Origin of the sequence: Streptomyces sp. NPDC002793, assembly GCF_040295485.1 — a bacterium.
Lineage (GTDB): Bacteria > Actinomycetota > Actinomycetes > Streptomycetales > Streptomycetaceae > Streptomyces.
This window is the reverse complement of record NZ_JBEOVL010000023.1, coordinates 57,672-115,342: the sequence shown is the minus strand read 5'-3', so window position 1 is coordinate 115,342 and position 57,671 is coordinate 57,672. Positions and strand designations below refer to the sequence as shown.

Annotated in this window: 48 protein-coding genes, 1 tRNA gene and 1 pseudogene (2 of these 50 cut by a window edge); 29 read left to right on the top strand and 21 right to left on the bottom strand. The window is 70.7% G+C overall.

Annotated features, from left to right (window positions below; translation table 11 throughout):
* Together ABT001_RS22700 and ABT001_RS22695 are read left to right on the top strand one after the other, a co-directional pair.
* Positions 1 to 575 carry the final stretch of a PucR family transcriptional regulator gene (locus tag ABT001_RS22700; protein WP_351280378.1) on the top strand. The gene continues 757 nt to the left of window position 1, outside the view, so only the last 575 of its 1,332 coding nucleotides appear in the window; its start codon lies off the left edge, out of view; it ends in the stop codon at positions 573 to 575.
* 184 nt (positions 576 to 759) lie between these two features.
* Entirely contained in the window at positions 760 to 2,352 is a 1,593-nt protein-coding gene (locus tag ABT001_RS22695) for a sodium/solute symporter (protein WP_351280376.1), read from the top strand.
* Positions 2,353 to 2,369: 17 nt separating this feature from the next.
* Here the strand turns inward: ABT001_RS22695 and ABT001_RS22690 are convergent, their stop codons facing one another.
* Positions 2,370 to 3,002 (bottom strand): TIGR03085 family metal-binding protein, encoded by a 633-nt coding sequence (locus tag ABT001_RS22690; RefSeq protein WP_351280373.1) that lies wholly within the window; start codon positions 3,000 to 3,002, stop codon positions 2,370 to 2,372.
* An 84-nt stretch (positions 3,003 to 3,086) separates the two neighbouring features.
* Here ABT001_RS22690 and hisI point away from each other — a divergent pair, with 84 nt between their 5' ends.
* The 11 genes and pseudogenes from hisI to lgt all read left to right on the top strand — a co-directional run bounded on the left by hisI (position 3,087) and on the right by lgt (position 11,877).
* Positions 3,087 to 3,467 carry a phosphoribosyl-AMP cyclohydrolase gene (hisI, locus tag ABT001_RS22685; RefSeq protein ID WP_351280371.1) on the top strand — a complete coding sequence of 127 codons (381 nt, stop codon included), beginning with the start codon at positions 3,087 to 3,089 and terminating at the stop codon, positions 3,465 to 3,467.
* A gap of 11 nt (positions 3,468 to 3,478) precedes the next feature.
* Positions 3,479 to 4,972 carry an anthranilate synthase component I gene (locus ABT001_RS22680; RefSeq protein WP_351280368.1) on the top strand — a complete coding sequence of 498 codons (1,494 nt, stop codon included), beginning with the start codon at positions 3,479 to 3,481 and terminating at the stop codon, positions 4,970 to 4,972.
* A 14-nt stretch (positions 4,973 to 4,986) separates the two neighbouring features.
* A complete protein-coding gene (locus ABT001_RS22675; RefSeq protein WP_351280365.1) occupies positions 4,987 to 5,640 on the top strand; it encodes a TIGR02234 family membrane protein in 654 nt (217 codons plus the stop codon).
* Between the two features lie 96 nt (positions 5,641 to 5,736).
* Positions 5,737 to 5,988 (top strand): HGxxPAAW family protein, encoded by a 252-nt coding sequence (locus tag ABT001_RS22670; RefSeq protein WP_351280362.1) that lies wholly within the window; start codon positions 5,737 to 5,739, stop codon positions 5,986 to 5,988.
* 92 nt (positions 5,989 to 6,080) lie between these two features.
* Positions 6,081 to 6,545: a DUF2752 domain-containing protein gene (locus tag ABT001_RS22665; protein WP_351280359.1), complete on the top strand. Its 465-nt coding sequence runs from the start codon at positions 6,081 to 6,083 to the stop codon at positions 6,543 to 6,545.
* Positions 6,546 to 6,658: 113 nt separating this feature from the next.
* Positions 6,659 to 7,468: an indole-3-glycerol phosphate synthase TrpC gene (gene trpC / locus ABT001_RS22660; RefSeq protein ID WP_145802232.1), complete on the top strand. Its 810-nt coding sequence runs from the start codon at positions 6,659 to 6,661 to the stop codon at positions 7,466 to 7,468.
* 10 nt (positions 7,469 to 7,478) lie between these two features.
* Positions 7,479 to 7,679 (top strand): annotated as a pseudogene (trpM, locus tag ABT001_RS22655) (tryptophan biosynthesis modulator TrpM); the annotation flags it as partial.
* Between the two features lie 125 nt (positions 7,680 to 7,804).
* Positions 7,805 to 9,085, top strand: coding sequence for a tryptophan synthase subunit beta (gene trpB / locus ABT001_RS22650; RefSeq protein WP_351280356.1), 1,281 nt, complete (start codon positions 7,805 to 7,807; stop codon positions 9,083 to 9,085).
* Positions 9,082 to 9,894, top strand: a complete 813-nt coding sequence (gene trpA, locus ABT001_RS22645; RefSeq protein ID WP_351280353.1) for a tryptophan synthase subunit alpha — start codon at positions 9,082 to 9,084, stop codon at positions 9,892 to 9,894. The genes trpB and trpA overlap by 4 nt, the downstream gene beginning before the upstream one ends.
* 76 nt (positions 9,895 to 9,970) lie before the next feature.
* Complete coding sequence (locus tag ABT001_RS22640) at positions 9,971 to 10,792, top strand: DsbA family protein (protein WP_351280351.1); 822 nt, start codon at positions 9,971 to 9,973, stop codon at positions 10,790 to 10,792.
* A gap of 116 nt (positions 10,793 to 10,908) precedes the next feature.
* Positions 10,909 to 11,877 (top strand): prolipoprotein diacylglyceryl transferase, encoded by a 969-nt coding sequence (gene lgt, locus ABT001_RS22635; RefSeq protein WP_351280348.1) that lies wholly within the window; start codon positions 10,909 to 10,911, stop codon positions 11,875 to 11,877.
* 75 nt (positions 11,878 to 11,952) lie between these two features.
* Here lgt and ABT001_RS22630 read toward each other — a convergent pair whose 3' ends face one another.
* From ABT001_RS22630 to ABT001_RS22600, 7 genes are read right to left on the bottom strand one after another with little or no spacing between them, the layout of a single operon-like run.
* Positions 11,953 to 12,771 (bottom strand): HpcH/HpaI aldolase/citrate lyase family protein, encoded by an 819-nt coding sequence (locus ABT001_RS22630; RefSeq protein ID WP_351280345.1) that lies wholly within the window; start codon positions 12,769 to 12,771, stop codon positions 11,953 to 11,955.
* Entirely contained in the window at positions 12,768 to 13,964 is a 1,197-nt protein-coding gene (locus ABT001_RS22625; RefSeq protein WP_351280342.1) for a CaiB/BaiF CoA transferase family protein, read from the bottom strand. The genes ABT001_RS22630 and ABT001_RS22625 overlap by 4 nt, the downstream gene beginning before the upstream one ends.
* Entirely contained in the window at positions 13,961 to 14,845 is an 885-nt protein-coding gene (locus tag ABT001_RS22620; RefSeq protein ID WP_351280340.1) for a PfkB family carbohydrate kinase, read from the bottom strand. The genes ABT001_RS22625 and ABT001_RS22620 overlap by 4 nt, the downstream gene beginning before the upstream one ends.
* Positions 14,842 to 16,209 carry an ADP-ribosylglycohydrolase family protein gene (locus ABT001_RS22615; RefSeq protein WP_351280337.1) on the bottom strand — a complete coding sequence of 456 codons (1,368 nt, stop codon included), beginning with the start codon at positions 16,207 to 16,209 and terminating at the stop codon, positions 14,842 to 14,844. Before ABT001_RS22615 ends, ABT001_RS22620 begins: the two co-directional genes overlap by 4 nt.
* Entirely contained in the window at positions 16,206 to 17,402 is a 1,197-nt protein-coding gene (locus ABT001_RS22610) for an ADP-ribosylglycohydrolase family protein (RefSeq protein ID WP_351280334.1), read from the bottom strand. The genes ABT001_RS22615 and ABT001_RS22610 overlap by 4 nt, the downstream gene beginning before the upstream one ends.
* Positions 17,338 to 18,660: an ADP-ribosylglycohydrolase family protein gene (locus tag ABT001_RS22605; RefSeq protein ID WP_502967504.1), complete on the bottom strand. Its 1,323-nt coding sequence runs from the start codon at positions 18,658 to 18,660 to the stop codon at positions 17,338 to 17,340. The genes ABT001_RS22610 and ABT001_RS22605 overlap by 65 nt, the downstream gene beginning before the upstream one ends.
* Entirely contained in the window at positions 18,657 to 19,766 is a 1,110-nt protein-coding gene (locus ABT001_RS22600; RefSeq protein WP_351280332.1) for an ADP-ribosylglycohydrolase family protein, read from the bottom strand. Before ABT001_RS22600 ends, ABT001_RS22605 begins: the two co-directional genes overlap by 4 nt.
* A gap of 224 nt (positions 19,767 to 19,990) precedes the next feature.
* Between ABT001_RS22600 and ABT001_RS22595 the strand changes: the two genes are divergently transcribed.
* Positions 19,991 to 20,722 carry a VIT1/CCC1 transporter family protein gene (locus ABT001_RS22595; RefSeq protein ID WP_351280329.1) on the top strand — a complete coding sequence of 244 codons (732 nt, stop codon included), beginning with the start codon at positions 19,991 to 19,993 and terminating at the stop codon, positions 20,720 to 20,722.
* Positions 20,723 to 20,816: 94 nt separating this feature from the next.
* Here the strand turns inward: ABT001_RS22595 and ABT001_RS22590 are convergent, their stop codons facing one another.
* Complete coding sequence (locus ABT001_RS22590; RefSeq protein ID WP_351280326.1) at positions 20,817 to 22,919, bottom strand: FG-GAP repeat domain-containing protein; 2,103 nt, start codon at positions 22,917 to 22,919, stop codon at positions 20,817 to 20,819.
* 521 nt (positions 22,920 to 23,440) lie between these two features.
* Here ABT001_RS22590 and gltB point away from each other — a divergent pair.
* Both gltB and ABT001_RS22580 read left to right on the top strand, forming a co-directional pair.
* The gene (gene gltB / locus ABT001_RS22585) at positions 23,441 to 28,024 is read left to right on the top strand and encodes a glutamate synthase large subunit (protein ID WP_351280324.1); all 4,584 of its coding nucleotides are present in this window, start codon (positions 23,441 to 23,443) and stop codon (positions 28,022 to 28,024) included.
* Entirely contained in the window at positions 28,017 to 29,477 is a 1,461-nt protein-coding gene (locus ABT001_RS22580; RefSeq protein ID WP_351280321.1) for a glutamate synthase subunit beta, read from the top strand. The genes gltB and ABT001_RS22580 overlap by 8 nt, the downstream gene beginning before the upstream one ends.
* 127 nt (positions 29,478 to 29,604) lie before the next feature.
* Here the strand turns inward: ABT001_RS22580 and ABT001_RS22575 are convergent, their stop codons facing one another.
* Positions 29,605 to 30,519: a rhomboid family intramembrane serine protease gene (locus ABT001_RS22575; RefSeq protein WP_351280395.1), complete on the bottom strand. Its 915-nt coding sequence runs from the start codon at positions 30,517 to 30,519 to the stop codon at positions 29,605 to 29,607.
* Positions 30,520 to 30,715: 196 nt separating this feature from the next.
* Between ABT001_RS22575 and ABT001_RS22570 the strand changes: the two genes are divergently transcribed.
* From ABT001_RS22570 to ABT001_RS22555, 4 genes are all read left to right on the top strand, one after another.
* Positions 30,716 to 31,468: a vWA domain-containing protein gene (locus tag ABT001_RS22570; RefSeq protein WP_351280319.1), complete on the top strand. Its 753-nt coding sequence runs from the start codon at positions 30,716 to 30,718 to the stop codon at positions 31,466 to 31,468.
* Positions 31,469 to 31,521: 53 nt separating this feature from the next.
* Positions 31,522 to 32,034: a pyridoxamine 5'-phosphate oxidase family protein gene (locus tag ABT001_RS22565; protein WP_502967503.1), complete on the top strand. Its 513-nt coding sequence runs from the start codon at positions 31,522 to 31,524 to the stop codon at positions 32,032 to 32,034.
* A gap of 464 nt (positions 32,035 to 32,498) precedes the next feature.
* Positions 32,499 to 32,702: a cold-shock protein gene (locus ABT001_RS22560; RefSeq protein ID WP_015607926.1), complete on the top strand. Its 204-nt coding sequence runs from the start codon at positions 32,499 to 32,501 to the stop codon at positions 32,700 to 32,702.
* Between the two features lie 197 nt (positions 32,703 to 32,899).
* Positions 32,900 to 34,546 (top strand): DEAD/DEAH box helicase, encoded by a 1,647-nt coding sequence (locus ABT001_RS22555; RefSeq protein WP_351280313.1) that lies wholly within the window; start codon positions 32,900 to 32,902, stop codon positions 34,544 to 34,546.
* A 45-nt stretch (positions 34,547 to 34,591) separates the two neighbouring features.
* Here ABT001_RS22555 and ABT001_RS22550 read toward each other — a convergent pair whose 3' ends face one another.
* Together ABT001_RS22550 and ABT001_RS22545 are read right to left on the bottom strand one after the other, a co-directional pair.
* Positions 34,592 to 35,662: an ankyrin repeat domain-containing protein gene (locus ABT001_RS22550; protein ID WP_351280312.1), complete on the bottom strand. Its 1,071-nt coding sequence runs from the start codon at positions 35,660 to 35,662 to the stop codon at positions 34,592 to 34,594.
* A 38-nt stretch (positions 35,663 to 35,700) separates the two neighbouring features.
* Positions 35,701 to 36,606 carry a hypothetical protein gene (locus ABT001_RS22545; RefSeq protein ID WP_351280310.1) on the bottom strand — a complete coding sequence of 302 codons (906 nt, stop codon included), beginning with the start codon at positions 36,604 to 36,606 and terminating at the stop codon, positions 35,701 to 35,703.
* A gap of 262 nt (positions 36,607 to 36,868) precedes the next feature.
* On the opposite strand from ABT001_RS22545, the gene ABT001_RS22540 reads away from it, so the two are divergent.
* Together ABT001_RS22540 and ABT001_RS22535 are read left to right on the top strand one after the other, a co-directional pair.
* On the top strand, positions 36,869 to 37,645 hold the full coding sequence (locus ABT001_RS22540) for a S1 family peptidase (protein ID WP_351280307.1): 777 nt from the start codon (positions 36,869 to 36,871) through the stop codon (positions 37,643 to 37,645).
* Positions 37,646 to 37,821: 176 nt separating this feature from the next.
* On the top strand, positions 37,822 to 38,157 hold the full coding sequence (locus tag ABT001_RS22535; RefSeq protein WP_351280305.1) for a chorismate mutase: 336 nt from the start codon (positions 37,822 to 37,824) through the stop codon (positions 38,155 to 38,157).
* 17 nt (positions 38,158 to 38,174) lie between these two features.
* Here ABT001_RS22535 and ABT001_RS22530 read toward each other — a convergent pair whose 3' ends face one another.
* Positions 38,175 to 39,062 (bottom strand): MHYT domain-containing protein, encoded by an 888-nt coding sequence (locus ABT001_RS22530; RefSeq protein ID WP_351280302.1) that lies wholly within the window; start codon positions 39,060 to 39,062, stop codon positions 38,175 to 38,177.
* 283 nt (positions 39,063 to 39,345) lie between these two features.
* Between ABT001_RS22530 and pepN the strand changes: the two genes are divergently transcribed.
* The 5 genes from pepN to ABT001_RS22505 all read left to right on the top strand — a co-directional run bounded on the left by pepN (position 39,346) and on the right by ABT001_RS22505 (position 47,556).
* Positions 39,346 to 41,898: an aminopeptidase N gene (pepN, locus tag ABT001_RS22525; RefSeq protein WP_351280300.1), complete on the top strand. Its 2,553-nt coding sequence runs from the start codon at positions 39,346 to 39,348 to the stop codon at positions 41,896 to 41,898.
* A gap of 237 nt (positions 41,899 to 42,135) precedes the next feature.
* A complete protein-coding gene (locus ABT001_RS22520) occupies positions 42,136 to 43,536 on the top strand; it encodes a pyridoxal phosphate-dependent decarboxylase family protein (protein WP_351280298.1) in 1,401 nt (466 codons plus the stop codon).
* Complete coding sequence (locus ABT001_RS22515; protein ID WP_351280295.1) at positions 43,533 to 44,987, top strand: lysine N(6)-hydroxylase/L-ornithine N(5)-oxygenase family protein; 1,455 nt, start codon at positions 43,533 to 43,535, stop codon at positions 44,985 to 44,987. The genes ABT001_RS22520 and ABT001_RS22515 overlap by 4 nt, the downstream gene beginning before the upstream one ends.
* Before the next feature lie 106 nt (positions 44,988 to 45,093).
* The gene (locus tag ABT001_RS22510) at positions 45,094 to 45,372 is read left to right on the top strand and encodes a hypothetical protein (protein ID WP_351280292.1); all 279 of its coding nucleotides are present in this window, start codon (positions 45,094 to 45,096) and stop codon (positions 45,370 to 45,372) included.
* A 33-nt stretch (positions 45,373 to 45,405) separates the two neighbouring features.
* Positions 45,406 to 47,556, top strand: a complete 2,151-nt coding sequence (locus ABT001_RS22505) for an eCIS core domain-containing protein (protein WP_351280290.1) — start codon at positions 45,406 to 45,408, stop codon at positions 47,554 to 47,556.
* A gap of 180 nt (positions 47,557 to 47,736) precedes the next feature.
* Here the strand turns inward: ABT001_RS22505 and ABT001_RS22500 are convergent, their stop codons facing one another.
* Positions 47,737 to 49,548 (bottom strand): bifunctional metallophosphatase/5'-nucleotidase, encoded by a 1,812-nt coding sequence (locus ABT001_RS22500; RefSeq protein WP_351280287.1) that lies wholly within the window; start codon positions 49,546 to 49,548, stop codon positions 47,737 to 47,739.
* A gap of 248 nt (positions 49,549 to 49,796) precedes the next feature.
* On the opposite strand from ABT001_RS22500, the gene pyk reads away from it, so the two are divergent.
* Positions 49,797 to 51,230 (top strand): pyruvate kinase, encoded by a 1,434-nt coding sequence (pyk, locus tag ABT001_RS22495; RefSeq protein ID WP_351280284.1) that lies wholly within the window; start codon positions 49,797 to 49,799, stop codon positions 51,228 to 51,230.
* Between the two features lie 10 nt (positions 51,231 to 51,240).
* Here the strand turns inward: pyk and ABT001_RS22490 are convergent, their stop codons facing one another.
* Together ABT001_RS22490 and ABT001_RS22485 are read right to left on the bottom strand one after the other, a co-directional pair.
* Complete coding sequence (locus ABT001_RS22490; RefSeq protein ID WP_351280281.1) at positions 51,241 to 52,017, bottom strand: helix-turn-helix domain-containing protein; 777 nt, start codon at positions 52,015 to 52,017, stop codon at positions 51,241 to 51,243.
* A 111-nt stretch (positions 52,018 to 52,128) separates the two neighbouring features.
* A tRNA-Leu gene (locus ABT001_RS22485) sits at positions 52,129 to 52,202 on the bottom strand.
* Positions 52,203 to 52,299: 97 nt separating this feature from the next.
* On the opposite strand from ABT001_RS22485, the gene ABT001_RS22480 reads away from it, so the two are divergent.
* The gene (locus ABT001_RS22480) at positions 52,300 to 52,956 is read left to right on the top strand and encodes an ANTAR domain-containing response regulator (protein ID WP_351280279.1); all 657 of its coding nucleotides are present in this window, start codon (positions 52,300 to 52,302) and stop codon (positions 52,954 to 52,956) included.
* A 79-nt stretch (positions 52,957 to 53,035) separates the two neighbouring features.
* Here the strand turns inward: ABT001_RS22480 and ABT001_RS22475 are convergent, their stop codons facing one another.
* The 5 genes from ABT001_RS22475 to ABT001_RS22455 all read right to left on the bottom strand — a co-directional run.
* Positions 53,036 to 53,752, bottom strand: coding sequence for an ABC transporter ATP-binding protein (locus ABT001_RS22475; RefSeq protein ID WP_351280277.1), 717 nt, complete (start codon positions 53,750 to 53,752; stop codon positions 53,036 to 53,038).
* Positions 53,749 to 54,597, bottom strand: a complete 849-nt coding sequence (locus tag ABT001_RS22470; RefSeq protein WP_351280392.1) for an ABC transporter ATP-binding protein — start codon at positions 54,595 to 54,597, stop codon at positions 53,749 to 53,751. The genes ABT001_RS22475 and ABT001_RS22470 overlap by 4 nt, the downstream gene beginning before the upstream one ends.
* Positions 54,598 to 54,602: 5 nt before the next feature.
* Positions 54,603 to 56,336, bottom strand: a complete 1,734-nt coding sequence (locus tag ABT001_RS22465) for a branched-chain amino acid ABC transporter permease (protein WP_351280389.1) — start codon at positions 56,334 to 56,336, stop codon at positions 54,603 to 54,605.
* 5 nt (positions 56,337 to 56,341) lie between these two features.
* Positions 56,342 to 57,274, bottom strand: coding sequence for a branched-chain amino acid ABC transporter permease (locus ABT001_RS22460; RefSeq protein WP_056783852.1), 933 nt, complete (start codon positions 57,272 to 57,274; stop codon positions 56,342 to 56,344).
* 99 nt (positions 57,275 to 57,373) lie between these two features.
* On the bottom strand, positions 57,374 to 57,671 hold the end of the coding sequence (locus ABT001_RS22455; protein WP_351280274.1) for a branched-chain amino acid ABC transporter substrate-binding protein. 941 nt of this gene lie beyond the right edge of the window; only the last 298 of its 1,239 coding nucleotides appear in the window; its start codon lies off the right edge, out of view; its stop codon occupies positions 57,374 to 57,376.

Here is a 57,671-nt window from a genome sequence, read left to right as displayed (position 1 = left end):
ACTCGGCGGGGGACCTGGAACTCGCGATCCTGCCGCTGGGGAGGCTCCCGGCGGCGGCCGAGCCCGAGCCGGGCGGTGACGCGGCCGGCCCCGCCGACGACGCCGAGCGGGAACTCGCCGCGCTCACCGCTGATCTGACCATGCCCCAGGGCACGCGCGTGGGCGTCAGCTCCGTGGTCGACGGGCTGGCCTCCGTCGGTGACGCACGACGCCTCGCCGAGACGGCGCTGCGCGCCTGCCCCGCCTCCGGGGGCACCGTCCTGCTCGACGAACACCTGCCCGCGGCCCTCGTCGTGTCCTCGCCCGGCCTCGGAACAGCCCTCGCCGACCGGGTCCTCGGCCCCCTGGACCGGCTCGACCCCGCGGACCGGGACGTGCTCATCGAGACGCTGACCGCCTGGCTCGACTCGGACGGCTCGGCACAGCGGGCGGGGGCCAAGCTCTACTGCCACCGCAACACCGTGCTGAACCGGCTGCGGCGCTTCGAACAGCTGACGGGGCGCTGCCTGACCAAGCCGTCGGACGCGGTCGAGGTGTCCCTGGCGCTGGCGGCACGGCGACTGCTGACGGGCTGAGCCACCACCACCGGCGGCCGGTCCGGCCCCGCACGCGCTGTGCGGGTGCACAGACCTGCTGCCGGTGGGCTGTACCGGCGCCGCACCCCGCTCCCGCCCTCTGTGCCACCCGCACCCGGGCTGGTGGCATGACCCGCATGTCTTCAGCTGCCCCTTGCGGAGCCGTCCCGGCGGAGCGAGTCCGGTGAACGGCGCGATCGACGCCCGGTCCCTGGCCGTGGTCATCTTCCTCGGCTTCGTCGCCGTGTCCCTGCTGCTGTGCGGACTGGCCGCCGCCGACCAGGACGACCCCGAGCACTTCTACGCGGGCGGCGCCACCCTCGGCCCCGTCGGAGCCGGACTGGCCATCGCCGGGGACTACGTCTCCGCCGCCACGCTGCTCTCCACCACCGGATCCGTCGCGCTCGCGGGCTTCGACGGACTGCTGTTCGCCCTCGCCACCGTCGCCTCACTCCTCCTGGTGATGCGGCTCTTCGCCGAACGCCTGCGCCGCAAGGGCGTGTTCACCATGGGCGACTTCCTCGCCGACCGGCTGGGCGACGGCTCCGTACGCCGGGCCCTCGGCGTGGCCACCCTCGTGGTGCTGGCCCCGCTGCTGCTCGTCCAGCTCACCACCGCGGGCCGCGTCATGACCTCCATGTTCGGGCTGCCCGACGGCGCCCTCACCGGCTGCACAGTCGCCAGCGGCGCGCTGATGGTCTGCTACTCGGCGTTCGGCGGCATGCGCGGCACCGGCTACATCCAGATCCTCAAGGTGGCCGTCGTCCTGGGTGCGGTCACCCTCCTCGCGGGACTCGTCCTCGCGCGCTTCGGCTGGTCCCCGTTCGCCCTCCTCGACGCAGCCCAGGAGGGCAGCGAGGCGGGCGCCGACTACGCGCGTCCCGGGCTGCAGTTCGGTCACGGCCTGGCGGGCGGCCTCGATCTGATCGGCTTCCAGCTCACCCTCGTACTCGGTGCCGCCTGCATGCCGCACATCATGATGCGGCTCCATCCGATCCGTGACGCCTGGACCGCGCGCCGGGCCGGCGTGTGGGCCGTGGGCCCCGTCGCCCTGCTGTGCGCCGGCATCGTCGTCGTCGGACTCGGCGCGTCCGCGCTGGTGGGCCGGGACCCGCTGCACGCCGCCGACCCCGCAGGCGGCACCGCCCTGCTGATGGTGACCAGCGCGCTGGACCCCGGCGCGGCCGGGCCACGGGACAGCCCGCTGTTCGCCCTCGTCGCCTGCGCCGCGTTCGCCACCACCCTCGCCGCGGTCGCCGGGATCACCCTGGCCGCGGCCTCGGCCCTGGCCCGCGACTTCAGGGTGAAGTCGGGCGCCCAGGGCGGGGGCAAGGCCTCGGCCAGGGAGATCCGGCGTGCCCGCCGGGCCGTCGTCGGGATCGGGGCGCTCGCCGTCCTCCTCTCGGCGTACACCCACGACCGCAACCCCCAGGTGCTGCTCTCCCTGTCGTTCGCGGCAGCGGCCTCGGTCCTGCCTCCCGTCCTGCTGTACGCGCTCTTCCGGCCGGGATTCAACGCCCGCGGGGTGAGGTGGACCGTCTACGGCACGATCCCGCTGATCGTCACCGTGATGGTCCTCTCACCGGCGTTCTCCGGCACACCCGTGGCGCTCTTCCCGGAGTGGGACTTCGCCGTCTTCCCGCTCCAGACCCCGGGCCTGGTCACGATCCCCGCGGGCTTCCTGCTGGGGCTCCTGGGGTCCCGGCGGGCCCCGGGCGCCCCACCGGGCGGGAGGTACCGCCACCGCGCCCGCGTACGCGCACGTCCCGGGGCCTGAACAGCCCCGGGAAGGCCCTACAGCCCGAGCTCGGCGGTGTGCAGCCGGGCCAGCGCGTCCTTCTCACCCTCCAGCTCCACCCGGGCCGCGTCCTGCCGCCCCGCCGCGAACAGCAGCAGCTCCCCGGGCTCCCCGGTGACCGTCACCACCGGGGTGCCCTTGTGGGCCACCGCGGTCTGGCCGTCCGGGCGCCGCAGCACCAGACCCACCGGGGCCCGGCGGCCCAGCATCCGGGCCGTCTTCTCGGTGCGCGACCACAGCACATCGGCGAAGACCGGGTCGAGGTCGCGCTGCGACCAGTCCGGCTGGGCCCGCCGCACGTCCTCCGCGTGGATGTAGAACTCGACGGTGTTGGCCGCCTCGTCCAGCTGCTTCAGACCGAAGGGCGAGAAGCGCGGCGGACCCGTACGGATGAGCTGGATCAACTCCTCGTACGGCTTGGCGGCGAATTCCGCCTGGACCCGTTCCAGCCGGTTCTTCAGCACCCCCACCATGATCCCGCCCGCCGCGTCGGCACGGCGCTCACGCACCACGACATGGGCCGCCAGATCACGGGTCTTCCAGCCGTTGCACAGGGTCTGGGCTTCGGGACCCGCCGCTTCCAACAGGTCGGCGAGCAGAAGACGTTCACGCTTCGCATGGGTCGACATGCCCGCCAGCGTACGGCCGCCGCCCTCGGTCCGCCCAGTGGACGCACGACCGGGAGGTCCCGCCCGGCGCGGCACAATGGGCGCATGACCAGCACGCCCGGCTCCACGCCCGCCAGCAACCTCGACCCCGATGTCGCCGCCCGCCTCAAGCGCGGCCCCGACGGACTGGTCCCGGCCATCGCCCAGCAGTACGACACCGGCGAGGTGCTCATGCTCGGCTGGATGGACGACGAGGCACTGCACCGCACCCTCACCACCGGCCGCTGCACCTACTGGTCGCGCAGCCGCCAGGAGTACTGGGTCAAGGGCGACACGTCCGGCCACACCCAGCGGGTCGTGTCCGTCGCCCTGGACTGCGACGCCGACACCGTCCTGGTGAAGGTCGACCAGACCGGTGCCGCCTGCCACACCGGCGACCGCACCTGCTTCGACAAGGACGTCCTCCCGTTCACCGCGCCCCGATAGGGTCAGCCGCCATGGATCTCGAGACCTTCCGCAAGCTCGCCGCCGACCGCCGTGTCATTCCCGTCAGCCGCAGGCTCCTCGCGGACGGTGACACCCCCGTGGGGCTCTACCGCAAACTCGCGGCCGAACGCACCGGCACCTTCCTCCTCGAATCCGCGGAGAACGGCCGTACCTGGTCCCGCTACTCCTTCATCGGGGTACGCAGCGCCGCCACCCTGACCTCCCACGACGGGCAGGCCCACTGGGTCGGCACCCCGCCCGTCGGCGTCCCCCGCGACGGCGACCCGCTGCAGGCCCTGCGGGCCACCGTCGACATACTGCACACCCCCCGCGACCTGGTCGGCGGCGAGGGCCTGCCGCCGTTCACCGGCGGCATGGTCGGCTACCTCGGCTACGATGTCGTACGCCGGCTGGAGCGGATCACCGAGCACGGCGGCGACGACCTGAAGCTCCCCGAGCTCACGATGCTGCTCACCTCGGACCTCGCCGTGCTCGACCACCAGGACGGCACCGTCCTCCTGATCGCCAACGCGATCAACCACAACGACCTGGACACCGGGGTCGACGAGGCGTACGAGGGCGCGGTCGCCCGGCTCGACGCCATGGAGCGGGACCTGTCCCGGCCCGTGGAGAACACCCCCGCCGCCCTGCCGCCCTCCGAACTCCCGCCCTACACCGCGCTGTGGGGCGGCCAGGCCTTCATGGACGCCGTCGAGGACGTCAAGGAACGCATCAGGGCGGGCGAGGCCTTCCAGGTCGTCCCCTCCCAGCGCTTCGAGACACCGTGCACGGCGAGCGCGCTGGACGTCTACCGGGTCCTGCGGGCCACCAACCCGTCGCCGTACATGTACCTCTTCCGCTTCGACGGCTTCGACGTCGTCGGCTCCAGCCCCGAGGCGCTCGTCAAGGTCGAGGACGGCCGGGCCATGGTCCACCCGATCGCCGGGACCAGGCACCGCGGCGCCACCCCGCAGGAGGACCAGGCGCTCGCCGACGAACTCCTCGCCGACCCGAAGGAACGTGCCGAGCACCTGATGCTCGTCGACCTCGGCCGCAACGACCTGGGACGCGTCTGCGAACCGGGCAGCGTCGAGGTCGTCGACTTCATGTCGGTCGAGCGGTACTCGCACGTGATGCACATCGTCTCCACCGTCACCGGCCGCGTCGCCGAGGGCCGCAGCGCCTTCGACGTCCTCACCGCGTGCTTCCCCGCCGGCACCCTCTCCGGCGCACCCAAGCCCCGGGCCCTGCAGATCATCGAGGAGCTCGAACCCAGCCGCCGCGGCCTGTACGGGGGCTGCGTCGGCTACCTCGACTTCGCGGGGGACTCCGACACCGCCATCGCCATCAGGACCGCCCTGCTCCGCGACGGCACCGCGTACGTCCAGGCGGGCGCCGGCGTCGTCGCGGACTCCGACCCCGCGGCCGAGGACAGGGAGTGCCGCAACAAGGCCGCCGCGGTCCTGCGGGCCGTGCATACGGCGAACCGCCTCGGGGGCCGCTGAGCCGGTAGGGGATAGTGGAGTACGTGAGTGCTGTCCCCGTACCCCAGCCCCGTGCCCGAGCCGCCTCCGCGCCCGACAGCGCGGGAAGCCGCCGGAGCCTGGCCGCCGGCCTGCTCCTCGGGGCGGCCGGCGCCACCGTCGTCCTCCTCGCCTCCGGGCAGACCTGGGCCGAGGGCGAGGCCGCCGTCGGCGGCGGCGCCGTGCCGCTCGGCGCCGACGGCCAGGACGTCACCGGGCTCCCGGCCGCCCTGGCGGTCGTCGGCCTGGCCGCCCTCGTCGCCGTCTTCGCCGTACGCGGCACCGGCCGGCTGCTCGTCGCCGGACTGCTGGCCCTCAGCGGCCTCGGCGCCGGACTGAGCGCCTACGCCGGTGCCTCGGACAGCGCTGCACTGGACGAGCGGGCCGCGCAGACCACGGGCAACACCTCGGCCACCGTCGAGGCCCTCAGCCACACCGCCTGGCCCTACGTCACCGCGGCCGGCGGCCTGCTGATCCTGCTCGCCGGACTGCTCGCGCTGCGCTACGGCAGCCGCTGGCCGGCCATGTCGGGACGGTACGAGCGCGACGGGACCCCCCGCCCCCGCAAGGCCGCCCGCACCGACCCCGACCGGCCCGAGGATCTGTGGAAGGCCCTGGACCGGGGCGAGGACCCGACGCGCGAGGCATGACCCCCAGCCTCATGTCCACCGGCGCGTACGGGACAATGGACAGCAAGCTTTCGTAAGCAGCGACACCCTCAGCGCAACACCAACAAGGAGCAACTCATGGCGGGCAGCAGCCACGGACACACCCCGGCCGCCTGGACCGGTGTCATCATCTCCTTCATCGGCTTCTGCATCGCGGGCCTCTTCATGGTCGCGGCGAACGTGCTCGGCTTCTGGGTCGGTATCGCCGTGACGCTCCTCGGCGGTGTCGTCGGTCTCGTCATGAAGATGGCCGGCCTCGGCATGCCGAAGGAGTCCGCCGAGATGGCGGCCGCCCGGGCCCGCGCCGCACAGGCCCAGATCACGGCCTGAGACGCGCCGGCAGGCGCCGGCCGAGGAGACACGACGCGAGGCGCGGCCCGGACCGGGCTGCGCCTCTCCGTGCGAGCGGGGACAATCGGCGCGTGGACGCCTCCCCCTCTCCCGCAGCCGCCGGCCCCGACCCGGCCCCCGTACCCGGCCCCGCCCCGGTCTCCCGGCTCCGGCGGCTCGCCGTGCCCGTCGGGGTCATGGCCGCCGTCGTCGGAGCCTTCGGCTACGTCGCCGCCGTCGACCCCAACGAGCCCGGCCACTACCCGGTCTGCCCCATGCTCCGGTTCACCGGACTGCTCTGCCCCGGATGCGGCGGGCTGCGCAGCGCCCACGCCTTCGCCCACGGAGACCTCGCCACGGCCCTCGGCTCCAACGCCCTCGCCGTCGTCGGCTTCGTCGTCCTCGCCGCCGTCTGGCTGCTGTGGACGGTCCGCGCGAGCCGGGGCAGGCCGCTGCAGATCGATGTCGCGCCTTTCTACTGGTGGGCCCTCGGGGCGGTGCTGCTGGTGTTCTCCGTGGTCAGGAACCTGCCGTTCGGCTCGGCGCTGGCGCCCTGAGTGACCAGGTACTGGGACGCGGGGACGCCGGATGCGAACCCTGAGCCCTCCTGCGGATATCATCGAGAAGGTTGATCCTGTACCTATCACCGCTCCGGAAGGGGGCCGCTCGCGTGAGTGTGCTCGACGAGATCATCGACGGCGTACGCGCCGACCTCGCGGAGCGGCAGGCGCGAGTCAGCCTCGACGAGCTCAAGGAACGCGCCGCGCGCGCTCCCCGGGCCAAGGACGGAGTCGCCGCACTGCGCGGCGAGGGCGTGACCGTCATCTGCGAGGTCAAGCGTTCCAGCCCCTCCAAGGGGGCCCTTGCCGCCATCGCCGACCCGGCCGCGCTCGCCGCGGACTACGAGGCCGGCGGGGCATCCGTCATCTCGGTCCTCACCGAGGAGCGCCGCTTCGGCGGCTCGCTCGCCGACCTGGAGGCGGTCCGCGCCAAGGTCGACATCCCGGTCCTGCGCAAGGACTTCATCGTCACCTCGTACCAGCTGTGGGAGGCCCGGGCCTACGGCGCCGACCTCGCGCTGCTGATCGTCGCCGCCCTCGACCAGGAGGCCCTGGTCTCGCTGATCGAGCGTGCCGAGTCGATCGGCCTGACGCCGCTCGTCGAGGCCCATGACGAGGAGGAGGCGGAGCGCGCCGTGGACGCCGGGGCGAAGATCATCGGTGTCAACGCGCGCAACCTCAAGGACCTCAAGGTCGACCGTTCCACGTTCGAACGCGTCGCCCCCGAGATCCCCGACCACATCGTGAAGGTCGCCGAGTCCGGCGTGCGGGGCCCGCACGACCTCATCGCCTACGCCAACGCCGGCGCGGACGCGGTGCTCGTCGGCGAGTCCCTGGTCACCGGGCGCGACCCCCGGGCCGCCGTCGCCGACCTGGTCGCCGCCGGCGCCCACCCCGCGCTCCGGCACGGGCGGGGCTGACACCCTCCCCATGACCGCCGACCGTCCCGCGTCCCGTATCCGGCCGGGCCTGTGCCCCGCCGGGGCCGGGGCCGCCCGGGACCCGCACGCGCCGCTGGCGCGCGGCTGCCGCCCCCGCGGCTGCCGCGCCCCCGCCCGGCGCGTGCACGGCCGGCGGGTGCGGTACGTGATCGGCGACGAGCCCGGACAGGTCAACGGCATGCGATGGCGCACGGGGTCCGCGCCCGAGCTGATCCCCGCACGCCGCACCGCACCGACCGTCCACCGGTCGGCGTGGCACTCAGTTCATGGCGCATACGGTGACATCACCCGTTTGCGATTCGAGGAGCACGTCGCATGTCGTCCGACTTCTTCATTCCGGACCCCGAAGGTCTGATCCCCAGCGCCGAAGGCTATTTCGGCGCGTTCGGTGGCGCGTTCATCCCGGAGGCGCTGGTCGCCGCCGTGGACGAGGTGGCCGTCGAATACGACAAGGCCAAGGCGGATCCGGCCTTCGCCGCCGAGCTCGATCAGCTCATGGCCGACTACACGGGCCGTCCCAGCGCGCTGACGGAGGTCCCGCGCTTCGCCGGGCACGCCGGAGGCGCCCGCGTCTTCCTCAAGCGCGAGGACCTCAACCACACGGGCTCGCACAAGATCAACAACGTGCTCGGCCAGGCCCTGCTCACCAAGCGCATGGGCAAGACCCGGGTCATCGCGGAGACCGGGGCCGGCCAGCACGGCGTCGCCACCGCGACCGCCTGCGCCCTCTTCGGGCTCGACTGCACCATCTACATGGGCGAGATCGACACCGAGCGGCAGGCGCTGAACGTGGCGCGGATGCGGATGCTCGGCGCCGAGGTCGTCGCTGTGAAGTCCGGCTCCAGGACCCTCAAGGACGCCATCAACGAGGCGTTCCGCGACTGGGTCGCCAACGTGGACCGCACCCACTACCTCTTCGGCACCGTCGCCGGACCGCACCCCTTCCCGGCGATGGTCCGCGACTTCCACCGCGTGATCGGCGTCGAGGCCCGCCGCCAGATCCTGGAGCGCACCGGCCGGCTGCCCGACGCCGCGATCGCCTGCGTCGGCGGCGGCTCCAACGCCATCGGCCTCTTCCACGCCTTCATCCCGGACGCGGACGTCCGGCTGATCGGCTGTGAACCCGCCGGGCACGGTGTGGAGACCGGCGAACACGCGGCGACACTGACCGCGGGCGAGCCCGGAATCCTGCACGGCTCCCGCAGCTACGTCCTCCAGGACGAGGAAGGCCAGATCACGGAGCCGTACTCGATCTCGGCCGGGCTCGACTACCCGGGCATCGGGCCGGAGCACGCCTACCTCAAGGACATCGGCCGCGGTGAGTACCGCGCGGTCACCGACGACGACGCCATGCAGGCGCTGCGCCTCCTGTCCCGCACCGAGGGGATCATCCCGGCCATCGAGAGCGCGCACGCGCTGGCCGGGGCCCTGGAGGTCGGCAAGGAGCTCGGCAAGGACGGCCTGATCCTGGTCAACCTGTCGGGCCGCGGCGACAAGGACATGGACACGGCAGCGCGGTACTTCGGGCTGTACGACGGTGCCGACGCGGTCGTCGAGGCCGATGTGGCCGACGGAGAGGAAGAGGTCACCAAGTGAGCGGCAACCGAGAACTCCTCGAATCGACGCTGGCCAGGGCCGCTTCCGAGGACCGGGCGGCGCTCATCGCCTACCTGCCCGGCGGCTTCCCGACCGTCGACGGCGGCATCGCGGCCGTCAAGGCGGCCGTCGCGGGCGGCGCCGACGTCATCGAGGTGGGCCTCCCGCACAGCGACCCGGTGCTCGACGGACCGGTCATCCAGACCGCCGACGACATCGCGCTGCGCGGCGGCCTCAAGATCGCCGACATCATGCGGACGGTCCGGGAGACCCACGAGGCGACGGGCGCTCCCATCCTCGTCATGACGTACTGGAACCCGGTCGACCGCTACGGCGTGGAGCGCTTCACCGCCGAGCTCGCCGAGGCGGGCGGCGCGGGGTGCATCCTGCCCGACCTGCCGGTCCAGGAGTCCGGCCTGTGGAGGGAGTACGCCGAGAAGCACGGTCTCGCCACCGTCTTCGTCGTAGCCCCGAGCAGCCGGGACGCGCGCCTCGCCACCATCACGGCGGCCGGCTCCGGCTTCGTGTACGCCTCCTCGCTGATGGGGGTCACCGGCACCCGCGAATCGGTCGGCGAGCAGGCCCAGGACCTGGTGCGGCGTACCCGCGCCACCACGGACCTGCCGGTCTGCGTCGGCATCGGCGTGTCGACCGCCGAGCACGCCCGGCAGGTCGCCGGCTTCGCCGACGGGGTGATCGTCGGTTCGGCCTTCGTCAAGCGGATGCTGGACGCCCCGGACGAGGCCGCGGGGCTCGCCGCCGTCCGTGCGCTGGCGGGCGAACTGGCCGAAGGCGTTCGAAAGCGCTGACCGCGCTCGTCATCCGTACGGGTGGACATGGGACCGGGGAGGCGCTCGCGCGCCTCCCCGGTTCGTTTGCACCGGTGTGAGCGAGAAGAACCAAGACCGAAGCAGAGCCGCGCGTGACCGGCTCGTCCAGCAGCGTGAGCAGGACCGGGCGCGCGAACGCCGGCGCCGCACGCTGATCGTCGCGACCGCCGTCGTGGGGGTGCTGGCACTGGCCGCCGTGATCGGTGTGATCGCCGCCAACGCCGGCAAGAACGACAAGGACAGTGAGGCCGGGCCCGCCGTCACCCCGTCCGGGGCGATGGGGGAGGACGGACTCGCCCTCCAGGTCGGAGCCGACGACGCGCCGTCCACCCTCACCATCTGGGAGGACTTCCGCTGCCCGGTCTGCGCCCAGTTCGAGAACGCCTTCCGCGACACGATCACGGAGCTGACGGACAGCGGGCAGCTCAAGGTGGAATACCACCTGGCCACGATCATCGACGGCAATCTGGGTGGCAGCGGATCGCTCCGCGCGGCCAACGCGGCCGCCTGCGCCCAGGACGTCGGCAAGTTCGCGCCGTACCACGACGTCCTCTTCCGCGATCAGCCCGCGGAGACCGACGACGCCTTCGCCGAGAACAGCAAGCTGATCGAGCTCGCCGGCAAGGTGGACGGCCTCGACACCCCCGCCTTCCGCTCCTGTGTGGAGGACGGAACCCACGACAGCTGGGTCGAGAAGTCCGACAAGGCCTTCGCCGAGGGCGGGTTCGAGGGCACACCGACCGCGCTGCTCAACGGCGAGTCGATCTTCCCGAAGAAGGGGAACGAGCAGATCTCCGTGGCCAACCTGAAGAAGTGGGTCGCGGCGGCCAACAAGGGCAAGAAACCGGGCACCGTCGGGGCGACGCCCTCGCCGTAGGCCCCCGAGGGCGAGGAGAACGTCCCAGCGGATCGCTCCTCCGGGGGACCCGTTACCCAGAAGTTGCCGGACGGCTTGCCGCACGGACCGTCCGGCAGGGTAGCGTCGACCCCGTCATGAACCTTGCCTTCATTCCCAGCCCGTCGACCGGCGTGATCGAGCTCGGCCCGATCCCGCTCCGCGGCTACGCGTTCTGCATCATCATCGGTGTCTTCGTCGCCGTCTGGCTCGGCAACAAGCGCTGGGTCGCCAGGGGCGGCAGAGCCGGCACCGTCGCCGACGTCGCCGTCTGGGCCGTGCCCTTCGGCCTCGTCGGCGGCAGGCTCTACCACGTGATCACCGACTACCAGCTGTACTTCAGCGACGGTGAGAACTGGGTGGACGCCTTCAAGATCTGGGAAGGCGGCCTCGGTATCTGGGGCGCGATCGCGCTCGGCGCGGTCGGCGCCTGGATCGCCTGCCGCCGCCGCGGGATCCCGCTCCCGGCCTGGGCGGACGCACTGGCCCCCGGCATCGCCATCGCCCAGGCGATCGGCCGCTGGGGCAACTGGTTCAACCAGGAGCTGTACGGCAAGCAGACGGACGTGCCCTGGGCACTGAAGATCAGCGAGGGCCCGAACAGGGTCGCCGGCACCTACCACCCGACGTTCCTGTACGAGTCCCTGTGGTGCGTCGGCGTCGCGCTCCTGGTCATCTGGGCGGACCGCCGCTTCAAGCTCGGACACGGCCGGGCCTTCGCCCTGTACGTCGCGGCGTACTGCGCGGGCCGCGGATGGATCGAGTACCTCCGGGTCGACGAGGCGCACCACGTGCTGGGCCTGCGGCTCAACGTGTGGACCGCGATCATCGTGTTCGTGCTCGCCGTCGCCTACATCGTGATCTCGGCGAAGAAGCGCCCCGGCCGTGAGGCGATCGTCGAGCCCGCCGCCGCGAGTCCGGCGGAGGACGACGGGAAGACCACCGACCCCTCCGAGAACCCCTCCGCCGAGGCCGACACCGAAGCCGGAGCCGACGCCACCGGGGACGCCCCCGACACGAAGGTGACCGAGGCCGACGGGAGCCCGCAGAAGGCCGACCGGAGCTGACCCTCCCACCACGCGTAAGCGAAGGGGCGCCGGACCACAGAGGTCCGGCGCCCCTTCCGTGCGCCTACGGGCTCCTCAGCGGCGCCGCGCCAGCGAGAGCGTACGTTCCGCGGTCGCCACCACCGCCGCGTCGACGAACCTCCCGTCCGGCAGGGCCTGCGCCCCGGCCACGGCCCGGGACGCCTCCACGATCTGCTCCGCCGCCTCGACCTCGCACGCAGTGGGTCGGAACGCCCGTTCGATGACGGGCAGTTGCCGGGGATGGATCGCCGCCCTGCCGAGCAGGCCGAGACCCCTCCCGTGGGCACAGGACGACCGAAGCCCGGACAGGTCCCGGACGTCCGGGTACACCGACATCGCGGGCGGTGCGAGCCCCGCCGCCCGGGCGGCGACCACCACACGGCTGCGCGGCCAGTCGAGACCTCCGTCGTCCCGCACCCCCAGATCCGCCCGGAGGTCCGCCTCGCCCAGCGCGACACCCCGTACGGCGTGGTGCGCCCCGGCGATCGAGTACGCGTGCTCGATCGCCAGCGCCGACTCCAGCAGCGGATACAGCGGCACCCCCGGCGCCAGGGCCGCGACGTGCTGCACGGACGCCGCGTGGGTGATCTTGGGAAGCCGCATCCCGGAGAGCCCCGGCAGCCCCGCCAGCGCCTTCACGTCGTCCTCCCCGTGGACCCGGACATGGACGGGCACCGCCATCGGGTCCGCCGTGACCGGATCCGCGAGGAGCTCCGCCGTCGCCGACCGCGCGTACTCCTTGCGGTCCGGGGCGACCGCGTCCTCCAGGTCGACGATCACCACGTCCGCGCCCGCGCCGAGCGCTTTGCGGATCACCTCGGGGCGGTCCCCGGGGACGTACAGCCAGGTCAGCGCCACCGCCGGGCCGCTCACAGCGCGCCTTCGCCGCGCAGCGCCTCGATCGTCGGTGCGGTGAGCCCGAGCTCCGCCAGGATCTCGTCCGTGTCCGCACCGTGCGGCCGGCCGGCCCAGCGGATCGCCCCCGGTGTCTCCGAGAGCCGGAACAGCACGTTCTGCATCCGCAGCGGCCCCAGCTCCGGATCGTCGACCTCGGCGATCGTGCCCAGCGCCCGGTACTGGGGGTCCTCCATCACGTCCCGTACGTCCTGGATCGGCGCGATCGCGGCCTCCGCCTTCTCGAATGCGTCCACCGCCTCCTCCCTGGTACGCCGGCCGATCCAGTGCCCCACCGCCTCGTCGAGTTCGTCGGCGTGCTCGGCGCGGGTGGTCCCGGCGGCGAACCACGGCTCCTCGATCAATTCCGGTCGTCCCACCAGACGCATCACCCGCTCCGCGACCGACTGGGCGGACGTCGAGACGGCCACCCAGTGGCCGTCGGAGGTGCGGTAGGTGTTGCGCGGGGCGTTGTTGCGGGAGCGGTTACCGGTGCGCGGCTGGACGTATCCGAGCTGGTCGTACCAGAGAGGCTGCGGTCCCAGCACGGTCAGGATCGGCTCGATGATCGCCATGTCCACCACCTGGCCGCGCCCGGTGCGGTCACGTCCGGCCAGTGCCGTCATCACCGCGTACGCCGTGGCGAGCGCCGCGATCGAGTCGGCGAGTCCGAACGGCGGCAGGGTCGGCGGCCCGTCCGGCTCCCCGGTGACGGCGGCGAACCCGCTCATCGCCTCGGCGAGCGTGCCGAAACCCGGCCGGTGCGCGTACGGGCCCGTCTGCCCGAAGCCCGTCACCCTGGTCAGCACCAGCCGGGGGTTGACGGCCGAGAGCTCCTCCCAGCCGAGCCCCCAGCGTTCCAGGGTGCCGGGCCGGAAGTTCTCGACGATCACATCGGTGCGGGCGGCCAGCCGCAGCAGCAGGTCCCGGCCGCCCGGGGCGGACAGGTCGAGGGTCAGTGTGCGCTTGTTGCGGCCGAGGAGCTTCCACCACAGGCCGACCCCGTCCTTCGCGGGGCCGTGGCCGCGCGAGGGGTCGGGCTTGCGGGGGTGTTCGACCTTGATGACCTCGGCCCCGAAGTCCCCGAGCATGGTGGCCGCGAGCGGCCCGGCGAAGAGGGTGGCGAGGTCCAGGACCCGCAGGCCGGCGAGGGGAGCGGTCGTCGTGTTCACGCGACCCCGATCCCGCTGCGGTACGGCGTGGACGTCGAGGCGCCGGTTCGCCGGTCGCGGAGCGCGGCCGCCGCCGAGGCCCAGGCCAGCGCCTCCGGTACGGCCCGGCCCTCGGCCAGTGCCACGGCGAGCGTGCCGACGAAGGTGTCCCCGGACCCTGCCGTGTCGGCGGCGGTGACCTCGGGGGCCGGGAAGGGGACGGGCTCGTCGCCCCGGGCCGCGTGGAGGCAGCCCTTCCGGCCGAGCGTGATCACGACTTCGGGGACCTGCCGGAGCAGGATCTGGGCCGCGGCGTGCGGATCCGCGTACCCGGTGAGCGCGGCGGCCTCGTGCTCGTCGGGGATCAGCAGGTCGACGGCGTCCAGCAGACCGGCGGGCAGGGGCTGTACGGGCGAGGGGGTGAGGATCGTCCGCACGCCGTGGGCCTTCGCCGTCCGCGCCGCCTCCGTCACGGCGGCCATCGGGAGCTCCAGTTGCAGGAGGAGCAGGCCGGACGCCGCGATGGCGGCCTCCTCGCCGGTTCCGAGCGCCGTCATGGTGCCGTTCGCACCGGGGACCACCACCGTGGAGCTCGCACCCTCGTCGTCGACGACGATGTGCGCGGTGCCGCTGGGCCCCGCGACGGTGTGCAGCAGCTCGGTGTCCACGCCCGCGTGTTCCAGATGCGTCCGGAGCAGTGAGCCGTACTCGTCGGTCCCGACCGCACCGATCATCACGACGTCGCCGCCCGCACGCGCCGCGGCGACGGCCTGTCCGGCCCCCTTCCCGCCGGGGACGGTCCGGAACTCCCTTCCGGTGACGGTCTCCCCGCGCCCGGGCGCCCGGGGGACGTGGGCGACCAGGTCCATGGTGGTGCTGCCGAGCACCGCGATCGCTCTCATGGGTGGCGTACCTCCTGATGGGTCAGTTCCGCGAGGGTGTCGAAGCCGATGCGGTCGAAGCCGGGCACGGACGTGGCGAGGCGGTTCTTCAGCGGGGCGGTCCAGTGGCCGGGCAGCGCGGCGGCCCGCCCGGCCAGCAGGCCCGCGAGCGAGCCGGCCGTCGCGCCGTTGGAGTCGGTGTCCCAGCCGCCGGAGACCGCGCAGCCGATGGAGTGTCCGAAGTCCCCGTCGGCGTGGGTGAGGGCGGCGGCCAGCAGTGCCGCGTTGGGCAGGACGTGCACCCAGTGGTGGGTGGCCCCGTAGACGGCGTGGAGACGGTCCACGACCGTGTCGAAGTCCGGCTCGTCGCGGGCCTCCTGGATTCCGAGGCGTACCGCGCGGGCGTACCGGGACCGGGGCGGCACCACGCGCAGTCCCGCCGCCAGGCAGCCGTGCACGTCCGTCTCGCCACCGGCGGCCTGGGCGAGCGCGGCGGCGGTGAACATCGCCCCGTAGACCCCGTTGGCCGTGTGGGTGAGCACCGCGTCCCGGTGCGCCTGTTCCGCGGCGGCACCCGGGTCGCCGGGATGCGTCCAGCCGTGGACGTCGGCCCGGATCTGGGCGCCGATCCACTCCCGGAACGGGTTGCGGTGGCGTGCCGTGTGCGGCGGCTCGATGCCGTCGAGCAGATTGCGGTACGCGATGCGCTCGGCGGTGAAGACACGGCCCGCCGGGAGCTCGTCGAGCCACAGCCGGGCGAGGTCGGACGTGGTGAAACGGTGGCCGTGCCGCTGGAGCAACAGCACGGTCAGGAGGGGGTGGTCGAGATCGTCGTCTTCCGGCATCCCGTCGATGTTCTCGGCGAGGGAGGTGGGCGCCGAGCGCCGGTTCCACGGGTAGCGGGCGGTCAGTTCGGCGGGCAGCCCCCGGGCGGTGAACCAGGTGGTGAGCGGCCAGTTGCCGGTGGCCCGGGCCAGCGCGCGGATCCCGGCCAGCGGCAGCTTCTCGACCGGCTTGCCCAGCAGACAGCCGGCGGCCCGGCCCAGCCAGGCCGCGTGCAGACGGTCGGACCCGGGGGACACCGGACGGGTGCCCGGGGCGGGCCAGCGCGGGCAGGCGGCCCGGATACGGTCCAGTCCGGTCGGCTCGTCGTCGGCCGACGGGCACTCCAGCAGGGCGAGTTCGTCCAGCAGCCGCTCGGCCAGCGCGCGCAGCCGGGGCGGGGCCGACCGCTCCGACGCCCCCGCGCGCACCGGGGCCGGGGTGCCGCCCGCCGCGTACCAGCGCCGCTCGATGTCCCCGGAGTCCCGGCCGTCCTGCGCGGCCTGGCGCAGCTCGTGGCCCACCAGGTCCTCCGGCTGGACCCATGTCAGGCGTACGGTCACCTGCCGTCGCCCGCCAGCACGGCGAACGCCGCCTCGTGCGCGCGCCGTCGGGCCGTGTCCCGTACGAAGATCTCCCGGGCGACCTCGGCCAGGGCGCGCGCCGGTGCGTGCAGATCGAGGCGGCTGGCCTCGCCGACCGTCTTCACCCAGGCCGGGGGGATCGCCTGCTCGCCGTGGAGCGCACCCGCGAGGGCGCCGCTCATCGTGGCGATCGAGTCGCAGTCACGGCCGTAGTTGACCGAGCCGAGCACGGTGTGCCGGTAGTCGCCGTCGCCGACGAGCAGCATGCCGAGGGCGACGGGCAGTTCCTCGATCGAGTGCAGCCGGGAGGGCCGCCGGGCGCCGAGGGAGGGATCGCGGTAGTGGGGCCCCACGGTGTCGAACGGGGCGACGGCGGCGCGCAGCGGCGCCAGCGCGGACTCGAAGTCCGTGTGGCGGGAGGCCACTTCACACACCGCCTCGATCGCCGACCGGGTGCCGTCCTTGGCCAGGGCCAGCGCCGTGCCGACGACGGAGGAGGGCGTCGCGTCCGGGGCGCACGCGGCGGCGACGGCGGCCGCCAGGACCCCGGCCGCCTCCCGGCCGTACGAGGACTGGTGGGCCCCCGCGACGTCCAGGGCCTCCGCGTACGCGGCCTCCGGGTGGGCCGCGTTCACCAGCCCGACCGGGGCCATGTACATCGCGGCCCCGCAGTTGACGACGTTTCCCGAGCCCGCCTCACGGGGGTCGGCGTGTCCGTAGTGCAGCCGAGTGACGATCCACTTCTCCGCGAGGAAGATCCGCTGCAGCGGGAGCGCCTCGGCCTCCAGCTCCGGGATCCAGCGGGGCCGTGACATCAGGTCGGGAACGAGGTGGTCGGCGACGGCGTAGGCGTCGAGGTGGCCGCGCACCGCCTCGTACACCCGGACCAGCGCATGGGTCATCAGGGTGTCGTCGGTGACGTGCCCGTCACCCTTGTGGTACGGGGCGATCGGGCGTGCGGTGCGCCAGTCGTCGCCGTACCAGGGCCCGACCACCCCGGTCACCCGGCCGCCGTGACGCTCGGTGATCTGCTCGGGCGTCCAGCCCTCGACGGGGCCGCCGAGGGCGTCCCCCACGGCCGCGCCGACGAGGGCTCCGGTGATGCGTTCATCCAGGGTGAGCGTCGTGGTGGTCGTGCCGACCACGAGCGGTACGGATGTTTTGTGTGCCATGCCGGAATTGTCCACCCGGGATGGCCGGTTCCGTGGCTGCGAGCAGCCCGGCGAGTTCCACGAGATCCGTGCCCGAGAGCCGGGGGAGCGCGCACCCGGCCAGCGTCCTGCACGCCTCGCGCCATCCCGCCGGCACGGTCGCCGTCCCGCCCAGTGCTCCGGTCAGAGCCCCGGCGAGCGCGGGCGCCGAGTCGGCGACCCGGGAGAGGCAGGCGGCGGCGGGAACGGCCTGGGTGAACACGCCCCGGGCCGCGGTCGTCAGGGCGAGGGCGACCGGCACGGTCTCGGCGGCCGCGATCCCGTAGCTGTAGACGTGGTCCACGATCTGATGCTCCAGCACGGGGACGAGCGCGAAGGCCCCCGCCTCCTCGTCGGCGAACTCCCGGGCGAGGCGCACGGCGTGGACGGCGTTGCGGGCGATCTCGGTGCCGTCGGGAAGCTGGTCGAGCGCGGCGTCCACCACCGAGTCGACGTCCGCGCCGGCCAGGGCCCGGGCGATCGCGGCGGCGATCGCGCGCGCGCCGTGCACCCCGTCACCGTCCTGGGTGTAGCGGGCGTCGAACTCGGCGAGCCCGGCCGCCGCCGCCGGGTCGCCGGGGTGCATCACCGCGAGCACGGCCGCCCGTACGCAGGCGGCGTCGTCGAAGTAGTGCGGATTGTCGTGGCCGGTGGCGGGCGGACGCAGTCCGGCGGCCAGATTGCCGAGTCCGGCCCGTACGGAGATCCGGGCGCGCAGCGGCAGGACCGCCGACTCGACCTCGGGCGCCCGGGCGCTCGCGGCGGCGACCTTCGCCGCCAGTGCGTTCCACGCCCGGTCGACCGCGTCCCGCACCCGGTGTCCGGGGGAGAGGCCCGGGGCGTGGTCGGCGGCGGCGGCCAGCACCGTCCGGGCGGCGAACGCGGCCCACTCGGCGTCGTCGGACGGGCCGAGCCGCAGGGGCTCCGGCGGCTGGTTGAGGGCGATGGGCACGGGCAGCGTCGTCGTCGCGTTCTGCTCCGCGAAGGTGTCCAGCTCCCGGGTGAGCCGCCGCGTCCACTCGGGCATCCGTGCCGCCCGGTGCCGCGCGGCCGGCCACCCGGCGGCGTCCCCGGAGGCCAGCCCGAGCAGCAGCCCCTCGATCCTGGCCCGCCTGCCAGGAGCGCCCCGGCCCCCGGCGCCGCCCGTGGCCGCCGGTTCGGTGGTGATCCGGATGGCCGTGGGCGGGACGGACTCCACCGGAGCGGCGGGCGCGCCCCGCGGGACGCGGCCGGCGGTCACCGGGCGTCCGCTCGGACGCCGGGGACGGACACGGGGGCCGGGGCGGCGGTGGACTCCCGTCCCTCCCGTCCCTCCCGTCCCGGGGTGGGAGGGACCGGCGGATCCTCCACGTCGTCGGGGGTCAGCAGCTCCGCGATGTCCAGGACGTGATAGCCCCGCATCGACGGCAGACAACTGCCCCGCACCGGGCCGATCGCCTCCGCCCAGTCCCGGGGGATCGCCGACGCCCCGTGCAGTGCACCGGCCAACGCGCCGGCCACGGCGGCCGTGGTGTCGGCGTCCCTGCCCATGTTCACGGCCGTGAGCACGGCCGCGCGGAAATCACCGCGTGCCGCCGTCAGGGCGCCGAAGGCCAGCCCCACCGCCTCCGGCGCCAGATCCGTCCAGGGGTATCCGCCGATCACCACCGCGGAGCGCACCGCGCGTTCCCCGGTCAGCCGGTCCGGGTACGAGCGCTGCGCGGCCGTGACCGCGCGGCGCAGCGAGCGGGCCGTCCAGGAGTCCATCGGTACGACGGAGAGCGCGGCGGCGATCACGGAGGCGAGCCCGGCCCCCACCATCGCGGCCGCCACCCCCGCCGCGACCGCCTGCCCGCCGTAGATGCCCTCCCCCTCATGGCTGACCCGGCCGTCCACCGCCACCAGGCGGGCGGCCTCGGCGGGCCGCCCCGCGGCGAACACCCCGAACGGCGCCGCCCGCATCGCGAGACCGTCGCTCCAGGCGTGCCGGTGCTGGGCCGAGATCGGGGCGGCGAGACCGCGCCGCAGATTCTCCAGCGTGCCGCGCTCGCTGAATCCGGCCCCCCGGAACGGACCCTCGTCCAGATCGGCGATCCAGTGGTGCCAGGCCCGTTCGACGTGCTGGACGGTGAGCGCCGAACCGTGCCGGGCCAGCAGCAGCCCGGAGAAGATCGCGTACTCGGTGTCATCGGTCCCGGCCGGATCGTCGCTGACGAAGCCCTCGATACGGCCCCAGCGGCGACGGATCTCGGACGGGCGCATGTTCTCCGCCGGGGCACCGAGCGCGTCCCCCACCGCGAGTCCCAGCAATGCCCCGCGGGCCCGGTCGCCCGTGCTCGCCGTCGCGCCGTCCGTCCTGAGCTCCATCGTGTCGACCCTTCGCTCGCCTCGGGAAAGACCGGATACGCGAGGTTTCCCCGATCGCACCGAAGAGAGGCGTGCGTTGCGCACAAATGGACCACCCGAGTGACGTCCCCGCAGTAGGTAAGTTCGGCCTTCCTTGCTGGCGGGAGGCCTTTTTCGTGCGTACTTTCGACTGCGTGGAGCGGGGCAGTCACCTATGAGGCCCGCTCCCGGACAAGGGGAGAGCTGTGTCCATCATCGAGACCGACGCCGTACTGCACGAGGCGCACCGGGACAACCACACCCACCGTGACGTCAACGGAGGCTGGCTGCGGCCCGCGGTGTTCGGCGCCATGGACGGCCTCGTCTCCAACCTCGCGCTGATGACGGGCGTCGCCGGAGGCGCGGTGTCCCAGCAGACCATCGTCATCACGGGCCTGGCCGGGCTCGCCGCCGGTGCGTTCTCGATGGCCGCGGGGGAGTACACCTCCGTCGCCTCGCAGCGCGAGCTCGTCGAGGCCGAGCTCGCCGTCGAACGCCGCGAGCTGCGCAAGCACCCCAAGGACGAGATGCGGGAACTCGCCGCCCTCTACGAGTCCCGAGGGGTCGAACCCGCGCTCGCCCGGGAGGTCGCGCGGCAGCTGTCCAGGGATCCGGAGCAGGCCCTCGAGATACACGCCCGTGAGGAACTGGGCATCGACCCGGGCGACCTGCCCTCGCCGCTCGTCGCCGCCGTGTCCTCCTTCGGCGCCTTCGCGCTGGGCGCCCTGCTGCCCGTACTGCCCTTCCTGCTCGGCGCCGCCTCCATGTGGCCCGCCGTGCTGCTCGCCCTGGCCGGCCTGTTCGGCTGCGGAGCGGTGGTGGCCAGGGTGACGGCACGCACCTGGTGGTTCAGCGGACTGCGCCAGCTCGCCCTCGGCGGGGCCGCCGCGGCGATCACGTACGGCCTGGGCGCGCTGTTCGACGTGGCGGTCGGCTGACGGGCTCATGGGCGGGCGCGACTGCGGGGGAGCGCGAGGCGGCACCGCAAGGGAGAAGGCAGGCCCCGTGCCGGGGCCTGCCTTCGTGCGGCCGCTACCGGATGCCGGCGAAGCTCTTCCAGCCGGTGCCGATCTTGACGCCTGAGCCGATGCCGCCGGTGCCGTTGCCCGCGTAGCGGTACAGGTCACCGGTGGTGGTGCGGCCGAGGATGTCGTCCTTGCCGTCGCCGGTGAGGTCACCGATGCCGACGAAGTCGGCCATGCCTCCCCACCCGGAACCGATCTTCGTGCCGGAGGAGATGGTGCTCCTGCCCGTGCCGTTGTAGCGGTACAGGTCGCCGTTGGCGGTGCGGGCGACGAGGTCCGCGTGCTTGTCGCCGTTGAGGTCGCCGGCGCCGACGATGGTCAGGCCGTTCCAGCTGGTACCGATCCGGCCGGCGGGGGCGAGGGTGCCTCCGCCGGTGCCCGCGAACAGGTGCAGGTCGCCGGTGGCGGAATCGCGGGCCACCAGGTCGGGCAGGCCGTCCGAGGTGAAGTCGCCGGAGTAGGTCAGACCGTCGAAGCCCGACCAGCTGCCGCTCATCCGCACCGACGGGGACCCCGGCGTGACGACGGTGCCCCGCGGCGGGGTGTACCGGTGGAGAGCGCCCGTACCTTCGGTGACCAGGGTGTCGTTCGCTCCGTCGCCGTTGAGGTCGCCGAAGGGGATGAGCGTGGACGTCGTGGGCCAGGTCCCGCCGTCGGCGGTCACCGACACCCTCCCGGCCGAGTTGCCCTGGTACACGAGCAGCGAGCCGTTCGTCCCGCGCGCGTACAGGTCCGGGAAGCCGTCGTCACCGACGTGGTCCCGGTGTGCGGGCGGGACGGCCGGCTTCGCGGCTCCCGTCGCCGTCGTCCAGACCTGCTCGATCGAGTGGTAGTCCTCCGTCAGTCCGAGCTGCTTGTTCCACACGGCCACGGCACGGCCGTCCTCTCCTGTGGCGACGGAGCCCTGCGCGTGGAGGTTGACCTGACCCACGTGCGTGGCCGGGCCCCAGACGCCGTCCGAGCGCATCACGGCCCACAGTTCGCCGTCGAGCGTCGTCCACATGGCGGTGAGTGAGCCGTCGATGCCCATGGCCGGACCCCAGAGCTTGAACACCTCCGCCCCGGTGACGGTGCGGGGCTGTGACCACGTGCCGTCCAGCGCGCGGGTGGCCGTCCGCAGCAGGGTGCTGTCAGCGGACCACAGCCCGGTCACCCGGCCGTCGGATTCGAGCTGCGGCGGTGAGGTGGTACCCCGGTGCGGGTCTGCGGGCAGGTCTTCCGTGCCACCCCACGTCGTGCTGCCGGCCGGGCGGTAGACGAGTGAGCGGTTGAGACCGGCCCCCCACCAGCTGACCAGGGACGCGCCGCCGTCGGCCGCCTGCACGTCCAGGTCGAGCAGTGAGTCACCGGTCTTCAGCGCCTCGGGGGTGCTCCAGTCGGCCGAGCCCGCCGCCCGGCTCGCCACCCGCAGCAGCTCCGACCCGTAGAGGTCTGCCTGCCAGGCGACGGTCACCGCACCGTCGGCCGTCGACGCCGCCTTCAGCTCGTAGGAGGTCCCGCTGCTGATCGGGACCGGCTCGGACCACGTGCCTCCGGGCGCGGCCAGGTCGGAGGAGTACAGGCCGTCCTCCTGCTGCTCCCCTCCCGGAGCCGGGTCACCGTTCCAGACGGCGGTGAGGCGGCCGCCGGGTCCGCTCACCAGTACGAGGTCGAACACGTAGTCGGCGGGTGTGAAGGGTGCGGGGGCCGTCCACGCCGCTGCTCCGGCCGCGAGCCTTGATGTGCTGTACGGGTTGGAGTCGTCCGTCCTGGAGTGCCCCCAGCCGGCGGTCACCGAGCCGTCCGCCCCGGTGACCAGGTGCACGTCGCGTACGAAGTGCTGGTCGGAAGCGATGCGGACCGGGGTGCCCCATGAGGTGGAGTCGGCCGATCGGGTCGCCCCCCAGAGTTCCTGCGGACCGTCCGCGGTGCCGCGCGTCCACACGGTCACGGCGGTGCCGTCCGGCGTGACCTCCACACCCGGGCTGGTGTTCGCGCTGTTCGTGCTGGTCAGAGCTTCGGGCGGCCCCCACGCCCGGTCGGAGGCCGAAGCCGCCGGAGCCGTCAGGACGAGCGCTGCCGTCACACTCGCGCCGATCGTTCCGCACATCAGCACAGGTATGAGCCCCATGCCGATGATCTTGTTTCTTCGCATCTGTATCCCCCCAGTGGTATGAACGAACGACCTTGAAGTTAGCAAGGGACACCCCGCCTCACCAGCGGTTTCAAGGTGCTTGCGCCCTGTGTGGACGCGGGGAGGCGGCCGTCTCGGCGCCGGGGGCCGGTCCGGTGTGACGTACGTCGTGGCACACGCCTATGGGCGGATGGGGTGACGCGGCCTTAAAATGAGACGGTATACAGCGCTACACATAAGTAGCCATTACTCGGCGGTTTCGATTACATGACCGCCGGGCAAGAGCCGTAGACACGCGTGGGCAACGATGCCTGCTCTCTGCGGTTCCCCCGGACGGAGATCCACACGGATCCCTCCGATCGTGATCCACCTCGCACCACGGCTCCGTGGTGTCCGCATGTTGGAACAGTCTTTCCGCTTCTTGAGAAGCGTTCCATCATGTAACCTGCACGAAATTTCGCAGAGGGCCAGAGTCGTCCCTCGGCACAGCACATGCCACGACGACGACGGGAGAGCCGATGCGTTCCGACGCCTGGTCGCCCATGGACGGTCGCCCTGTCCAGCAGGGGATGTACGACCCCCGTAACGAACACGACGCCTGTGGTGTCGGGTTCGTGGCCACTCTGACCGGTGTGGCCAGCCATGAGCTGGTCGAGCAGGCGCTGACCGTACTGCGCAACCTCGAACACCGCGGCGCCACAGGATCCGAGCCCGACTCGGGTGACGGCGCCGGCATTCTCCTCCAGGTCCCCGACGCCTTCCTCCGCGAGGAGGCCGCGTTCGAGCTCCCCGAGGCCGGTTCCTACGCCGTGGGCACCGCCTTCCTGCCCGCGGACGACGCAACCGACTCCGTCAAGCAGATCGAGAAGATCGCCGCCGAAGAGGGCCTCGACGTCCTCGGCTGGCGTCAGGTCCCGGTCACGCCGGACATCCTCGGCAAGGGCGCCCGCGCCACGATGCCCGAATTCCGCCAGCTGATCGTCGCCGACGGCGAGAGCACCGGCATCGTCCTGGACCGCAAGGCCTTCGTCCTGCGCAAGCGCGCCGAGCGTGAGGCCGGGGTGTACTTCCCCTCGCTCTCCGCACGCACGATCGTCTACAAGGGCATGCTGACCACCGGGCAGCTGGAGCCGTTCTTCCCGGACCTCTCCGACCGCCGCTTCGCCACCACGATCGCGCTGGTCCACTCCCGCTTTTCCACCAACACCTTCCCCAGCTGGCCGCTCGCCCACCCGTACCGCTTCGTCGCGCACAACGGCGAGATCAACACGGTCAAGGGCAACCGCAACTGGATGAAGGCCCGCGAGTCCCAGCTCGCCTCCAGCTTGTTCGGCTCCGCCGACCATGGGCGCAGCGGGGAGGCGCAGCTCGACCGGATCTTCCCCGTCTGCACCCCCGACGCCTCCGACTCGGCCTCCTTCGACGAGGTCCTGGAGCTGCTCCACCTCGGCGGCCGCTCGCTGCCGCACTCGGTGCTGATGATGGTCCCCGAGGCGTGGGAGAACCACGCGTCCATGGACCCGGCCCGTCGCGCCTTCTACCAGTACCACTCCACGATGATGGAGCCCTGGGACGGACCCGCCTGCGTCACCTTCACCGACGGCACCCAGGTCGGCGCGGTCCTCGACCGCAACGGCCTGCGCCCCGGCCGCTACTGGGTCACCGACGACGGCCTCGTCGTCCTCTCCTCCGAGGTCGGCGTCCTGGACATCGACCCCGCCAAGGTCGTCCGCAAGGGCCGCCTCCAGCCCGGCAAGATGTTCCTCGTCGACACCGCCGAGCACCGCATCGTCGAGGACGACGAGATCAAGGCGTCCCTGGCCGCCGAGAACCCGTACCAGGAGTGGCTGGAAACCGGCGAGATCGAGCTCGAGGACCTCCCCGAGCGCGAGCACATCGTCCACACCCACGCCTCGGTCACCCGCCGCCAGCAGACCTTCGGCTACACCGAGGAAGAGCTCCGCGTCCTCCTCGCCCCGATGGCCCGAACCGCCGGTGAACCCCTCGGCTCCATGGGCACCGACTCGCCGATCGCCGCGCTCTCCGAGCGCCCCCGGCTGCTCTTCGACTACTTCACCCAGCTCTTCGCCCAGGTCACCAACCCGCCGCTGGACGCCATCCGCGAGGAGCTCGTCACCTCGCTGCGCTCCACGCTCGGCCCCCAGGGCAACATCCTGGAACCGACCGCCGCCGCCTGCCGCGCGGTCACACTGCCCTTCCCGGTGATCGACAACGACGAGCTGGCCAAGCTCATACACATCAACGCCGACGGCGACATGCCGGGCATGAAGGCCGCGACCCTCTCCGGTCTCTACCGCGTCAGCGGCGGCGGCGAGGCCCTCGCCGCCCGGATCGAACAGATCACCACCGAGGTCGACACCGCCATAGAGGACGGCGCCCGCCTCATCGTCCTGTCCGACCGGCACTCCGACGCCGAGCACGCACCGATCCCCTCGCTGCTGCTCACCTCCGCCGTCCACCACCACCTCATCCGCACCAAGCAGCGCACCCAGGTGGGCCTGCTGGTCGAGGCCGGCGACGTACGCGAGGTCCACCACGTCGCGCTGCTCATCGGATACGGCGCCGCCGCCGTCAACCCGTACCTCGCGATGGAGTCCGTCGAGGACCTCGTCCGCGCCGGTACGTTCATCGAGGGCATCGAGCCCGAACTGGCCATCCGCAACCTGATCTACGCCCTCGGCAAGGGCGTCCTGAAGGTCATGTCCAAGATGGGCATCTCGACCGTCGCCTCATACCGCGGCGCCCAGGTCTTCGAGGCCGTCGGCCTCGACGACGCCTTCGTCGCCCGGTACTTCAACGGCACCGCCACCAAGATCGGCGGCGCCGGACTCGACGTCGTCGCCAAGGAGGTCGCCGCCCGGCACACCAAGGCGTACCCGGCCTCCGGCATCGCCGCGTCGCACCGTGCGCTGGAGATCGGCGGCGAGTACCAGTGGCGCCGTGAGGGCGAGCCGCACCTGTTCGACCCGGAGACAGTCTTCCGCCTCCAGCACGCCACCCGTAACCGCCGGTACGACATCTTCAAGCAGTACACCGGCCGGGTCAACGAGCAGTCCGAGCGGCTCATGACGCTCCGCGGGCTCTTCGGCTTCAGGAGCGGCCGTGAGCCGATCTCCATCGACGAGGTCGAGTCGGCGGCGGACATCGTCAAGCGCTTCTCCACCGGCGCCATGTCGTACGGCTCCATCTCCCAGGAGGCGCACGAGACGCTCGCCGTCGCCATGAACCAGCTGGGCGGCAAGTCCAACACCGGCGAGGGCGGCGAGGACTCCGAGCGCCTCTACGACCCGGCACGCCGCTCGTCCATCAAGCAGGTCGCCTCCGGCCGCTTCGGCGTCACCAGCGAGTACCTGGTCAACGCGGACGACATCCAGATCAAGATGGCGCAGGGCGCCAAGCCCGGCGAGGGCGGTCAGCTGCCCGGCCACAAGGTCTACCCGTGGGTCGCCAAGACCCGGCACTCCACCCCGGGCGTCGGCCTGATCTCGCCCCCGCCGCACCACGACATCTACTCCATCGAGGACCTGGCTCAGCTGATCCACGACCTCAAGAACGCCAACCCGGCGGCCCGCGTCCACGTGAAGCTGGTCTCCGAGGTCGGCGTCGGAACGGTCGCCGCGGGCGTCTCCAAGGCCCACGCGGACGTCGTCCTCATCTCCGGTCACGACGGCGGCACGGGCGCCTCGCCGCTCACCTCCCTCAAGCACGCGGGCGGCCCCTGGGAGCTCGGCCTCGCCGAGACCCAGCAGACCCTGCTGCTCAACGGCCTGCGCGACCGCATCGTCGTCCAGACCGACGGCCAGCTCAAGACCGGCCGTGACGTCGTCATCGCCGCACTGCTGGGTGCCGAGGAGTTCGGTTTCGCGACGGCGCCGCTCGTCGTCTCCGGCTGCGTCATGATGCGCGTCTGTCACCTCGACACCTGCCCGGTCGGCATCGCCACCCAGAACCCCGTCCTGCGCGACCGGTTCTCCGGCAAGGCCGAGTACATCGTCAACTTCTTCGAGTTCATCGCCGAAGAGGTCCGCGAGATCCTCGCCGAGCTCGGCTTCCGCACGATCGAGGAGGCCGTCGGCCACGCCGAACTCCTCGACACCGAGCGGGCCGTCACCCACTGGAAGGCCCAGGGCCTCGACCTCGAGCCCCTCTTCTACGTGCCCGAGCTCCCCGAGGGCGCCGTGCGCCACCAGATCGCCGAGCAGGACCACGGACTGGCCAAGGCCCTCGACAACGAGCTGATCAAGCTCGCCGCCGACGCCCTCGGCGCCGACAGCGCCGAGACCGCCCAGCCCGTCCGCGCGCAGATCGCGATCCGTAACATCAACCGCACGGTCGGCACCATGCTCGGCCACGAGGTGACCAAGAAGTTCGGCGGTGCGGGCCTGCCCGACGACACCATCGACATCACCTTCACCGGGTCCGCCGGCCAGTCCTTCGGCGCCTTCGTCCCGCGCGGTGTGACGCTGCGCCTGGAGGGCGACGCCAACGACTACGTCGGCAAGGGCCTCTCCGGTGGACGCGTCATCGTCCGCCCGGACCGTGGCGCCGACCACCTCGCCGAGTACTCCACCATCGCCGGCAACACCATCGGCTACGGCGCCACCGGCGGCGAACTGTTCCTCCGCGGCCGGACCGGCGAACGCTTCTGCGTCCGTAACTCAGGTGCCACGGTCGTCTCGGAAGGCGTGGGCGACCACGGCTGCGAGTACATGACCGGCGGCCACGCGGTCGTCCTCGGCGAGACCGGACGCAACTTCGCGGCGGGCATGTCCGGCGGCATCGCGTACGTCGTCGACCTGGACCTCGACAACGTCAACACCGGCAACGTCGGCGCCGTCGAGACCCTCGACGACACCGACAAGCAGTGGCTGCACGACGTCGTGCGCCGCCACCAGGAGGAGACCGGCTCCACGGTCGCCGAGAAGCTGCTGGCCGACTGGGACTCCGCGGTCGCCCGCTTCAGCAAGATCATCCCGTCCACCTACAAGGCAGTGCTCGCCGCCAAGGACGCCGCTGAGCTCGCCGGTCTCTCCGAGCAGGAGACCACCGAGAAGATGATGGAGGCGGCGACCAATGGCTGACCCCAAGGGCTTCCTGACCACCGGACGCGAGGTCGCCGAGACCCGCCCCGTCGGCGAGCGCGTCAAGGACTGGAACGAGGTCTACGTTCCGGGATCGCTGCTCCCGATCATCAGCAAGCAGGCCGGCCGCTGCATGGACTGCGGCATCCCGTTCTGCCACAACGGCTGTCCGCTCGGAAACCTCATCCCCGAGTGGAACGACTACGCCTACCGCGAGGACTGGTCGGCGGCGTCCGAGCGCCTGCACGCCACCAACAACTTCCCGGAGTTCACGGGCCGCCTGTGCCCCGCTCCGTGCGAGTCGGCGTGCGTCCTCGGCATCAACCAGCCCGCCGTCACCATCAAGAACGTCGAAGTCAGCATCATCGACAAGGCGTGGGACAGCGGCGACGTCACCCCGCAGCCGCCCGAGCGACTCTCCGGCAAGACCGTCGCCGTCATCGGCTCCGGTCCGGCGGGTCTCGCCGCCGCCCAGCAGCTCACCCGGGCCGGCCACACCGTCGCCGTCTTCGAGCGCGCGGACCGCATCGGGGGCCTCCTCCGCTACGGCATCCCCGAGTTCAAGATGGAGAAGTCGCACATCAACCGCCGCATCGAGCAGATGCGCGCGGAGGGCACCAAGTTCCGCACGGAGGTGGAGATCGGCAAGGACATCGACGCCGCGAAGCTCCGCCGCCGCTACGACGCGGTCGTCATCGCCGCCGGTGCCACCGTCTCCCGCGACCTGCCCGTACCGGGCCGTGAGCTGAACGGCGTGCACTTCGCGATGGAGTACCTCCCGCTCGCCAACAAGGTGCAGGAGGGCGACCTGACGGTCTCCCCGATCACCGCCGAGGGCAAGCACGTCGTCGTCATCGGCGGCGGCGACACCGGCGCCGACTGCGTCGGCACCGCCCACCGGCAGGGCGCGGCCTCCGTCACCCAGCTGGAGATCATGCCGCAGCCGGGCGAGGAGCGGAACGCCAACCAGCCCTGGCCGACCTTCCCGATGCTCTACAAGGTCACCTCCGCGCACGAGGAGGGCGGTGAGCGGATCTACTCCGTCTCCACCACCCACTTCGAGGGCGACGAGGACGGCAACGTCCAGTCCCTCCACCTCATCGAGGTGGAGTTCAAGGACGGCAAGCTGGAGCAGAAGGCCGGCACCGAGCGGGTCATCCCGGCCCAGCTCGTCACCCTGGCCATGGGCTTCACCGGCACCGACCAGGCCAACGGCCTCGTCCAGCAGTTCGGCCTGGAGCTCGACGCCCGCGGCAACATCGCACGCGACGAGGACTACGCGACCGACGTCGACGGCGTCTACGTGGCCGGCGACGCCGGCCGCGGCCAGTCCCTCATCGTCTGGGCCATCGCCGAGGGGCGCTCCGCCGCGCGCGGCGTGGACCGCTTCCTGACCGGGACCAGCGCCCTGCACGCCCCGATCCGCCCGACGGACCGTTCCCTGACGGTCTGATCGCGGCAACACAGACGTCCCGTACAACGGCGTACGGAACTGAACGCGGCGCCCGCCTCGTCCCCGACCGGACCAGGGCGGGTGCCGCGGTATGTCCGGGCGGGGCCCCGAGGCGCCGTACGCGCCCTCAGGACGCCCCGGTCAGTGAGGCCGTCCGCAGCACCACGACGACGGCCAGCAGCACCACCAGGACCCCGCCACCCGCCAGCTGCGTCGCGGACGTCCGCAGCTTCGCCGGCGCGTAGGCGAGCCCGTACGTCACCAGACCCCCCGTCAGCAGGCCGCCCAGGTGGCCCTCCCACGAGGTGAACGCGGCGGAGATCACCATCCAGAGCAGGAAGCCCGCCATGAACTGGTTGACCGCCCGCATGTCCCGGCCCAGCCGCCGGCTGATGACGTAGAAGGACGCCGCCAGTCCGAAGACCGCGCCCGAGGCGCCCACCGCGGTCGTCTCCGGCGACACCAGGTACACCAGCACCGAACCGCCCACCGCGGACAGCAGGTACAGCGCGAGATACCGCGCCCGGCCCAGCTGTCCCTCCACGACCCGGCCCAGATTCCACAGCGCGAGCATGTTGAAGACCAGGTGCATCACACCGAACGACGCGTCCGGCGGCAGATGCAGGAAGGCACCGGTCAGCAGCCGGTACCACTCGCCGTCGGCCACCCCCGTCAGCTCGAACCCGGGGAAGGTCTCCCCGTTGTAGAGGTACCGCCCGCCCGAGGGGTCGACCAGCACCGCTCCGAGCATCCCGAACCGGTCCACCGTTTCGGACCGGACCACCTCGACGACGTACGCGGCGATGTTCAGCACCATCAGCACGTACGTCACGACGGGCGTCGCGGCGCCCGTCACCGCGCCGCCGAACAGCGTCCGGGCCTGACGGACCGAGCGCTGCCCCTCCTTCACGCACTCCACGCAGTGGTGCCCGACCGACGCCTCACGCATGCAGTCGGGACAGATGTAGCGATCGCAACGCGTGCAGCGCACATACGTCTCGAACGAGGGGTGGCGGTAACACGTGGTGGCGGCGGCCTCCATGGCCGGCTCCTTCATTCGTGAACGGTGTTTCGTGGACGCGGTGCTTCGTGGACGTGAGGAGCGCCGCCGGGGCGGCGGCGCTCAAGATAGCGAACGCCGGTGAAGGGCGGCGCACCTGGGTGCGTACGGGTGCCATACGCTCGGTACCAGCCGTAGCCGCCAGGGCAGCAGCCCGTGCCCGATCGGAGAACCCCTCATGACAGGCTCGCCCGGCGCCGCGGGTCCGGCCATCAGCCTGCACAAGGTGCGGGAACAGGCACCGGCCCTCGCCGGCCACTACGAGAGCGCCCGCGTGTCCCTGGAGAAGAACGGGATGAGCGGCGTACGGGCCGCCGTCTACCTGGTGCTCGACTACTCCGGCTCGATGCGGGAGTACTACAAGGACGGCAGCGTCCAGGCCCTCGCCGACCAGGTGCTCGGGCTCTCGGCCCACCTGGACGACGACGGACGGGTACCCGTGGTCTTCTTCTCCACGGACGTCGACGCCGTCACCGACATATCCCTCGACAACCACCGAGGCCGCGTCGACACCATCGTCGCCGGCCTCGGACACATGGGGAAGACCAGCTACCACCTGGCCATGGACGCCGTCATCGACCACTACCTCGACAGCGGCTCGACCGCGCCCGCTCTCGTCGTCTTCCAGACCGACGGCGGCCCGATCAGCAGGCACGCGGCGGAGCGGTATCTCTGCAAGGCGGCGAAACTGCCGCTGTTCTGGCAGTTCATCGGCTTCGGCAACAAGCGGAGCTCGCAGTTCGACTTCCTTCGCAAGCTCGACGAACTCGCGGTCCCCGACCGGCGCCCCGTCGACAACGCGGGCTTCTTCCACGCCGGGCCCGACCCCCGCACCCTCCCGGACGCCGAACTGTACGACCGGCTCGTCGCCGAGTTCCCGCACTGGCTGGCGGCGGCCCGCGCCCAGGGGTTCGTGGGACCGAACCGGTGAAGTCCGAGGAAGTACGACAGAAGATGTCCTGATTTCCGGGTTCGATGGAACCCATGACACCGAACGTGACACCCAGCTCCTGGCAGGCCTTCCGCACGGCGGAGCCCGCCTTCGCCGTCACCGTGCAGAAGCGGTTCCAGCAGTACAGGCATCACGTCCTCGCGACCCTGCGCGTGGACGGCTCCCCCCGGGTCACCGGCCTGGAGGTGAACTTCCGGATGGACACGCTCTGGCTCGGGATGATGCCGAACTCGCGCAAGGCACTCGACCTGCGGCGCGACCCGCGCTTCGCACTCCAGGCCAACCCGGGGCCTGACGCGGAGATGGCCGACGGCGACGTCCGCGTCTCCGGGCGGGCGGTGGAGGTCACCGACGACGCCGTGCGGGCCCGCTTCGCCGAGGAGGTGACCCCGCCGGAGCCCTACCTCCTCTTCCGTGCGGACCCCACGGAGGTGGTCCGCACCGGGATCGACGGTGAGGACATCGTCCTCCAGCTCTGGCGCCCCGGACACCCGCTGCGGACGCTGCGCAGGAAGGGCGACGAAAGCCCGGTCCGCGAGTCGTGACGCCCGTTCGGCGTAACCCCGGCCGCGCGATCGGCCGCCCACACCGCGCGGCCCGTGGCGGCGCCGCTACGGCAATCAGGTGAACCGGCCGGTCGTGCGCGCTGTCCCCGGCCGGATGACGGAACGCCGTTCTCCGCGAGCCGACGAAGAGCCCTGAGCCCATGGGGGAACAGGGCGGGAAGCATCCCGGAACGAGGCCGGAACCCACCGTGAACGATCCCCGGCGGCGCGCTGGTCAGGGGATTTTCCGACGCGCCGGGGCCGACGGACCTGCCGCCCGCCGACAGAACGTGCTACGGTTGCCGAGTTGCAGTTTTGGTACCCATGAACATTATGTGCGCCTGACGGGAACCCTCCTCAGGCGCTTTATTGTTTTCCGGCTTTCTCCGGATGGGGCTCAATGCGGCGACTTGGAATTCGTAAAGTGCGGATTTCCGGCACTGCACCTCTTTTAGGAGAATGACATGGCTACTGGAACCGTGAAGTGGTTCAACTCGGAAAAGGGCTTCGGCTTCATCGAGCAGGACGGCGGCGGCGCCGACGTCTTCGCCCACTACTCGAACATCGCCACCCAGGGCTTCCGTGAGCTCCAGGAGGGCCAGAAGGTCTCCTTCGACGTCACGCAGGGCCAGAAGGGCCCGCAGGCGGAGAACATCGTCCCGGCCTAATTGCCGGACGCGTACCTCGCGACCGGGGCCCGCACCGTGAAGGTGCGGGCCCCGGTTTGTGCTGTTTCCGACTCCTCCTTTCCCGGTTCGGCCCACCGAACGGGACATCTGCAATGTGCTTGCATCCTGGGGCGCACATCACGCAGTCCACAGCAGTCGGCAGTAACCCCAGGAATCCCCCAGGAGGGCAATTCCGTATGACCCGCTCCGAACGCCAGGACCGACCGACCCGTAGCCGCCCGATAAAGGGGCGCGGTACGGACCGGGCACAGACGAACACTCGAGGATCCGGCAAGGCACCGGCCCGCCGCAGGTCCGCGCCCGCCCAGGGCGGCGAGTTCGCCCTGCCGGAGACCCTGACCCCCGCGCTGCCCGCCGTCGACGCGTTCGCCGACCTGGACATGCCCGCCGCGCTGCTGAAGACCCTCGCCGCACAGGGTGTGACCGACCCCTTCCCCATCCAGGGCGCCACCCTGCCGAACTCGCTGGCCGGCCGGGACATCCTCGGCCGTGGCCGCACCGGCTCCGGCAAGACCCTGGCCTTCGGCCTGGCCCTGCTCGCCCGCACCGCCGGACGCCGCTCCGAGCCGCACGCCCCGCTGGTCCTCGTCCTCGTCCCGACCCGCGAGCTCGCCCAGCAGGTCACCGACGCCCTGACCCCGTACGCCACCGCCGTGAACCTGCGCGTCGCCACCGTCGTCGGCGGCATGTCGATCAGCAGGCAGTCCGGAGCGCTGCGCCGAGGCGCCGAGGTGCTCGTCGCCACGCCGGGCCGGCTCAAGGACCTCATCGAGCGCGGTGACTGCCGACTCGACCAGGTGTCGATCACCGTCCTCGACGAAGCCGACCAGATGGCCGACATGGGCTTCATGCCGCAGGTCGTCGCCCTGCTCAAGCAGGTCGAACCCGACGGACAGCGGATGCTCTTCTCCGCGACCCTCGACAAGAACATCGACCGGCTGGTCAAGATGTTCCTCACCGACCCGGTCGTGCACTCGGTCGACCCGTCGGCCGGCGCCGTCACCACCATGGAGCACCACGTGCTGCACGTGGCGGACGAGACGGACAAGAAGGCCGTCGCCACCCGGATCGCCGCCCGCGAGGGCCGGGTGATCATGTTCGTGGACACCAAGCGTGCCGCGGACCGCTTCGCCAAGCGGCTCCTCGCCAGCGGGGTACGGGCCGCGGCCCTGCACGGCGGCCGGTCGCAGCCGCAGCGCAACCGGACGCTGGACCAGTTCAAGACCGGCGAGGTCACCGCGCTCGTGGCGACGAACGTCGCCGCCCGGGGCATTCACATCGACGACCTGGACCTGGTCGTGAACGTGGACCCGCCGACCGACCACAAGGACTACCTCCACCGTGGCGGGCGCACCGCGCGCGCCGGTGAGTCCGGCAGCGTCGTCACGCTCGTGCTGCCCGAGGAGAAGCGCGAGATGACCCGGCTGATGCAGGACGCGGGCATCGCGCCGCGCACCACCCGGATCAAGTCCAGTGACGAGGAGCTCAGCCGGATCACGGGGGCCCGTGAGCCGTCGGGCGTGGCGATCGTCATCGAGGTGCCGCAGCCGACGCAGCCCAAGCCGCGTACGCGCGGCGGAAGTCAGGGCTCCGGCCCGGCGGCCGGCGGATCCTTCCGCGCGGGCAGCCGGGGCCGCGGCCGACGCGGGGGAACAGGTGCGGGCACCGGCGCCGCGGCGGGCGGCGCGGCCCGCGGCGGAGCCGGCGGTGGTGCGGCCCGTGGTGCCGGCGGCGCGGGCGGATCCGCCCGTGGCGCCGGCGCCGGCCGGGCCGGCGGTACCGGGCGTGGCAGTGCCCCCGGCCGTGGCCGCCGGGCAGCGTAACCAGAAGGAGCGGTGACCGGCCCCTGCCGGTCACCGCTCCTCCCGTCACTCCCCGGGCACGCCCACGTAACGGTCGAGTGCCCGTGCCGCCGCCTCGGCCGTCGCCGGGTCCGAGGACCCGGCCGACTCCCGCAGCAGCGGAACCGCCCGGTCGGCGAACGGCCGGCCGCCGGTGCCGAACCCGAGCCGCGCCAGCACCTCCACACCGAACGCCCGCCGCAGCGGATCGGCGTCCGCCGTCCAGGCCGCAGCGGCCTGGAACGTCTCCTCGTCGCCACGCAGCCACAGCGTCCCGACCGCCACCAGCCAGTTGTCCAGCCCGGGGCCCCCGCCCCGCAGCGCCCGGACGGCCAGCTCCTCGAACGGGGCCCGCAGGCCCAGCTCGTTCTCCAGGAGCGTCGCGATCGCCCCGTGTCCCGTCTGCAGGTCCTGGGACGCGAACGGCTCCCCGTCCCGCAGCAGTTCGACCGTGACGGTCACCCCGCCGTCCACCGGTGTTCGGCGCACCGCACGCTCGTGGCCCTCGTCCCCGTACAGCCGCCGCAGTCCGTCCCGCAACTCCTGCTCCACGTCCACCGTGAGCATGCGCCTGGCCTCGTCCAGCGCGGGGGACAGGCCGCGGGCGCCGTGCCGGAGCAACGCCCGTACGGTGTGCACCGATCCCCGCCCGGCCGCGACCACCAGCGGGACCTCGCCCTGCGGGCCGGGCAGGCTCGGGTCCGCCCCGTGGGCGAGAAGGGCCTCCGCGACCCGTGCGTGTCCGAGCCCCGCCGCCCAGCGCAGCGCGGTGAAGCCGAACTCCTCGCTCAGGTCGGGTTCGGCCCCGGCGGACAGGAGCGCCCCCACGACCTCCGCATGGCCGCCGCACGCCGCCCCGCACAACGGCAGATCGCCGGCCTCCGGGCCGCTCGCCCGGTTCGGGTCCGCTCCGGCGGCCAGCAGTATCCGCACCGCGCCGGGCAGGTCCTGCACGGACGCCAGATACAGCGCGGTCGTCCCCTCCTCGTCGCGGGACTCGGCGGACGCGCCCGCCCGGAGCGCCCGCACGACGGCGTCATCGTCGTCGTACAGCGCCTCGAAGAGGCTGCTCGCGCCCCGAACCGGACCATTCGTCATACACCGACCCTACGACCTGCGGGGTACGGGCCGGTTCCTCAGGTGTCGCACTCCAGGACGGTGCGGCACAGCCCGCACCGCGCCCGTGTCCTTCCCCGGACCGGGACCCGTACGCGCTGGTGGCAGACGGGGCAGGCGAAGGAGACCCGGAGCCCGTCCGCGCCGGCCTCGAAGGCGTACGGCAGGGACGGATCGGGAGCGGCGCCCGGGTGGTCCCCGGCGTTCCGCCGGTCCGTGGCGTAACGGCGCCTGCCCGCCCACCCCGCGGCTGTCAGCGGTGGCCGCCGCAGGTCGCGCAGCGCCTCGGCCCGGCCCTTGGTGTACGCCGTGTACGCCTGGGGGCTGGTGAACCACACGGACGGGTCCTCGCCGAAGACCAGTGCGCGCTTGGCGAGTACGTACCCGAATTCCTCGGGCGTGAGATAGCCGAGCTTCTGACTGGAGACCGCGTCCTGACGGAACGCGTCCAACAGGAGCCAGCCCGTACCGAGATAGGCCGTCACGGTGTCCGTGAGGATCTCGTTGTCGCGGGTGCCGGGGAGTTCCAGTCCCAGCCGGTGCAGCAGGACATGGGTGATCTCGTGCGCCAGCGCGGCTCCGATGTCCCTGCGGTGTGTACGGAAACGGTCGTTGAGCTCGATGAAGTACTCGGGCCCGGCGGTGAGTTCGACGCTCGCGGCGTGTTCCATCCGCCGGAAGCCGACGACGATGCGGGCCTGCGGCAGCCTCAGGTGTTCCACCAGGGCCCCGGCCACCCGCTGCGCGCCGGGATGGAGGTCGTCCACGTCGGAGAAGGCGGCGTCGGCAGGGGCGAGGCTCGCGGCATAGGCGCGTACACCGTCGGGGGAGAGGCGCCGGTAGAGCGCGGTGATCGAGGACCGGACCGCGTCGAGGTGCGGGAACCCGTGGACGACCGGACCGCCGCCGTTGCTGCCGTCGCTCACGTCCGGACCCCCATGGCTGGCGTTTCAACGGAACCTTCACCTTACGACCTCGCCCACGACGGGCCCGCGGTCGGGCCGCCCGGTACATGATCTTGGCCGGAAACCCTGCCTTGTGGCAGCGGTGAACGCTTCCCGATAATCGGATCGCCCTTGTCGGGGACATGTCGAAAGCTGTCGGCCTGTGCCCCTGACCAGGACACGCACCCCCGCACGCCTGCGTCAGCACCCGTCCCGACCCCCCACCCGAAAGCAGGCACCGTCAGTGAAGCAGCTTCTGCGCACCCTCAAGAGATGTTCCGTCATAGCCGCGGTGGCCCTCGCCACCCTCAGCCTCCAGCCGTCGAGCGCCACCGCGGCCCCCGCGCCCGTCGTCGGCGGAACCCGCGCCGCCCAGGGGGAGTTCCCCTTCATGGTCCGGCTCTCCATGGGCTGCGGCGGCGCCCTCTACAGCCCCACCGTCGTGCTCACCGCCGCCCACTGCGTCAGCGGATCCGGCAACAACACCTCCATCACCGCCACCGCCGGAGTCGTCGACCTCCAGTCGTCCTCCGCCGTCAAGGTCCGCTCCACCAAGGTCCTCCAGGCACCCGGCTACAACGGGGTCGGCAAGGACTGGGCGCTGATCAAACTCGCCCAGCCCATCAACCAGCCCACCCTGAAGATCGCCACCACCACCGCCTACGACACCGGCACCTTCACCGTCGCCGGCTGGGGCGCCGCCACCGAAGGGGGCGGCCAGCAGCGCTACCTCCTCAAGGCCACCGTCCCGTTCGTCTCCGACGCCACCTGCCAGCAGGCCTACGGCAGCGACCTCGTGGCCGCCCAGGAGATCTGCGCCGGATACGTCAGCGCCGGCGGCGTGGACACCTGCCAGGGCGACTCCGGCGGGCCCATGTTCCGCAAGGACAACGCCGGAGCCTGGATCCAGGTCGGCATCGTCAGCTGGGGCGAAGGCTGCGCCCGACCCGGCTACCCCGGCGTCTACACCCAGGTGTCGACGTTCGCCTCCGCCATCGCGTCGGCGGCCGCGACCCTCTGACCGGGAGCACCCCAGCACCTCCCCGGGGGCACCCGTCCTGACGGGTGCCCCCGGGCCCGGTCCACCCTCGAACTCCCGACGCCCTCCGGCACCGGCCCGGACCTCGTCACCGTCCGCATGACCGGAGGCCCGCCGGTGAACCCGTCCCCCCGCGGCTCCCGCTAGGCTCGTCGACCATGACCACGAGCGACATCGACGAGTCCGTACGAGCGGAACTGAACCGGCTGCGCGAGAGCATCGACAACATCGACGCCGCAGTCGTCCACATGCTCGCCGAACGTTTCAAGGCGACCCAGCAGGTGGGCCATCTCAAGGCCGCACACCACCTGCCCCCGGCCGACCCCGCGCGCGAGTCCCGTCAGATCGCCCGCCTGCGGCAGCTCGCGGAGAGCGCCAGGCTGGATCCCGGGTTCGCGGAGAAACTGCTGAACTTCATCGTGGCCGAGGTCATCCGGCACCACGAGCGCATCGCGGAGGAGTCGGCAGGGGAGACCGGGGCTCCCAGGGCCTGACGAGGGGCCCCGGCGCGTCACCAGGGAGACGGGTCCCGGGACGACTGTGGAGGGTACGACGACCCGGAAGCGCCGGGCCCGCCGCGGCACGGATCCGCCGGGGTCTCCTGCCGTGCCGAGGGCCGGCCCGCCGGCCGCTGCCCTCCGGCGGCAGGCGTGGACCACTCACCCTCGCCCAGGACGAGGAGCGGGTCGAACATCACCACGACGGCGGCGAGCAGGAGGAACGTCATCGGCCCGATCAGCAGCGGCAGCATGATCGAGGTCGCGGCGTCACCCGCGATCGCCGTGGAGCTGTCGGCGTGCAGATGCACGGCGATGCCGCTCATGCCCGTGTAGTGCATGCCGGTGACCGCGACGCCCATGACCAGGCTGGCCCCGAGGCTCGCCAGGAAGCCATGGACCGACACGGCGGCCCAGAGCGCGGCCGTCGCGGCGACGACGGCGATCACGACGGAGAGGACGACGGCCACGGTGTCGTACTCGATCCGGCCGTTCAACCGCATCCCCGCCATGCCGATGTAGTGCATCGCCGCGACACCGAGTCCGGTGACCAGGCCCGCCGACACCAGCGTCAGTCGGGTCGCCCCCCGGTACCCCACGACGAAGACACCCACACCGACCACCACGACCGCCACCACGAGACTCAGGACCGTCTGCCGGAGGTCGTACGTGACCGGGGCCTCCGCCACGTCGAAGCCGATCATGGCGACGAAGTGCATCGTCCAGATGCCCGAGCCGATGGAAGCGGCGCCGAGCGCGAGCCAGCCGGGCTTCCAGGAACTGGAGGTGCGGAGAGTGCGGATGGTGCAGCGCAACCCCAGCGCACCGCCCAGACAGGCCATCAGGTACGCGACCACCGGGGTCACCGCACCGTAGCTGAAACCATCGATCGTGCCTTGCATGGGCAGGCAGCTCCCTGATGTGTGGATCGAGTGGAGGGGGGGTGTGAGATGTGACTTTAGGGTCGCTTTACTTCTTGGCCAAATTTCGCCCCTGAAAATTGCTGAAAAGTGTACAAAGGTGGCCATCGGAGGGGTTGTCGAGGGAAGATTCCACCCCGTGGCCTCCCCACCGAGACGAAGCGGACGAGGAGCAGCGGAACGGGACACCACACCCCCACCCCGGCCGTCAGCCCTGCGAGAACGTTCCTCCACAGTTCCGGACCCGTACGGCAGCATGGGCGCCATGTCCGTACTGACGCGCAACGAAGCGCAGACCCGCGCCCGACTCCTCGACGTACACCGGTACACGGTCGGCCTCGACCTCACCACGGGCGAGGACACCTTCGACTCCAGGACCGCCATCCGGTTCACCGCCCACACGGCCGGAGACACATTCGTCGAGATCAAGCCGGAAACCCTGCGCTCACTCCGCCTCGACGGACAACCACTGGACCCCGAACGCCTCGACGGCAACCGCTACCCGCTGGACCGCCTCACCGCCGGCCCCCACGAACTCACCGTCCACGCCACCATGCGCTACTCACGCACCGGCGAAGGCATGCACCGCTTCACCGACCCGGCCGACGGCGAAACCTACGTCTACACCCAGCTCTTCCTGGACGACGTCCAGCGCGTCTTCGCCGCCTTCGACCAACCCGACCTCAAATCGGTGTTCGACGTCACCGTCACCGCACCCGAAGGCTGGACCGTCCTCGGCAACGGCACCACCACCCGGGCCGACGACGGCCGATGGACCATCGCCCCCACCCCACCCATCTCCACCTACCTCGTCGCCGTCGCCGCAGGCCCCTGGCACTCGGTCACCACCCACCACGCCGGCCTCCCCTTCGGCATCCACTGCCGCCGCTCCCTCGCACCCCACCTCGACGCCGACGCCGACGAGATCCTCGGCATCACCCGCGCCTGCTACGACCGCTACCACGAGAAATTCGACGAGCCCTACCCCTTCGACTCCTACGACCAGGCATTCGTCCCCGAATTCAACGCCGGCGCCATGGAGAACCCCGGACTCGTCACCTTCCGCGACGAATACATCTACCGCTCCGCCGTCACCGACACCGAACGCCAGACCCGCGCCGTGGTCATCGCCCACGAGATGGCCCACATGTGGTTCGGCGACCTCGTCACCCTCACCTGGTGGGACGACATCTGGCTCAACGAGTCCTTCGCCGAATACATGGGCTACCAGACCCTCACCGAAGCCACCCGCTTCACCGACACCTGGACCGACTTCGGCGTCTCCCGCAAGAGCTGGGGCTACGACGCAGACCAACGCCCCACCACCCACCCCGTGGCCCCCGACCCCCACGTCGTCCCCGACACCGCCTCCGCCCTCCTCAACTTCGACGGCATCTCCTACGCCAAGGGCGCCTCAGCCCTCCGCCAACTCGTCGCCTGGCTCGGCGAGAAGGACTTCCTCGCAGGCATCAACACCCACTTCGCCCGGCACAAATTCGCCAACGCCACCCTCGCCGACTTCATCGACAACCTCGCCACCACCACCGACCGCGACGTCCACACCTGGGCCGCCACCTGGCTCCGCACCACCGGCATCGACACCCTCACCGCCCACGTCGAGAACACCGGCAACAGCTGGAACCTCACCGTCGACCACACCGGCAACCGCCCCCACCGCATCACCGTCGGCACCTACGACCACAGCCTCGACACCCAGACCGGCACCGACCAGCTCACCCTGCGCCGCCGCTTCGACCTCGACATCCCCCAGGACGACGCCCTCACCACTCAGCCCGGCGGCCGCCCCGACCTCGTCGTCCTCAACGACAACGACCTCACCTACGCCAAGATCCGCCTCGACCCCGACTCCTGGAACACCGCCCTCACCCACCTCTCCGGCATCCCCGACCCCCTCACCCGCGCCCTGCTCTGGAACACCACCCGCGACATGGTCCGCGACGGCGAACTCCACCCCACCGTCCACCTCACCGCCGCCCGCACCCACCTCCCCCACGAAACCGACCTCGCCCTCGTCCAAGGCGTCCTCGGCTTCGCCGCCACCCACATCGCCGACCGATACCTCCCACCCGAGGACCGGCCCACCGCCCTCGCCACCCTCACCTCCCTCTGCCGCGACCTCCTCCGCCGCACCGAAGGACTCACCGCCAAGGACTGGGAACAAGGCACCGGCACCACCACACCCGCAAACCCCGACCCCGGACTCCGCCTCACCGCCGTACGCCACTTCATCGACGCCGCCACCCAGCCCGACGCCATCCAGGACTGGCTCCGCGAAGGCACCGTCCCCGGCGGACCCGAACTCGACCCCGAACTCCGCTGGCGCATCCTCACCCGCCTCGCCGTCCTCGGCGCCACCGACGAAACCACCATCGCCCAGGAACTCGACAAGGACCCCAGCGCCACCGGACAGGAAGGCGCCGCCCGCTGCCGCGCCGCCCTCCCCACCCCCGAAGCCAAAGCAGCGGCCTGGCACGCCATGTTCAGCGACGACACCCTGTCCAACTACCTCTTCACCGCCACCGCCCAGGGCTTCTGGCAACCCGAACAGAGCGAACTCCTCCACCCCTACACCGCCCGCTACTACCCCGACGCCATCGCCCTCGCCGCACGCCGCGGCCCCGCCATCGCCGAAGCCGCCGGACGCCACGCCTTCCCCACCCACGCCATCGACCCCGACAGCCTCCACCTCGGCGAACAGGCCCTCGACGACCCCGCGCTCACCCCGGCCCTCCGCCGCAAACTCACCGACCAGCTCGACGACCTCCGCCGCGCCCTCGCCGTACGCGCCGCCCACTGACCGACACCCCACCACCCACACCACCGTGCCCGGCCCCCTCACCTCACCTCACCGAGAAGGGCCGGGCACAGCCGTACGAACAGCGAACGCCCATACCAGTCGCACGGCCTCCAACACCCCCACACCGAACCGCAGTACCCCTTTCGGGTCCAGATCGTTGGGCTACTCGGCCGCCCCCTCCGCGATCCGGACAGGCTGGCACCACCGCCCCCGCACCCCCGAAGGACCACACCACCCATGCCCACCCCGCCCCTCGCCGGAGGCACCACCGGCCCCGCCCACCTGCGCCCCCTCATCGACACCGTCCTCACCGCACTCCACGACGGCGCCACCCGACGCAACGGCCCCCTCCCCGCAGGCGGTCCCCACACCGTCACCGAAAACCTCCACCACGCCACCGGCCCCCTCATCCCCGACCACGGCACCGGCGCCCACCACGCACTCCGCACCCTCGTCACCGCACTCACCGAAGGCGCCGCCGACCCCGCCCACCCCCACTGCGCCGCCCACCTCCACACCCCACCCCTCGCCCTCGCCGCAGCAGCCGACCTCGCCGCATCGGCCCTCAACCCCTCCATGGACTCCTGGGACCAGGCCCCCGCGGCCTCCGCCCTCGAAACCGCCCTCACCACCGCACTCGCCGCCGAGATCTACCCCCACACCCCCCACCCCGACGCCCTCGTCACCACCGGCGGCACCGAAGCCAACCAACTCGCCCTCCTCCTCGCCCGCGAACGCCACGGCCCCGTACAGACCATCTGCGCCGCCAACGCCCACCACAGCATCGCCCGCGCGGCCTGGCTCCTCGGCCTCCCCCGCCCCGTCGTCATCCCCGCCCCCACCGGCGTCATGAACCCCACCGCACTCCACGACGCCCTCACCCACACCCCAGGCCCCCTCCTCGTCACCGCCACCGCAGGCACCACCGACACCGGCCAGATCGACCCCCTCACCGACATCGCCGACCTCACCACCACCCACGGCGCCGACCTCCACATCGACGCCGCCTACGGCGGCCCCCTCCTCTTCAGCCCCACCCACCGCCACACCCTCCGCAGCCTCCACCGCGCCCACAGCGTCACCCTCGACCTCCATAAACTCGGCTGGCAACCCGCCTCCGCCGGCATCCTCGCCGTCCCCCACCACCACGACCTCGACCCCCTCCACCACCACGCCCCCTACCTCAACGCCGACGACGACACCGACGCCGGCCTGCCCGACCTCCTCGGCCGCTCCCTCCGCACCACTCGCCGACCCGACGCCCTCAAAATCGCCGTCACCCTCCAAGCACTCGGCCGCGACGGACTCGCCGACCTCATCGACCGCACCATCGCCACCGCCCACCACCTCGCCGACCTCATCGAAGAAGACCCCACCCTCGAGCTCTACGACCGCCCCACCATCAGCACCGTCCTCTTCCGCCCCACCCACACCGACGACACCACCGTCGCGACCATCCGCCGCACCCTCCTCCACCAAGGACACGCCGTACTCGGCCGCGCCCGAACCGGCAACCGCCTCTGGCTCAAAGCCACCCTCCTCAACCCCCACACCACCCCCGACGACCTCCGACGCCTCCTCACCCTCGTCACCCGCACCCACACCTGCACCACGACGGAAGGAAGCACCCCCCGATGACCGACCGGACCACCCCCGAAGACAACCGGACCCACGACCTCGTCGGCATCGGACTCGGCCCCTTCAACCTCTCCCTCGCCGCCCTCACCGACGGCATCCCCACCACCCCCGGCACCCGCCCCCTCACCACCGCCTTCTACGAACAACGCCCCGCGTTCCACTGGCACCCCGGCCTCCTCATCGAAGGTGCCACCCTCCAAGTCCCCTTCCTCGCCGACCTCACCACCCTCGCCGACCCCACCAGCCCCTGGACCTTCCTCAACTACCTCCGCACCCGCGACCGCCTCTACCCCTTCTACTTCGCCGAGCAGTTCCACATCCACCGCGCCGAATACGACGCCTACTGCCGCTGGGTCAGCGAACAACTCCCCACCATCCACTTCAACCACCACGTCGACGCCATCCGCTGGAACCCCGACCACTCCCACTTCGAAGTCGACCACACCCGACTCGACCCCGACGGCGAACCCGAAGCCCTCGGCCGCACCCACACCCGCCACATCGCCCTCGGCGTCGGCACCGCACCCTTCATCCCCGAACCCCTCCGCCCCCTCGCCGCAACCCCCGGCATCCCCGTCATCCACTCCGCCGACTACCTCCACCACCGCGAAGAACTCCTCCGGGCCGACCACATCACCGTCATCGGCTCCGGCCAGTCAGGCGCCGAAATCTTCCTCGACCTCCTCCGCGCCCGCCCCCACGGCACAGAAAGAATCCACTGGCTCGCCCGCACCCAGGCCTTCGCACCCATGGAGTACTCAAAACTCGGCCTCGAACACTTCACCCCCGACTACACCCACTACTTCCACGCACTCCCCGAACACGTACGCGACACCCTCGTCCCCCAACAATGGCAACTCCACAAAGGCATCGACACCGACACCATCACCGCCATCCACGACGAGCTCTACCGCCGCACCCTCCACGGAGGCTGGCCCGACGCCACCCTCACCCCAGGCGTCAGCGTCCGCACCGCGAACCGCCCCACCGACAGCGGAACCCGCATCGAACTCCACCTCGAACACACCCAACAAGCCACCCGCAGCCGCCTCACCACCGACGCCGTCGTCCTCGCCACCGGCTACCGCGAACGCCCCCTCGACACCCTCCTCACCGGCATCGCCCCCCACATCCGCCGCGACACCCAAGGACGCCCCCGCATCCACACCGACTTCCGCCTCGACCTCGACCCCGCCCTCACCGGCAACATCTACGTACAGAACGCCGAACGCCACACCCACGGAGTCGGCGCACCCGACCTCGGACTCGCCGCCTGGCGCAGCGCCACCATCCTCAACAACCTCACCGGCACCACCCCCTACCCCCTCCCACGACGCACCGCCTTCACCACCTTCGGCCTCACCCCCGACACCGAACCCGCCACCGCTGCCGTACCCGGGCAGAGCGGCCCGACCACCCCCACCACCCAACCCACACACCGGAATCACTGAACCCCGCGCGCCGTTACCCACATGCGTGCACGCTGTCCCCCAGGACCGTGCACACAAACCGGCCGGTCCACCGGACAGGCCGACCGGACGACACAGGACGAGCACGATGCGGTGGAGCACGGTGAAGGACGACGCGACGGAAGGTACGACGGCCACGACCGGAGCACCGCACAAGAAACCCGGCGACGCGGACAAACAGATCGCACAGTCCGCCCCGGAAACCTCCGTGGCCGCCCGCCTGACCCACCTCCAGCGCACAGCCGGAAACACCGCCGTCCTACGCATGCTGGGAAAACCGACAGCCCCCCGGAACAAGGCCCCGGAAACACCGGACACTGCCCTCCAGGACCTTCCCCCTCGCGAGACCGTCACCTACAACGGGTAGGCAAGGCACCCCAGTCGCGAAAGAGGACCACCTGTGCACTCCACCGATCGGGAGCACCGGAAGGCCGGCGAACGCACACCGAGCACCACGCCCCGGAGACAGCCGCCGACGACCATGAGCCCCGCCTGGGTGCGCCACCTGCAGCGCGTGGCCGCAGCCGGAACCACCTCGCCGCCCGCCGCAGCCGGCCCGGAGACCGAAACCCCCGACCGGACCCACGTACAACGCACCGCGGTGGACGAGGTCCTGCGGTCACCGTCGAGACCCCTCGCCCCCGGACTGCGCGGCGAGATGGAACAACGTTTCGGCGGCGCCGACTTCAGCGGCGTACAGGTACACGACGGGCCCGTGGCACAGCGGGCCGCCGCCGCGGTCGAGTCCAAAGCCTTCACCAGCGGCGCGCACATCGTCGACGGCGGCGGGATGTCCAGGAAGGACTGGGCACACGAACTCGCACACACCCTCGATCAGGCGGCGGGACCCGTACCCGGCACCGACAACGGCGCGGGCCTGAACATCTCCGACCCCGGTGACGAAGGCGAACGCCGGGCCGTCGCCGTCGCCGACCACGTCATGGGCACCCCCGTCCAGCGCCTGCCCGCCGAGCACGATCCCTCGCAGCACGACCACACGGAGCACGGCCACACGGAGCGCAGCCGCACCCACGCCGCCCCGACGCCCGTCCAGCGAGCGCACCAGAGCACCACCCCCCAGGAGCCGGCCGCCGAGCAGCCCGCGCAGCAGGACAAGGACGCGGAGACCATCGCCCGCCTGAGCCACTCGATCGAACAGAACACAGTCCAGAAGAAGACCAAGAAGAACGTCTTCGCACCGGGCACCTGGATCCCCGAACAATGGATGACCGAAGGACCGGCCCGCCTCAGAAGAGTCCTCGACCGGCGGGTGATGCGCGGCGAAGCGTTCAACGACCAGGACCTGAACGACATCAGGCACCTCTCCGAGGCAAACGCGCAGTGGCTCGAAAAAGTCGGCATCGGCACCTACGAACAAGCCGAGACCTACACCAAGGGCCGCCTCGACGACTGGCTGACACTACCCGCCGGCAAACGCGTGCTCGTCGCCACCCTCGCCGTCCGCGCCAACCACCCCACCCTGCGCGAAGCAGGCCAGGAAACGCCGAACTCACCTGCCTACACGCTCGGCCGGTTCATGCGCACCAAAGCACCCGGCACCTCGCCGGAAGAGAAACAGGACCTGGAGAACGAACGCGACCAACAGATCCGGGTCACAGCCATCGACACCCTCCACCCCGCAGGGATCGCACCCGGACGCCTGCACCCCACGACGACCGCCGGCAACGGCGACAGCACAACACCGGACAACAAGGCGAAAGACGCGCGAGCCCGCGAGATGCTCACCAAGGTGCTGCTCATCCTGCAGAACGGGCTGAAACTGTACGACCCCAAAGCCGGGGAACACGCGGCCGACTACGAGAAGGACGTCATCCGCGCCCTCGCCCACGGCGGACGCGTCAACATCCGCATCCCCGCCCTGAGCTCCAAGGACGAAGCGGCCTACTCCCTCCCGAACTTCCTGGGCGTCACCCAGGACGACCGAACAGACACCCGCGCCGGCGACGTCGTCGACCGCGGCTTCGCCACCCACCGCACCTCCATCGGAGAGAACAAGGACGGCAAACGCGGCACCTTCAAGGAGAAGGGCGGCCTCATGGCATCACTCACCAACGTCGTCTCCCTCAACGACCGCCCCGACCTCTGGGGACAGAACATCTCCGGCGGCGGCCTCGGCTCCAAGGACTGGAACGGCGACGTAGTCCTGCCGAACGGGTCCTACGGACACATGCTGCTGGTCCACCACCGGCCGACCACGAAGAAGGACGGCTCGCTCCAGATCGGCATCGAAACCCTCGCCCCCCACGCCACCAGCCCCGTCGGCTACAAGCACGACTTCCGCTCCACCGAAGCCACCGCAAACCCCGAATCGATCCTGCACGGCCACAAGGGCGACAAAATCGGCTCCGGCGGCCTCAGCAAGAACGAACGCCTCGTCGAACTCGGGGAAATGGGCACCGACGGCGACTGGCGCACCTTCCTGAACGACATCAAAGCGCAATGGGACGCCGCGCTGGCGGAGACCGAGGACGGCTCCGCGGAACGAAAGGCCCTGTACCAGAACCTGGTCGGCCCACGGACACGACCCTGACGACAACCGGCCGGACCACGCAAGGGAACCGACCCACCCGGAGGCACGGCGCCCACCCGGGGGTACGCCCACCCGTAGGCACGGGCGTACCCCCGAAGGCACGCACCCCCGGAGGCGCGCCCACCCGGAGGCGCGGGCGCACCCCCGGGCGAGCGACACCGACGACCTGCCGAAACCCGGTCAGAACACGGGCACACCATCCCGCGTCAGACGCCAGCCCACCGACGCGAACTCCGCCGGATCCACCGAACCCCTCGCCCGCACCCACCCGATGATCGTGTTCCGGATCTCATCGGAATCCGCCCACACCTGCTTCGCACCCGGCACATGCGGAAAATTACCGCCACCACTCGCCCGATAATTATTCACCGCGAACACGAACCGCGCCGCCGGATCCACCGGCGCCCCCTCGAACGACAACCCCACGATCCGCGCACCCACCGGCTTCGCGATATCCACCTCATACGTCACACCCGACACCACGTCATAGTTGTAATCCGGAATCCCGTCCGCATTCGTCAACTCCGACGTATCCACCGGAACCCCGGCAGCCGTCCGCACGTAATACGCCGCCGAGAACTCCAGATAATCCTTCAGCTGCGCACCCGTCAGAATCCGCGCCTCCAGCGTGTTCTCGAACGGATACAACCCCGCCGCATCCCTGATCGTCACCTCACCCGCAGGAATCCCCGCCGTACGCGAGAAACACGCCGCCTGCGACAACACCGGCAACGCCCCGTACTCCCCACCGGCCAACGCCGCCCTCACCGTCTCCGCCTGCACCAGATTGATCAGATCGATCACCGGCTCGTCCTTCCACGGCGCATCCGCCGTCGACATCGCCACCACCGACGTACCGATCACCTGGTTCACATACGCCACCACCTTCGTGTGCTCATCCCCCAGCAACGACGTGATCCGCGGATCCTCCTCCACCACGTTCGAGTTCAGCACCGAAGCACCGACCTCCTCGACCACCCAACGGCCCTTCTCCCACACCAGGTCGAAATCGAACAACGTCAGCCGCTGCCCCCACTTCAACGGCTCCGAGAGAACGACCCGCTTCCCCGTCTCCTCGTTCGTCACGAAATGCTCAGCAATCTCCGCATGCGCGTGACCCACCAGAATCGCGTCGATCCCCGGAACCCGCTCCGCCACCAGACCCGCCGCATTCTCGACATACGGCAACTGATCCCCGTACGACGACGTCCCCGACGAACCCGAATGCGCCGAAACGACCACCACATCCGCACCCATCGAACGAAGCTTCGGCACCCACTTCGCCGCCTGCTCCTCAAGACCCGGAAACACCATCTTCCCGCCCACATGCGCCTTGTCCCAGATCGCGATACCCGGATTCGTCAACCCCAGCACCGCCACCCGCACATCGCGACCATGCGGCGTACGCAACCGCTTGATCACATACGGAGCGAACGCCGGCCGCAACGTCTTCGCATCCAGCGCGTTCGCACCCAGCAACGGGAAATCACACTGCTCCTCGAACTTCCGCAGCACCGGAATCCCGTAATTGAACTCATGGTTCCCCAGCGCCGCCGCGTCATAGCCGATCGCGTTCATCGCCTGCGCCATCGGATGCACCGGACCACGCCGCGCCGTGATCGGATCGATCTTCGCGTAGTAGTAAGACAACTGAGTGCCCTGGATCGTGTCACCCGCATCGATCAACAGAGTGTTCCGGCGGCCCCGGTCCTCACGGATCCGATCCACCAACGTCGAGATCTTCGCCAGCCCGACATCGTTGTGCGCCTTGTCGTCGAACTCCTGATCGGTGAAGTAATCCCAATTGAAGACATTACCGTGCAGATCCGTCGTCCCCATGACCGTGAACGAGTACCGCTTCGGCGGACGCCCATGCCCCCGCCCCCTCGACTCCGAGGCAGCCGCAGTCCCCGCGCCGGCCCCTCCCGCCAGCGCCACACCCGCACCGGCGACAGCCGAACGGCCCAGAAAGTTCCTACGGTTCAACGGCATCCTTGACTCCTCGTTCGAGCGAACAACGCGCGTAGATTCTGGCCCAGCCACCCCCACCCGCAACACCCCGGACAGGTTTCGATCTGATGACCGGCAGCCGCCGCCGCCCCCTCACCACGACCCGACACACGCTCATCAGAGCACCCCGCCGCACAATTCAACAGTTAGCAATAACCCTTAACCCAAAGGCCGTTGAGTAGTCATGCGGAGACAAATACCTACCCACAGGTAAGGTCTAGGCTCGAACCATGCGCCGAGCGAAAATCGTTTGTACCCTGGGACCCGCAACCGACACATACGAGCAGATCAAGGCACTCGTCGACGCGGGAATGGACATCGCCCGCCTCAACCTCAGCCACGGCACCTACGCCGAACACGAAGAGCGCTACCACCGCGTACGCAAAGCCTCCGAAGAAACCGGCCGCAGCGTAGGAATCCTCGCCGACCTTCAAGGCCCGAAGATCCGCCTCGGCCGCTTCGCCGAAGGCCCCGTACTCCTTGAACGCGGCGACGACTTCACCATCACCGTCGAACCCATGGAAGGCGACCGCACCGCCTGCGGCACCACCTACGACGGCCTCGCCGCCGACGTCACCACCGGCGAACGCATCCTCATCGACGACGGCCGCGTCACCCTCGAAGTCACCGAAGTCGACGGACCCCGCGTCCACACCACCGTCATCGAAGGCGGCATGGTCTCCGACCACAAGGGACTCAACCTCCCAGGCGTCGCCGTCTCCGTCCCCGCACTCTCCGAGAAGGACATCGACGACCTCCGCTGGGCCCTGCGCACCGGCGCCGACATCATCGCCCTCTCCTTCGTGCGCAGCGGACGCGACATCGACGACGTCCACCGCATCATGAACGAGGAGAACCGCCGCCTCCCCGTCATCGCCAAGGTCGAGAAGCCCCAGGCCGTCGACAACATCGACGACATCGTCGCCGCCTTCGACGGCATCATGGTCGCCCGCGGCGACCTCGGCGTCGAAATGCCCCTGGAACAGGTCCCGATCGTCCAGAAGCGCGCCATCAAACTCGCCAGGCGCAACGCCAAGCCGGTCATCGTCGCCACCCAGATGCTCGACTCGATGATCGAGAACTCCCGACCCACCCGCGCCGAAGCCTCCGACGTCGCCAACGCCGTCATCGACGGCACGGACGCGGTGATGCTCTCCGGCGAGACCAGCGTCGGCAAGTACCCCATCGAGACGGTCCGCACCATGGCCCGCATCGTCGAGGCGGCCGAGGAGGACATCCTCGCCAAGGGCCTCCCGCCCCTCACCGACCGCAACAAGCCCCGCACCCAGGGCGGCGCGGTCGCCCGCGCGGCGGCGGAGATGGGCGACTTCCTCGGCGCGAAGTTCCTGGTGGCCTTCACCCAGAGCGGCGACACGGTCAAGCGGCTCTCCCGCTACCGCTCCCCGATCCCGCTCCTCGCCTTCACCCCGGACGAGGCGACGCGCGCGCAGCTGAACCTGACGTGGGGCGTGGAGACGTTCCTCGGGCCGCACGTGGAGTCGACGGACGCGATGGTGGCGCAGGTGGACGAGGAGCTGCTGCGGATCGGCCGCTGCCAGAAGGGCGACATCGTGGTCATCACGGCCGGTTCGCCGCCCGGAGTCGCCGGCTCCACGAACCTTGTACGGGTGCACCACATCGGCGAGGACGACAGCCCTAAGTAGGCGACGGTCGTCAGTACTTCGGCCCGACGTGAGCGTCCATGAGGGCTACGGACGCCCGTCGGGCTACGGAGATGTTGAACGGGTCGCTGCCGCGAGCGAGGGTGGTCCACTCGACGCCTACGGCCGTGAGCGTGTCGGCGAAGAGCTTGCGGATGTCGTCGGACTTGTTGGTGAAGAAGTACCGGGGGTACTCATAGCGCTTTCGTTCGCCACGGACGAGGCGCGTGGTCCAGTTGATGATCCGGCAGCCGTCGGAGTGGATGAGGCCGCGGATGAAGTCCCAGGGGTGGGCGTCCACCAATTGCTGTTGCCAAGGTTCGAGCGTGATATCGCGGTTGTGCTTCTTTCCTGGCCCGTGCTGAGGGAAGAAGCAGGGCCAGTGTTTGCTGAAGCTTTGAACGTACTGACAGCCCTGACTCCGCACTCGGCAGACCTTGTTGGCAGGTCGTGCACGCTGTACGGCCTCGACGCAGGCGTCGATGAGCCCCGGCCACGCGTCGGCGCAAGCGATGCGGAGGGAGTAGACACCCCGCTTGGCGGAACTGATGCAGCCGTCGCCGAGATAGAGGCCGAGCAGGTACGAGTACGCGGCAGGATCATCGGGAGGTCCCGGGACGTTGCTGCACCGAGGGCATTCGGTGCCCCGGTCGTATCCGAGGGGCTCTATTCGTTGCAGCCAGGAGCGGATGGCAGCTCGGGAGATCCCGGTCTGCTTGCTGACGGAGTTCTGGCTGAAGCCCTGAGCGACGAGTGCCAAGGCGTGCTTGCGAGTGTCGAGGTCGTACACGCTCTCGACTTTGACGCATGCTGCGTACGTGTTGGCGCGAATCGCCGGAGGTGATCACACGATTTCGTGAAGTAGCCGCGACTTGCTGCGGCTTTAGAATCGAAGGAAAAGTGCCCCAGGTGGGATTCGAACCCACACTGTCCGCTGTTTGAGAGCGGCCTCTCTAACCATTGGAGTACTGGGGCCTTAGAAAGGAAGGGGCATCGCTGCCCTGCGCGTCACCACCTTACAGGAGCTAGGTAGGCTCGTGGGAGCAGTATCTGCCCCATACCAAGGAGCCCCGTGACCACCCCCGAGTCGCCCCAGCCCGTAGACGCCGTCGACGACGACAAGTCGCACGTCCCGCCGCTGACGACCCGTGTCGTCATCGCCGAGGACGAGGCGCTCATCCGCCTCGACCTCAAAGAGATGCTGGAGGAAGAGGGCTACTCGGTCGTAGGCGAGGCCGGGGACGGGCAGCAGGCCGTCGAGCTGGCGCGGGAGCATCGGCCGGACCTCGTCATCCTCGATGTGAAGATGCCGGTCCTCGACGGGATCTCCGCCGCCGAGAAGATCACGGAGGAGTCCATCGCCCCCGTGCTGATGCTCACCGCCTTCTCGCAGCGCGACCTCGTCGAGCGGGCCCGGGACGCCGGTGCGATGGCGTACCTGGTGAAGCCGTTCAGCAAGAGCGACGTGGTTCCGGCCATCGAGATGGCGGTGTCACGGTTCGCGGAGCTGAAGGCGCTGGAGAGCGAGATCGCGGATCTCTCGCAGCGGCTGGAGACCAGGAAGCTGGTGGACCGGGCGAAGAGCATTCTGCAGACGGACTACGGGCTCTCCGAGCCGGCGGCGTTCCGCTGGATCCAGAAGACGTCGATGGACCGCCGGATGTCGATGCAGCAGCTGGCGGAGGCGTTGATCGAGGACGCCGAGGAGAAGAAGAAGTCGGCCGAGTAGCCGTCACGGACGTGACGTACGGGAAGGGCCCGCCCCCGGGACAGTGCCGGGGGCGGGCCCTTCTGGTTCTGCGTGGTGCTCAGTCCTCGCCGAGGTAGGCCTTGCGGACCGACTCGTCGTGGAGGAGGTCGGCGCCGGTGCCGGAGAGGACGACCTTGCCGACCTCCATGACGTGGCCGTGGTCCGCGAGGGAGAGGGCGGCCTGGGCGTTCTGCTCGACGAGCAGGATCGTGGTGCCCGACGCCTTGAGCTCGACGATGGTCTCCATGATCTTCTGCATCATGATCGGGGAGAGGCCCATGGAGGGTTCGTCGAGCATGAGCAGCTTGGGCTGGGACATGAGTGCGCGTCCCATGGCGAGCATCTGCTGCTCGCCGCCGGAGAGGGTTCCCGCGGCCTGTTTCCGGCGTTCCCCGAGGATGGGGAAGAGGTCGTAGGCGCGCTGGACGTCCTTCTCGATGCCTGCCTTGTCGGTGCGGAGGAAGGCGCCGAGCTGGAGGTTCTCCGTGATGGTCAGGCGGGGGAAGATGTGGCGGCCCTCGGGGGAGTGGGCTAGGCCGAGTGCCACGATCTTGTGGGCGGGGATGCCGTTGAGGGGCTTTCCCTCGAAGAGGATGCGGCCGCCGGAGGGCTTGAGGAGGCCGGAGAGGGTGCGGAGGGTGGTGGTCTTGCCGGCGCCGTTGGTGCCGATGAGGGTGACGACCTGGCCGGCTTCGACGGTGAAGGAGATTCCCTTGACGGCTTCGATCTTGCCGTAGGCGACCCTGAGGTCCTCGACCTCGAGCAGTGCGGTCACTGGTCTTCCCCTTCTGTGCTGGTGGTGCTGGTGGTGCGCTCGGCCTTCTCGGGGGTGTCCGCCTCGAAGGGGGTGCCGAGGTAGGCGGCGACGACGCGTTCGTCGCTCTGGACCACGGTGGGTGTGCCTTCGACGAGTTTCTCGCCCTGTACGAGGCAGGCGACCCGGTCGCAGAGGTTGAAGATGAAGCGCATGTCGTGCTCGATGACGAGGACGGCGATGCCCATGTCGCGGATCGCGAAGATGAGTTCTTCGGTGACGCGGGTTTCCTGCGGGTTCATGCCGGCGGTGGGCTCGTCGAGGAGGAGGAGTCCGGGGTCACTGGCGAGTGCGCGTGCGATTTCGAGCTTGCGCTGGTCTCCGTAGGGGAGGTTGCGCGCGAGGTGGTCGGCCTTGTCCTCGATGCCGATGAACTCGAGGAGTTCCATGGCGCGTGCGTGGGAGGCCGCTTCGGCCTTCTTGAAGCCGGGTCCGCGCAGGAGGGCGGACCAGAGGCCTTCCTTGGTCCTGGTGTGGCGTCCGACGAGGACGTTCTCCAGGACGGTCATGTTGGCGAAGAGCCGGATGTTCTGGAAGGTGCGGGCGATGCCTGCCTGGGTGACGAGGTGGGGCTTGGGGGGCAGGACGGTGCCTTTGTAGCGGACCTTGCCTTCGGTGGGGACGTAGAGGCCGGTGAGGCAGTTGAAGAAGGTGGTCTTGCCGGCGCCGTTGGGGCCGATGAGGCCGACGATCTCGCCGGCGTTGACCTTGAGGTCGACGCCGCGTACGGCGGTGAGGCCACCGAAGCGCATGGTGACGCCGGAGGCGTCCAGGACCGGGGTGGTCTCGTTGGTGGTGGTCGTCATGTCGTTCACGCCCCCGCCTTCACGGTGCCGACGCCGGAGTCGGGCAAGGTGCCCTCGGGTGTGTCGAGTTGGCCGGTCTCGTGGAATTCGAGCTGGGCGCGCCGGTTGGCGATGAGGCCTTCGGGCCGGAAGCGCATGAGCAGGATGAGTGCGAGGCCGAAGCCGAGGAGCTGGTAGTCCTGGAGGAACTGCAGCTTGGCGGGGATCATGTACAGGAGGGTGGCGCCGATCAGGGGTCCGCTGATGGTTCCCATGCCGCCGAGGATGACGGCGGCGAGGAGGAAGGCGGAGTTGGGCGGTACGGGGCCGGCGAAGACGTACATCTCCGGGACGACGGTGCTCTGTACGTGTGCTTGGACGGTTCCGGCGAGGCCGGCGAGTGTGGCGCCGAGGGCGAAGGCGATGAGTTTGACGCGGAAGCCGTTGATGCCCATGGCGGTGGCGGCGGTCTCGTCCTCGCGGATGGCGACCCAGGCGCGGCCGATGCGGGAGCTGCCTGCGCGGCTGAAGACGAGGACCACGAGGATCATCGCGAGCAGCATGAGCAGGTAGTAGTTGGCGTAGCCGCCGAGTTCGATGCCCAGGATGGTGTGGGATTCGCCGAAGTCGTATCCGAAGAAGACGAGGTCGGGGATGTTGGGTACGCCGTTGGGGCCGTTGGTGATCTGGGGTCCGGATACGCCGTCGAGGTTGCCGACGGTGATGCGGAAGATTTCGCCGAAGCCGAGGGTGACGATGGCGAGGTAGTCGCCGCGGAGGCGGAGGGTGGGTGCGCCGATGATGACGCCGAAGATGAGGGAGACGGCTGCGCCGGTGAGGACGGATGCCCAGAAGGGGAACTGGACGTCGAAGGCGGATGCGGTGGTGCCTGATACGAGGGCGGCGGTGTAGGCGCCGACGCCGAGGAAGGCGACGTATCCGAGGTCGAGGAGTCCGGCGAGGCCGACGACGATGTTGAGCCCGAGTGCGACGGTCGCGAAGATGAGGATGTTGACCGCGATGAGGGTGTACTGGTCGGTGCTCTGGGTGAAGGGGAATGCTGCGGCGGCTACGAAGGCGGCGGCTACGGCGATGGAGCGGTGGGTGGTGGTGAGTGCCGAGAGGCGGGCCATGAGGCCGGATTTGAAGAGGGCGCCGATGGCGAAGCCGGCGGTGATCATGTAGCCGGTGAAGAGTTCGGCGTATTCGGTGTCGATGCCGTAGGTGACGACGAAGAGGCCGATGCCGAAGGCGGCGACGATGATGAGGATTTCGGCCCAGGAGGGGAGTGTCTTGGGGCGTGTGGCTTTGCGGGTGTCGTCGGGGAGGAGGAATGCGACGAGTGGGATGGCGGAGGCCACTGCTGCGACGAAGCCGCCGGGTTCGAGGTTGACGACGCCGCCGAGTTCCACGGCGATGGCGATGACGGTGAACCAGGTGGTTCCGAAGGCGCCGAGTGCGAGGAACTGGAGGGCTTTGGTGGTGCCGGTGGGGGCGAGCCAGCGGAGGCCGGGGGTGTCGAGGGCGGCGAGGGTGTGGAGGAGTACGAGGGCGCCTGCGACGAGTGTGAGGACCTGGAGGCCGCCGGGGTAGCCGTAGACGGTGAGGTCGCCGGGGAATTCGTCGGTGTAGGTCCAGGACAGGAAGGTGCTGGCGATGGTGGCGATGCCGCCGAGGGCGGTGGCCCATCGCAGGGTGGTGGTCCGGGAGCCGGTGTCGGTCGGGGTGGTGGCCGTGGTTTTGGTGGTGTCGGTTGTCATGGCTCTCACGCCCGATCCGCGACGCGCTCACCGAGCAGGCCTTGTGGCCTGACGAGGAGGACGACGATGAGAAGTACGAATGCCCAGACGTTGGCCCAGGCGCCGCCGCCGAGCTGTTGCATGCCGGGGATCTCTTCGATGTAGGCGATGGAGAGGGCTTCGGCGAGGCCGAGGACGACTCCGCCGACCATGGCTCCGTAGATGTTGCCGATGCCGCCGAGTACTGCGGCGGTGAAGGCCTTGAGTCCGAGGAGGAAGCCCATCTCGAAGTTGATCTGGCCCTTGTCGAGTCCGTAGGCGACGGCTGCGATGGCGGCGAACGCGGCTCCGATGGCGAAGGCCATCACGATGATGCGGTCGGTGTTGATGCCCATGAGCTTGGCCGTGTCGGGGTCCTGTGCGGTGGCCTGCATGGCGCGGCCGCTGCGGCTTTTGGCGACGAACATGCCGAGGGCGAGCATGCAGAGGGGGGCGAGGACGAGGATGAAGGCGTCGGCGCGCTGGAGGTAGAGGTTGTCGAAGATCTTGAACGACTCGCCCTGGAATTCGGGGAAGCTGCGCGGTTTCTTCGCGTCGGGGTAGAAGCCCCAGACGAGCTGCTGGAGGACGATCGAGAGGCCGATCGCGGTGATGAGTGGGGCCAGGCGGGGTGCGCCGCGGAGGGGGCGGTAGGCGAAGCGTTCTGCCGCTGTGGCTACGGCGACGGAGGCGATCGCGCCACCGATGATCATGAGGGGAATGACCACCATGAGCGATGTTCCGCTGGGGAGTGCCAGGTAGGTGGTGAGGGCGCCGAAGCCCCCGATCATGAAGATCTCGCCGTGGGCGAAATTGATGAGCTGGACGATGCCGTACACCATGGTGTACCCGATGGCTATGAGGCCATAGAGCGCGCCGAGTGCGAGACCGTTGGCCAGCTGTTGCGGCAGTTCGTTCACCGCAGTGCCTCCGATGAGCTTGTCGGATATGACACCGCGCGAGGGCGCTGTTTGCGCCCTCGCGCGGTCAGGAGCGTGTGCTGTGGGTGTGCTTGGGGGTCAGTCCTCGAACGTGGCGCTCTTGACGTCCTTCCAGGCACCCTTCTGGACTTCGTAGACGGTGAGCTGCTTGTTGGTGGTGTCACCGAACTCGTCGAAGGAGACCTTGCCGGTCACGCCGTCGAAGGAGACCTTGGACATGGCCTCGGTGACCTTGGCGCGGGCGTCTTCGGGGAGCTTGCCGTCGTTCTCGGCGACGACGGCCTTGACGGCCTGGATGATGGCCCATCCGGCGTCGTAGGAGTAGCCGCCGTATGCCGCGAAGGTGTCCTTGTAGCCGCCGGCCTTGTAGTCCGTG

Bases quoted from the DNA above. Each gene is read 5' to 3' on its own strand.
- ABT001_RS22680 (WP_351280368.1), top strand. From the start codon at position 3,479: ATGGATCTCGAGACCTTCCGCAAGCTCGCCGCCGACCGCCGTGTCATT.
- hisI (WP_351280371.1), top strand. From the start codon at position 3,087: ATGACCAGCACGCCCGGCTCCACGCCCGCCAGCAACCTCGACCCCGAT.
- ABT001_RS22510 (WP_351280292.1), top strand. From the start codon at position 45,094: ATGCGGTGGAGCACGGTGAAGGACGACGCGACGGAAGGTACGACGGCC.
- ABT001_RS22560 (WP_015607926.1), top strand. From the start codon at position 32,499: ATGGCTACTGGAACCGTGAAGTGGTTCAACTCGGAAAAGGGCTTCGGC.
- ABT001_RS22620 (WP_351280340.1), bottom strand. From the start codon at position 14,845: ATGAGAGCGATCGCGGTGCTCGGCAGCACCACCATGGACCTGGTCGCC.
- ABT001_RS22590 (WP_351280326.1), bottom strand. From the start codon at position 22,919: ATGGGGCTCATACCTGTGCTGATGTGCGGAACGATCGGCGCGAGTGTG.
- gltB (WP_351280324.1), top strand. From the start codon at position 23,441: ATGCGTTCCGACGCCTGGTCGCCCATGGACGGTCGCCCTGTCCAGCAG.
- ABT001_RS22600 (WP_351280332.1), bottom strand. From the start codon at position 19,766: ATGGAGCTCAGGACGGACGGCGCGACGGCGAGCACGGGCGACCGGGCC.
- ABT001_RS22465 (WP_351280389.1), bottom strand. From the start codon at position 56,336: ATGACAACCGACACCACCAAAACCACGGCCACCACCCCGACCGACACC.
- ABT001_RS22690 (WP_351280373.1), bottom strand. From the start codon at position 3,002: ATGTCGACCCATGCGAAGCGTGAACGTCTTCTGCTCGCCGACCTGTTG.
- ABT001_RS22520 (WP_351280298.1), top strand. From the start codon at position 42,136: ATGCCCACCCCGCCCCTCGCCGGAGGCACCACCGGCCCCGCCCACCTG.
- ABT001_RS22555 (WP_351280313.1), top strand. From the start codon at position 32,900: ATGACCCGCTCCGAACGCCAGGACCGACCGACCCGTAGCCGCCCGATA.
- ABT001_RS22515 (WP_351280295.1), top strand. From the start codon at position 43,533: ATGACCGACCGGACCACCCCCGAAGACAACCGGACCCACGACCTCGTC.
- ABT001_RS22550 (WP_351280312.1), bottom strand. From the start codon at position 35,662: ATGACGAATGGTCCGGTTCGGGGCGCGAGCAGCCTCTTCGAGGCGCTG.
- ABT001_RS22535 (WP_351280305.1), top strand. From the start codon at position 37,822: ATGACCACGAGCGACATCGACGAGTCCGTACGAGCGGAACTGAACCGG.
- ABT001_RS22500 (WP_351280287.1), bottom strand. From the start codon at position 49,548: ATGCCGTTGAACCGTAGGAACTTTCTGGGCCGTTCGGCTGTCGCCGGT.
- ABT001_RS22470 (WP_351280392.1), bottom strand. From the start codon at position 54,597: ATGACGACCACCACCAACGAGACCACCCCGGTCCTGGACGCCTCCGGC.
- ABT001_RS22575 (WP_351280395.1), bottom strand. From the start codon at position 30,519: ATGGAGGCCGCCGCCACCACGTGTTACCGCCACCCCTCGTTCGAGACG.
- pepN (WP_351280300.1), top strand. From the start codon at position 39,346: ATGTCCGTACTGACGCGCAACGAAGCGCAGACCCGCGCCCGACTCCTC.
- ABT001_RS22530 (WP_351280302.1), bottom strand. From the start codon at position 39,062: ATGCAAGGCACGATCGATGGTTTCAGCTACGGTGCGGTGACCCCGGTG.
- trpB (WP_351280356.1), top strand. From the start codon at position 7,805: ATGTCGTCCGACTTCTTCATTCCGGACCCCGAAGGTCTGATCCCCAGC.
- ABT001_RS22580 (WP_351280321.1), top strand. From the start codon at position 28,017: ATGGCTGACCCCAAGGGCTTCCTGACCACCGGACGCGAGGTCGCCGAG.
- lgt (WP_351280348.1), top strand. From the start codon at position 10,909: ATGAACCTTGCCTTCATTCCCAGCCCGTCGACCGGCGTGATCGAGCTC.
- ABT001_RS22570 (WP_351280319.1), top strand. From the start codon at position 30,716: ATGACAGGCTCGCCCGGCGCCGCGGGTCCGGCCATCAGCCTGCACAAG.
- pyk (WP_351280284.1), top strand. From the start codon at position 49,797: ATGCGCCGAGCGAAAATCGTTTGTACCCTGGGACCCGCAACCGACACA.
- ABT001_RS22610 (WP_351280334.1), bottom strand. From the start codon at position 17,402: ATGGCACACAAAACATCCGTACCGCTCGTGGTCGGCACGACCACCACG.
- ABT001_RS22670 (WP_351280362.1), top strand. From the start codon at position 5,737: ATGGCGGGCAGCAGCCACGGACACACCCCGGCCGCCTGGACCGGTGTC.
- ABT001_RS22565 (WP_502967503.1), top strand. From the start codon at position 31,522: ATGACACCGAACGTGACACCCAGCTCCTGGCAGGCCTTCCGCACGGCG.